This is a genomic window from Streptomyces sulfonofaciens (genome assembly GCF_014656295.1).
Lineage (GTDB): Bacteria > Actinomycetota > Actinomycetes > Streptomycetales > Streptomycetaceae > Streptomyces > Streptomyces sulfonofaciens.
Genome location: NZ_BNCD01000033.1, coordinates 16,700 through 66,491 on the forward strand (window position 1 = coordinate 16,700; position 49,792 = coordinate 66,491).

Below are 49,792 nucleotides of genomic sequence, written 5' to 3' on the forward strand. Positions count from 1 at the left end.
GAGCCGCACGAGCCGCACGAGCCGCACGAGCCGCACGAGCCGCACGAGCCGCACGAGCCGCACGAGCCGCACGAGCCGGAGGTACGCGTGGCGGAACACTCCGCCCCGACACCTTCGCCTTTCGGGCCCCGGCGCCCCGCAGCGTGCTCCGTGGATCGATCCGTGCCCGGCGAGCGACACCCCGCCATCCCGCACCCCGCCGATGCCGCATCCCGCAGCGTATTGCCCGACACGATCGCCGACACCACGGCGCTGGGCGTGCCCGCCCCGTACCCCCGCCCGGAAGTAGCCCCGGTGGCTGCCGGGACGCTGCCGCCGCCCATCGTCGTGCGCACGGCACCGGGACCTCTGCGTCCCGTGCGCTACGAACTGCACCGGGCCACCGGTGTGGCCAACGGCTATATCACCGCCCTCTGCGTACTCGTTTCCTCCGCACTCCTTTCCGTCTTCCTCGCAAGGAGCGGCCATACTCCGCAGCCATATCTGCTCGCCGCCTGGCCGAGGGAGCTGCCGCTGCCGCCGGCCGCGTTGGGAGCCGGGCTGTTGGGGGCCCTGTCCTTCGGGGATGAATTCCGGCACCCCGCGCTCGCCGTCGACCGCGGGACCGTGCCGCGCCGACTCGGGGTGCTTTCCGCCAAACTTCTCGTCGCCGCCGTGACGGCCGTGCTTTTCGCCGCCCTGGCCTTCGGCTGCGATGCCGCTCTTCTCCACCTTGTATACGGATTTCGACTCGCCGAGGTTCCCGTCGACTGGTCTTACCTGACCGTGAGTTGGCTCTCGTTTCTGGTGGGGTGCGCGTGGGCAGGGGTGCTTGCGGCCGGAGTCTTCCGCTCCACTGCGGCGGGGCTCGCCGTCGTACTTGCCGTGCCTCTGGTCGTCGTACCCGTGGTGCGCGCGGTCGTTGCGCGGCCTTCCGGGCCCGGAGCCGCGGGATTTGCCGGGTGGTTGCGGGTGTTCGCGCCGCAGCGGTGGCCGTTCGCCGCGCAGCCTTACGGGGCCCCGGGGATGCACGTGGCCGTGCAACCCGTGGATGTGGCACTGGTGTTGTCGTTGGCTGTGCTGCTCGGTGGGTATGTGTTTACGGAGCTACGCACCAGGGCCCGGTGATGGCCAATTTCATTCTCTTTTCTTGCTGATTCCTTTCGTTGCTGCGCGCAACACATCGGGCAATGCTCATTTCTTTCCGATAAGGCGTCAATTATCGCGGAGTGAGCGATCACCCTTTCGTGTGCTTTTCACCAAAGACCTCAAGGCAGTTCGGAGTGACGCCGACAAAGGATCCGTGAGTACCCTTGCGCACACCATGATGACCACCGCCCGCTCCTCGGACTCCGGCTTCGTCGGACCGGGCGAACTCGACAGCTATCCCTATGCGGAGGCCCCCGGAGGCGACCGCGTCGGCGGCGCACCCACTTGGGAGGGCACGGAGAGCGAACTCGGCCGTGTGGGGCGGCGCGCCGCCGGAAGCCGTGGCCGCGGACTGCACGGCCAACTCGTCCAGCAGCTCGGCCAGATGATCGTCTCCGGCGACCTGGGCGCCGACCGCCCCCTCGTCCCGGAGGAGATCGGTCATCGCTTCGAGGTCTCCCGCACCGTCGTCCGCGAGTCGCTGCGCGTCCTCGAGGCCAAGGGCCTGGTCAGCGCCCGGCCCAACGTCGGCACACGCGTCCGCCCCGTGAGCGACTGGAACCTGCTCGACCCCGACATCATCGAATGGCGGGCCTTCGGGCCGCAGCGGGACGATCAGCGGCGAGAGCTCAGTGAGCTGCGCTGGACCATCGAGCCGCTCGCCGCGCGCCTCGCCGCCGGGCACGGCAGGGAGGACATCCAGCAGCGGATCGGCGACATGGTCGAGATCATGGGCCACGCCCTGGGCCAGGCGGACACCATCACCTTCTCCCGGGCCGACGCCGAGTTCCACTCCCTGCTCATCCAGGTCGCCGGCAACCGCATGCTGGAGCATCTCTCCGGGATCGTGTCCGCCGCCCTCCAGGTGTCCGGCGGCCCCGTAACGGGCTGTGACCGGCCGAACGAGACGGCCCTCGGCCTGCACGCCCGGATCGCCGAGTCCCTCGCCTCCGGCGACGGTGCCGCCGCCGAGACCGCCATGCGCCAACTGCTCACCGTCCACCCGGAGGTGGAGCGCGTCGTCCCTGCTCCCCGCGAGCACTGAGGCCCGTGCGACACCACGGCAGGACGAGCCATGCGGCATGACCCCCGCGCCCTACAGCGCGACCTCGGACCCGCGTGCCCGCCACCCCCGACGCGGCACGCGCTGGCCGGGCCTGTGCCGGGACCTGACCGGGATCCGGCACGGGCCCGGTGACACGCCGGTGAGGCCGGCACCATGGGCGGCACCCTGATGCGGCCGTCGTATCAGGGCCCCGGGTGACCTTGCCGGTCCCCGATCGCCCGAACGTGTCTCTGCCGGCCCGCCCATCCCCCGAACGGCCCATCAAGCCGACCCTCGGTCGTTCTCCAGGCGCACTTGTACCCATTTGTGTGCTTACGCGGTGTGACTCGGGCCACGCGGATTGGGCGTAACGCTCCTCGGGACTCTGCGATGACCTAAGAGGTGGCAGTCGAGGAGGGAATACAGCGGCCGATGGCGGCGCTGTCCATCTCCCCGGCCCGCTCGCGCCGTCGGCTCATTCCCAAGCCGGCGGACGTCGGTTCCGGTCCTCCAGTGGACGGGGCCGGAAGCCGTTTTCCAACGTTCCGAGAGGTTGTTCGTGTCGGCCAGCACATCCCGTACGCTCCCGCCGGAGATCGCCGAGTCCGTTTCTGTCATGGCGCTCATCGAGCGGGGAAAGGCTGAGGGGCAGATCGCCGGCGATGACGTGCGTCGGGCCTTCGAAGCTGACCAGATTCCGGCCACTCAGTGGAAGAACGTACTGCGCAGCCTCAACCAGATCCTCGAGGAAGAGGGTGTGACGCTGATGGTCAGTGCTGCGGAACCCAAGCGCACCCGGAAGAGCGTCGCAGCGAAGAGCCCGGTCAAGCGCACCGCCACGAAGACAGTGGCGGCCAAGACGGCGACCGTCAAGAAGACCACCACCGCCGCGGCCACTGCCCCGGAGACGTCGGTCGTCGACGTGCCCGCCGAAGACGCGGGCTCCGCCAGGAAGGCGGCGGCCAAGAAGACGGCGGCCAAGAAGGCCACCGCGAAGAAGACCGTCGCCAAGAAGGCGACGGCGAAGAAGACCACCGCGAAGAAGGACCCGGAGGAGGTCCTCGACGAGGAGGCCACCGAGGACACCCCCGGCACCGGCAAGCCCGGTGCCGAGGAGCCCGCCGAGGAGGGCAACCAGGGCTTCGTGCTCTCCGACGAGGACGAGGACGACGCGCCCGCGCAGCAGGTCGCCGCCGCCGGAGCCACCGCGGACCCGGTCAAGGACTACCTGAAGCAGATCGGCAAGGTCCCCCTCCTCAACGCCGAGCAGGAGGTCGAGCTCGCCAAGCGCATCGAGGCCGGTCTCTTCGCGGAGGACAAGCTCGCCAACGCCGACAAGCTCGCGCCCAAGCTCAAGCGCGAACTGGAGATCATCGCCGAGGACGGCCGGCGGGCCAAGAACCACCTCCTGGAAGCCAACCTCCGCCTGGTGGTCTCGCTCGCCAAGCGGTACACCGGCCGAGGAATGCTCTTCCTGGACCTCATCCAGGAAGGCAACCTGGGTCTCATCCGCGCGGTGGAGAAGTTCGACTACACCAAGGGCTACAAGTTCTCCACCTACGCCACTTGGTGGATCCGCCAGGCGATCACCCGTGCCATGGCCGACCAGGCCCGCACCATCCGGATCCCGGTGCACATGGTCGAGGTCATCAACAAGCTCGCCAGGGTGCAGCGCCAGATGCTCCAGGACCTGGGCCGTGAGCCCACTCCGGAGGAGCTCGCCAAGGAACTCGACATGACCCCGGAGAAGGTCATCGAGGTCCAGAAGTACGGTCGCGAGCCGATCTCCCTGCACACTCCCCTCGGTGAGGACGGCGACAGCGAGTTCGGTGACCTCATCGAGGACTCCGAGGCGGTCGTCCCGGCGGACGCGGTCAGTTTCACCCTCCTCCAGGAGCAGTTGCACTCCGTCCTCGACACGCTCTCCGAGCGGGAGGCGGGCGTCGTCTCCATGCGCTTCGGTCTCACCGATGGCCAGCCGAAGACCCTCGACGAGATCGGCAAGGTCTACGGCGTCACTCGCGAGCGAATCCGCCAGATCGAGTCCAAGACGATGTCGAAGCTCCGCCATCCGTCTCGCTCGCAGGTGCTCCGCGACTACCTCGACTAGTCCTCTGGCCCTCGGTTCCGCACCTCCTCCGGGACGCTGCCAGGCCCCCCTGGGAGCGCTCCGGCAGGCAGGATCCGTCGTCAGGCAAGGGGCCCGGTTCCCACAGGAACCGGGCCCCTTGCGTGCGCTCGGATGCGGTCGTCCCACCCAAGGGTGACTCTGGGTGTGTACCTGCCACTCCGAGTGAGGAGAACGCATGCACCGGCACACCTTGGGAGCACTGTCCACAACGTTCACCCTGGGGACGGCCGCAGCGCTCCTGCCCGCTGTGTCGCCGCCCGCCGTACGGGCCGACAGCGTCGTCATAGGCGGTCACCCGGTGCGGCTGGCGGACTCTCCCTGGATGGTCGCCCTCTCCAGCCGTGACCGGTTCGGCGCAACGAGATCCGGACAGTTCTGCGGCGGCGCGGTGGTCGCCCGGACGACGGTCCTGACGGCCGCGCACTGCCTCGGCACGCAGACGCTGGGGGTACCGCTTGACGACGTACAGGACCTGAAGGTCATCGCGGGTCGTGAGGACCTGACTACCGGGACGGGGCAGGAGATCCCGGTGCGTGAGGTGACCGTCGACCCGTCCTACGACAGCGGCACCAACGCGGCGGATGTGGCCGCACTCACGCTCTCCTCAGCGCTCCCGGAGAGTTCCGTGCTCCCCACGGCCCCCGAAGGCGACAGCGCGTACCAGGCGGGCACGCAGGCCACCGTGTACGGCTGGGGGGACACCACGGGCGCCATGGAGCTCTCCAGCGGCCTGCGAGCGGCAGAGGTCCAGGTGCTGCCCGACAGCGCCTGTGAGGCGGCATACCCGGGCGGCACGGCGGGCACCTACCTCGCCGGCACCATGCTCTGCGCGGGGGACGCGGAAGGCGGCAGGGATGCCTGCCAGGGGGACAGCGGGGGCCCGCTGGTCGCCCGCGAGCACCTCATAGGGCTGGTCTCCTGGGGGAGCGGCTGCGGCCGCGCGGGGCGCCCCGGCGTCTACACGCGGATCTCCGCGGTCCTGGCGGACAGTGACACGCCGGGTGGCGATACGCCAGGACGGTGACCCAGGCCACCCCGGCCTGGTGTGTGATGCGGGCCGTGGGCCGAGGTGTGCCCGGCAGCGGCGGCCGGCCACGGATCGAGTCGGCCGCGGCCGGGTCCCCGGACCCTACGCGCCGCGAGAACACCGCACGCGGCGCGAGGCTGTGGTCCGCTCCCCGGGTCTCGGAGCCGGGACCGTCGGCACCGGCGAAGCCGGCCGGTCAGGGGCCCTGTGTGGAGGCGCTTGCGGGCCCTGCGTGAAGGTGTTGAAGGTCGCTGTGGGGGAAGAGCCGTGGCGCGAGCCGGGAAACGGACGGCCACCTCCGGGGAACCAGAGGTGGCCGTGCGTAACCGGCCTGATGCCGGGCTGCTCGTCGTCGATGCGATGTGGTCAGCGCTCTTCTTCGGTGGCTGACTGCGGAACGGCCGTCAGCCGCTCCGTCTCGTCCTGTATCTCAGCGGCGATCTTCTTGAGTTCCGGCTCGAACTTGCGGCCGTGGTGGGCGCAGAAGAGCAGTTCGCCGCCGCTTGTCAGGACAACGCGCACGTAGGCCTGGGCTCCGCAGCGGTCGCAGCGGTCGGCGGCCGTCAGCGGGCTCGCGGGGGTCAGAACAGTAGTCACGTCGCCTCTTCTCTAGCTCGACGAGCTGTCGTACCAGGTCAACATCCAACCAGCCCCAAACGTTCCCGCTCGTGGCATTTCCTCGAAGATTTCTCTTCGGGGTGGTTGTCTGCTGGCGGTTGGCGGCGAATGTGCCGTATTGCGTGTCTTTGCGGCTTACGGGTTCGCACTCTGTGTCAGTTCAATCCTCCCGGCTGGCTTGCCGGTGTTCATGAGGACGTGCCCGGAGCCTAAATGGTTCATGCCTCGAAGGGAACGTGATGTACACGTCACCCCATCGAGCGATCGAACTGATATGCGACCCTTGGGCTACTGTAAGAGGGGGCGTGGGTGGCGTTACAACGGCCCTACCAGGCATCGGTACCCTCAGACCGGTGACCGAAGCCGGCCCACCATCCATCAGGGACCGACAGAAATTCAGCGAGGAGCGAACCGCGTGACCGCCGAGACGTCCGTGCCGTCCACAGCGCTGCTGACCGGAGCAGGCGGCATCGTGGACAGGGACAGTTCCAACTACACCGCGCGGCACCTGCTCGTCCTCGAGGGGCTCGAAGCCGTTCGCAAGCGGCCGGGCATGTACATCGGCTCGACGGACAGCCGCGGCCTGATGCACTGCCTCTGGGAGATCATCGACAACTCGGTCGACGAGGCCCTGGGGGGCTACTGCGACCACATCGACGTCATCCTGCACGACGACGGCTCAGTGGAGGTCCGGGACAACGGCCGCGGCATCCCCGTGGACGTCGAGCCCAAGACGGGCCTGTCCGGCATCGAGGTCGTCATGACCAAGCTGCACGCGGGCGGCAAGTTCGGCGGCGGCTCCTACGCGGCGTCCGGCGGCCTGCACGGTGTCGGCGCCTCCGTGGTGAACGCCCTGTCCGCCCGGCTGGACGTGGAGGTCGACCGCGGCGGGCGCACCCACGAGATCAGCTTCCGGCGCGGTGTCCCCGGCGCGTTCGCCAAGGAGGGGCCGAACGCCCCCTTCGAGCCCCAGAGCGGCCTGCGCAGGACAAAGAAGATCGCCAAGGCGCGCTCCGGTACCCGCGTGCGGTACTGGGCCGACCGCCAGGTCTTCCTCAAGGACGCCAGGCTCTCCCTGGAGACGCTCCACCAGCGCGCCCGCCAGACCGCCTTCCTGGTGCCGGGCCTGACCATCGTCGTGCGGGACGAGTACGGCCTCGGCGAGGGCGGCAGCAAGGGCGAGGAGTCCTTCCGCTTCGACGGCGGCATCAGCGAGTTCTGCGAGTACCTGGCAGCGGACAAGCCCGTGTGCGACGTCCTGCGGCTGACCGGGCACGGGACCTTCAAGGAGACCGTCCCGGTCCTGGACGACCACGGGCAGATGACGCCCACCGAGGTCACCCGCGACCTGGCCGTCGACATCGCCCTGCGCTGGGGCACCGGCTACGACACCACCGTCAGATCGTTCGTGAACATCATCGCCACCCCCAAGGGAGGCACCCACGTCTCCGGCTTCGAGCGCTCCGTCACGCGGACGGTCAACGAGGTGCTCAGGTCGCAGAAGCTGCTGCGCGTCGCCGAGGACGACATCGTCAAGGACGACGCCCTGGAGGGGCTGACCGCGGTCGTCACGGTGCGTCTGGCCGAGCCGCAGTTCGAAGGCCAGACCAAGGAGGTGCTCGGCACCTCGGCGGCCAACCGGATCGTGGCCAACGTCGTCGCCAAGGAGCTCAAGGCATTCCTGACCTCCACCAAGCGCGACGCCAAGGCACAGGCGCGTGCCGTCCTCGAGAAGGCCGTCGCGGCCGCCCGCACCCGCATCGCCGCCCGGCAGCACAAGGAGGCACAGCGGCGGAAGACCGCCCTGGAGTCGTCGTCGCTGCCCGCGAAGCTGGCCGACTGCCGCAGCGACGACGTCGAGCGCAGCGAGCTGTTCATCGTCGAGGGGGACTCGGCGCTCGGTACCGCGAAACTGGCCAGGAACTCCGAGTTCCAGGCCCTGCTGCCGATCCGCGGCAAGATCCTCAACGTCCAGAAGTCGTCCGTCTCGGACATGCTGAAGAACGTCGAGTGCGGCGCGATCATCCAGGTCATAGGAGCGGGGTCCGGCCGGACCTTCGACATCGACGCCGCCCGCTACGGCAAGATCATCCTGCTGGTGGACGCAGATGTGGACGGCGCGCACATCCGGTGCCTGCTCCTGACGCTCTTCCAGCGCTACATGCGGCCCATGGTGGAAGCGGGCCGCGTCTTCGCCGCCGTACCGCCCCTGCACCGCATCGAGCTCTCCCAGCCCAAGAAGAACCAGGACAAGTACGTGTACACGTACTCGGACCGTGAGCTGCGTGAAACCCTGCTGGACTTCCAGCGGGAGGGCGTGCGGTACAAGGACTCCATCCAGCGGTACAAGGGCCTGGGCGAGATGGACGCGGACCAACTGGCCGAGACCACGATGGACCCGCGCCACAGGACCCTGCGCCGGATCAACATCTCGGATCTGGACTCCGCGGAGCAGGTCTTCGACCTGCTGATGGGCAATGAAGTGGCACCCCGCAAGGAGTTCATCACCGGTTCGGCGGCGACGCTGGACCGCTCGCGTATCGACGCCTGAGCGGTGCGTGCCGGCCTCGGGTCGGCCCCGCCCGGACACCGGTGACCCGCCTCGCCAGGGCACCTGGCGAGGCGGGTCACCGGCGCGTCAGGCATGCCCGGGCCTGCCGCATGAGGCGGGATCCGGGCCCGAGCCAGGTTGCCGTGTGGGACCGGTCGCCCCGCGGGCAAGTGCCACCGTGCCAAGGGCACCGGGCACGCTCCTCGCATCACCGTGGCGCCCGTGAGCCCGCATACGGCCTCGTGCCGCCTTCAGATGTCCCCTGCCTCCACCGACCGGTCCGAAGACTCCACCCGGGGGTGGAGTGTTCTGATCCACCCGGAGTCCACCTCCACTCCGATCCTTTGACCAGGCCCTTTTCCGTAGCGTCATAGGCGTTGCCCAGCCCCGTCACTGCCTCGCATGCTTGCTGCGAGGCAGCGGCGGTGGACCGGGCTTTCCCTCGCCGTTCAGTCCTACGGAGGCTTCGATGTCCGGGCTCGTCGATGTTGCGGTGGCCGTCGCCGTTGTCGCGCTGATCGTGGTGCGCCAGGTCAGGCCCCAGCCGCTGTCCGGCGGCAGGCGCTGGTGGCTGGTGCCCGCGGTGCTGATCTGTCTCGCGCTGCGCGAGCCGGGGATCCTGGACGCAAGGCACCAGGTCGCCTCCGGGATCCTCCTCGCCGTCGAGCTGCTGGTCGGCGTGGTGATGGGCGCCGCATGGGCATGGACCAGCCGGGTCTGGACCGAGCCGGACGGCTCCGTCTGGACCCGGGGCACCAAGGCGACCGTCGCCGCTTGGATCGGCGGCATAGTCGTCCGTGTCGGTCTCGCGGGTCTGGGCGCGCTCATGGGGATACACCAGGGGACCGGTGCGCTGCTCCTCGCCCTCGCCGTCTCGCTGCTGGTGCGCTCCGCCACGCTGACCTGGCGTGCCCAGCAGGCGCCCCGTACCCCCGAGGGAGTGACGGCGTACCGTGGCGGCGTGCGCAGTGCGTCGTGGAAGGACCCGGTGTGACAGCGAACGCCTGGACGCGATGGCCCTCCCGGGAGGCACTGTCCCGCACGGGGCTCACCAGAGCGCGCCGCCTACTGGCCGGTGGCATGCGGGCCATCGCCTTCGGGATCCTGGTCTGGAGCGCGACAGCCCGGCAGGGGTTGAACGGCTGGCAGACGGCGCTGGCGCTGGTGGGGGTGTGCTGCTGCGGGGCGGTCGTGTGGGGCGCCTTCCGGACCACCCTGGAACACCGGTTGTGGCCGTCGATGGGCCTGCTCACCGTGCTGGTGGGCATGGGGTGGGTCGCCGAGCAGACCGGATTCCGTGTCCCGGCGCTCGTCCTGTGGTGCGGCTGCGTCGTCACCGCGGTGGAGCGGACGCCGCTCGTCGCCGCACTGCCCTTCTCGGCACTGTCCCTCACCGGCTTCGGCCTGTACAACGGCGACACCGGCATGACCAATGTGCTCATCGGCGCCGGCATGGTGCTCGCCGGTTATGTGCTGCGCCTGGACGCCGAGGCCAGGGGCAGTGCGCAGCGGCTCCTGGCGCAGGAAAGGGCGGCGCGGAAGGCCGAGGGCGAGTCGGCCGCGCTGGCCGAGCGTGCCCGTATCGCGCGCGAGATCCACGACGTGCTGGCACACAGCCTCTCGGCACAGTTGGTCCACCTGGAAGCGGCCCGCCTGCTCATCGAGCGCGGCGCGCCCCGCGAGCAGATCCTCGAGCGGGTGGTGGGCGCACGGAGGATGGCCCGGGACGGCCTGGCGGAGACGCGCCAGGCACTGTCCGCGCTCCGCGGTGAGATATCACCGCTGGAGGACTTCCTGAGGGAGCTGGTGTCCGCCGGCACGGCCGCCGAGGTCACGGTCACCGGGGACAGACGGCCGCTGCCCGCCGAGGCCTCGCAGGCCGTCCGCCGTGTCGCACAGGAGGCCCTGACAAACGCGCGCAAACACGCCCCGGGCGCCAAGGTCGCCGTCCACCTCTCCTACGGAAAGGACGACATCACCCTGGCCGTGAAGGACTCCGGCGGCACACCGGGTGAGCTCGCGGGCTCCGGCGGCGGATACGGTCTGCGCGGGATGAAGGAGCGCGCGGAACTGCTCGGCGGCACGCTGGCGGCAGGGCCGTACGAGGAGGGGTTCGCGGTGACCTTGAAGGTGCCCGCATGACGGCCGGGGCCACCGGTACGACGGCACGTGTGATCGTGGCGGACGACCAGACCGTGGTGCGCGAGGGGATTGTGATGCTGCTGGGTCTCCTGCCGGGGATCGAGGTCGTCGGAGCGGCGGGGGACGGCGACGAGGCCGTGAGGCTGGTGGAGGAGCTGGCCCCGGACGTTGTGCTGATGGACCTGCGGATGCCTCGCTGCGACGGTGTGGAGGCGACCCGGCGCATCAGGGCCGAGTACCCCGACACGGAGGTGGTGGTGCTCACCACGTATGTCGACGACGAGTCGCTCTTCCCGGCGCTCAAGGCGGGCGCCCGTGGCTACCTCACCAAGGACGCGGGGGGTGATGAGATCGTGCGCGCGGTGCACAGCGTGCTTTCCGGGGACGCCGGACTCGCACCGGCGATCCAGCGCAGGCTCCTGGAGAAGCTCTCTCAGCCCGAGCCGTCCGTGCCGGCTCCGGAGCCGCCGGACGGCCTGACGGCACGCGAGACCGAAGTGCTGGTACTGATCGCGGAGGGACTGACCAACCAGGAGATCGCACGCCGACTGCACGTGTCCACGGCCACGGTGAAGACGCACATCAACAACCTGTTCGCCAAGACCGGTCTCAAGGACCGGGCCGGGGCCGTCCGGTACGCCTATGCGCATGGTCTGGCACAGCCTCCGGGAAGGACGGTCACCTGATGGAGTGAAATCGAGGGGCGCCGCAGGCGGGCTCTAGCTGGGTGCGGGTGCAGGTGCAGGTGCGTGCTGTGTGTGGGCGGGAGTGTGGGTGCGCCGACTGCTGACGGGGGCGGCCATGAGCGTGGGTCCGGGGTGAGACCACGGACCCGAATCTCATGGAGCGGTGGTGCCGTCTGGAATGGTGATGCCGCCGGCCGGCGCGGCTGCGGACTCCTCCAGCGCCTCGGGGAGGACGACGGTGAACTCCGCGCCGCCGTGCGGGGCCTCGCCGACCGTGGCCGTGCCGCCCTGGCGTTCCGCGAGCCTGCGGACCAGCGCCAGGCCGATGCCTCGTTTGCCGTGTGCGGAGGCCGGTTTGGTGGACCAGCCCTCGGTGAAGATCAGCTCCCTCTGACTGGCCGGGACCCCGGGCCCGGTGTCGCCGACCCGCAGGAGAACCGCGTGGCCCTGCACCCGCAGTTCGACCTCGACGCGCGCGTCGTGGGTGCCGGCGGCGGCGTCCAGAGCGTTGTCGACGAGGTTGCCGACGATGGTCACCAGCCCTCGTGCGTCGACCAGCCGGTCGGACAGCGAGGTGAGCGGTGACAGGGCCAGGGTCACGCCGTGTTCGGCGGCGACCGTGGCCTTGCCGAGCAGCAGTGCGGCCAGCAGCGGGTCGCGGACCCGGGTCGTGATCTGCTCGGCGGTGACCCGGTGGGCGCCGGCCACCTCCCCGATGAACTCCAGGGCGTCGTCGTACATCTGTAGTTCCAGGAGGCCGAGCAGGGTGTGCATGCGGTTGGCGTGCTCGTGGTCCTGGGCGCGCAGGGCGTCGATCAGGCCGCGGGTGGAGTCGAGTTCGCGGCCGAGCTGTTCCAGCTCGGTGCGGTCGCGCAGGGTGGCCACCGCGCCGCGGTCGTCGGTCGGCATCCGGTTGGCGACGAGCACCCGCTGCCCGCGCACGGTGAGCAGATCCGTGCCGGTGACGCGGCCGGTGAGGACATCAGTGGTGCGGCCGGGGCCGAGGACCGTGTCCAGGGGGTGCCCGACGGCGTCCGGGCCGATGCCCAGCAGGCGTTGGGCCTCGTCGTTGAGCAGTCGTATCCGGTCGTTCCGGTCGAGTGCGACCACGCCCTCCCGGATGCCGTGCAGCATGGCCTCGCGTTCCGCGAGCAGAGCCGCTATGTCGGAGAAGGCGAGGTCGCGGGTGCGGCGCTGCACCCGCCAGGAGATCAGGATCGAGGCTGCGGCACCGGCGGCCAACGCACCTCCGGCATAGGCGAGGAGCCCGGGAATCGCGTGGATGAGCCGGGCGCGCACACCGTGGTACTCGATGCCCACGGAGACGGCGCCCACGATGGTGCCGTGCGCGTCGCGCAGCGGCACCTTGCCGCGTGCCGAGCGGCCCAGGGTGCCGCTGTCGATCTGCATGATCTCCCGTCCCGAGAGCGGCACGCTGGGATCGGTCGAGACGACCTCGCCGATCCGGTCGGCATCGGTGTGGGACCAGCGGACCCCGCCCCTGTTCATGATCACGACGTACTCGGCGCCACTGGCCCGGCGGATGCGTTCCGCCCGGCTCTGCACGGGGCCGTCGGGCGTGGGCGCCGTGGTCTGCAGGTCCCGGACCAGGCCCGGCTCGGCCGCCGTGGTCTGGGCGATGGCGAGGGCCCGGCGCATCGCCTCGTCGTCGAGTTGGTCACCGAGCGGCGCCAAGAAGAGGCCGGTGGCGAGGACGGCGACTCCGGCGGCTACGGCCAGTTGCATCAGCAGCACCTGCGAGAAGACGCGCCGGGGCAGCCCCAGACGCAGCCGTCGGGCTGTGCGGGTCGTGCTCATGCGTAGGAACGGTACGGGGCGGGTGCGGCGGGTCGCAGCTCCGGCCCTCAGGCAGCATCCGGCGCCCGGGGCCGGCGCCGTGTCCGCCGCGAGAGGGCACTGCCCTCCGGCAGTGGACGACTCGGACAGGCGGACAGGCGGACAGGCGGACATGCGGACCATCCGACGTATTCGTGGTCGACGCCGAACGCAAGCACACCGGCGTCGGCCACGAAGGGGTGAACAACCGGCGGTGGGCGTGTACCTCCTGAGGGTGAGAGCGCCAGGGTCCGGCCGACCCGCCCGGCTGCCCCGGGGGTTCATTCTGGTGCGTCCGCCGCGGACGGCAGCGGCTGCGGGGGACGCGGGCCCGTGTACAGGCCGCTGGGGCGGATGCGGAGCGGAGGTTCCGTGTACTCCTCCAGGGCGTGGGCGATCCAGCCGGCCGTGCGTGCCACGGCGAAGACCGTCTCGCCCGCGGCGGCGGGCATGCCGGTGGAGGCGGTGAGGACCGCAAGGGCGAGGTCGACATTGGCGTGCAGCGGGACGTGCCGTGCCGTGGTGGCGACGACGTCGCGCGCAGCGGCCAGCGCGGGGGCCGCTTCGGGAACCTGCTCCAGGAGAGCGAACAGCGCCTGTGCGCGCGGGTCCTCGCCCGGGTAGAGCGGGTGCCCGAGCCCGGGGACACGGCGCCCGGCCCGTAGCTCGTCCGCGACCACGGGAGCGGCGCTGCCCTGGTCGAGGACCTCCAGCAGCATGCGGTGGGCCAGACCGCTCGCCGCACCGTGCAGGGGCCCTTCGAGGACACCGAGACCGGTGGAGACCACCGCGTAGGCGTGGGCGTGCGCCGAGGCGGCCACGCGGACGGCGACGGTCGAGGCGGCCAGATCGTGGTCGATGAGGAGGGTGAGAGCCGTGTCGAGCACGCGCAGCGCCGCCTCGTCCACGGGCCGTCCGGTCAGCCGGGCCCACAGCCGACGGGCCAGGGAACCCTCGTCGCGGTGGCTCCGCGACACCGGCGGCAGGGCCGCGACCAGCGTGGGGATGAGGGTCCGGGCCGTGCCCAGCACCGCACGCTCGGAGAGGTCGAAGCGGAGCGGGTCGGCGGTCGCCGCTGCCGCGGCGGCGACCCGCAAGCGGTCCGCGGGCCCGCTGATCTCGGGCAGGGCGCGCACGGCGCGGCGCGCCGCGGACACGGAGGCGTCCGGGGCGGTGAACCGCACGCCCGGCCTCAGCACGCCGGTCCACAGCCACTCCGCGACCTCCTCGTAGGAGTACCGCGTGGCCAGCTCCGTGGCGTCGACGCCGCGGAAGTAGTAGCGGTCCTGCTCGATCAGCGTGATGCGGGTGCGGACGGCCAGGTCGCCGCCGGAGCGCGCGGGCTGCCGCTCCCTCCTGTGCCGCCGGGCCAGTGACTCGACCTCCTGTGCGTCGAACGTGCTGCCGCGCCCGCCCTGGCCGCGGCGGCTGCCCAACTGGCCGCGGCTGACGTACGCGTACACCGTCTCCGGCTTCACGCCGAGGAGTTCCGCGGCCTCCTTGGTGGTGAGCCGCCGGTTCGGGTCGGGGGCGGGTGCGTGGTTCGTCATGAGCGTCACCGTATCCGTATCCGCCTGTGCCGCTGATTCATGTATTGATTCAATCAATATTGACAGCGGACAAGTCAAACATGGATCGTTTAATCAAGTCCAGGGAGGACGCAGAAGGAGATCACGATGCAGCCCACGACGCCCATCCAGTCGACGAACAGGGCGACCGCCCCCGTCGACGTGCCCCGAGGACTCGCTGGAGTAGTCGTCACCGAGACCGCGATCGGCGACGTACGGGGACGTGAGGGCTTCTACCACTATCGGCAGTACTCGGCCGTCGAGCTGGCGCGAACCCGTCGCTTCGAGGACGTCTGGTACCTCATGGCGCACGGTGAGCTGCCCGACGCCGCCCAGAGCGCCGCGTTCGCCCGGCGCACCGCCGCGCTGCGCCGGCTGCCCGACGACGTCGGCGCCGCACTTCCCGCGATCGCCGCGGCCGGCAACCGGTCGGGTCCGCTGGCCGGCCTGCGCACCGCGCTGTCGCTGTTCGGTGCCGCACAGGGCTGCCGGCCGGTCTACGACATCGACACCGAGCGGCGCCGCGCGGACGCCCTCGCCATCTGTGCGGTCGTCCCCACCCTGCTGACTGCCCTGCACCGGCTCGGGCGCGGCCTCGAACCCGTCGAGCCCCGCCCCGACCTGCCGTATGCGGCCAACTATCTCTACATGTTGACCGGTGGCGAGCCGGATCCTGTGAGGGCCCGTGCCATCGAGCAGTACTTGATATCCACCATTGACCATGGCTTCAACGCGTCAACGTTCACGGCACGTGTCATCGCGTCCACCGGCGCGGACGTGGCGGCCTGTCTCGTCGGTGCCGTGGGCGCCCTGTCGGGACCGCTGCACGGCGGAGCGCCGAGTCGTGCCCTGGACACGCTCGACGCCATCGGCACCCCCGACCGCATCGACGCCTGGATCCGTGCACGGGTCCTCGCGGGTGACCGCATCATGGGATTCGGACACCCCGTCTACCGCACGGAGGACCCCCGCTCGCGGATGCTGCGCGAGCTGGCAGAGCAGTTCGGCGGCCCCCTGGTGGACTTCGCCGTCCAGGTGGAGCGCCGGGTGGAGGCCATTCTCGCCGAGCTCAAACCGGGCCGGGACCTGCACACCAACGTGGAGTTCTACGCGGGCGTGGTCATGGAGCTGTGCGGCCTGCCCCGGGAGATGTTCACGCCGACCTTCGCAGCCGCACGCTGCGTCGGCTGGAGCGCCAACGTCCTGGAGCAGGCCGAGGATTCGAAGATCATCCGTCCCGCGGCCCGGTACGTGGGGGCGGTTCCGCCCGCGCCGGTGCCGCCGGTGCACGCCCCGGTGGCGTGAAGTAGGGCCTTGAGACGCGAGGTTCGCCCCGTCGCGTTCCGCACTCGTATCCTGGGGCCGTACCGCACCCCCCATGCGTCGTAGCGAGCGCGCGAGAGAGGCCGCACGTGACTGACCAGCAGATCCCTGTCGTCGTGCTCGCCGGCTTCCTCGGGTCCGGCAAGACCACCCTCCTCAACCACCTCCTGCACAGCAGCAGAGGCAGCCGTATCGCGGCCGTGGTCAATGACTTCGGCGCGATCGAGATCGACGCCATGGCCGTGGCCGGCCAGCTCGGGGACTCGACCGTCTCGCTCGGCAACGGCTGCCTGTGCTGTGCCGTGGACGTCAGCGAACTCGACGCGTACCTGGACCGGCTGACCGGGCCGGCCGCGGGCATCGACGTGATCGTCATCGAGGCGAGCGGCCTCGCCGAGCCCCGGGAGCTCGCGCGGATGGTGCTCGCCAGCGAGAACCCGCGGGTCGTCTACGGGGGGCTGGTGGAGGTCGTCGACGCCGCCGAGTTCGACGCCACCAGGGAGCGGCACCCCGAAATCGAGCGCCATCTGCGCATCGCCGACCTGGTGGTGCTGAACAAGACCGACCGAGTGGACGCGGCCGCCCGGGAGCAGACCCTCGGCGTGGTGCGCTCACTGACCGACCGCGCCGCCGTGGTGTGCGCCTCCTACGGGCGGATCGACCCCGAGCTGCTCTTCGACCGCAAGGCGGTCACCGAACGGGTGGGGCAACTGTCGTTCGACGACCTGCGGGCCCACGAGGGCCATGCGGACCACGAGCACCTCCACCTGGCCTACGACAGCGTCTCCTTCACCTCCGGCATGCCGATGGACCCGCGCAGGACCATGGCGTTCCTCGACAGCCGCCCCAAGGGCCTGTACCGCATCAAGGGCTACATCGACTTCGGTGCCGCCGATCCGGTCAACCGCTACGAGGTGCACGCCGTCGGACGCTTCCTGCGCTTCTCACCCGAACCCTGGTCCAGCGTGCCCGCCACCCCCGAGCCGCCGATGCCCGGTGCGTGGGCGTCCGAGCCGTGGGCCTCACTGCCCCTGCCGTCGGAGAACTGGGGCGTCGGTGGCGGCCGCTTCACCCGACTGGTGCTCATCGGTTCGGCCATCGACGGCGACGCCCTCCTCGAAGGGCTGGCCGCCTGCCGGATCACCACGTCCGGGGCGCAGGAGCCGCCCGACGAGCACGGTATGTGGGGCGTCCTGCGCTATGTGCGGCGCAGCGCGGACGAGGACGACCCGGCCGGCGCCGCGGACGCCGGGGGCACCGCGGACGTGGACAGAGGCGACGCGGCTGCGACGGACACCGATGGCGTCGGGGACACCGGGAGCACCGAGTATTCGGACGCGGGAGGCACGGGCCGCACACAGGCGCCGTGAACCGCTCCCGGGCGTGGCGCCCCCTGCCCGCGGGAGCCGTCCACGCCCGGCCCGCGGCAGGGGCCGCGCCCAGGACCCGCGGAGCCCTCTCCCGGTCTGGTGAGCGGCGCCCAGGTGCCCGCGCCGCCCACCCGCCGGTCCCCTAGGTGAGCGGCCCGGCCACCACCGCCACCGTCTTCTGCAGCGACACGCCCGAACCGTCGCGCCGCGGGTCGATCTCGGGAAGCTCGACCGGGGTGCCGTTCTTCTGCGCCGCGCGCGCCGGCGTGGGGCCTGCCCAGGCCAGGCGCAGGCAGTCCTCGCCCTTGAGGAACCGCTGGCAGCGCACCCCGCCCGTGGCACGTCCCTTGCGCGGGTACTGGTCGAAGGGCGTGACCTTCGCGGTCGTCTGGACCGAGTCGTCGAGTGTGCCGCGCGATCCGGCGACCGTGAACACCACCGCGTCCACCGACGGGTCCACGGCGGTGAAGGAGATCACCTTCGCCCCCTCGGTGAGCTTGATGCCCGCCATACCACCGGCGGGCCGCCCCTGCGGACGCACCTGGGACGCCGGGAAGCGCAGCAACTGGGCGTCGTCGGTGATGAAGATCAGATCTTCCTCGCCGGTGCGCAGCTCGGCCGCGCCGACGATGCGGTCGCCCTCCCGCAGGGAGATGACCTCCAACTCGTCCTTGTTCGCCGGGTAGTCGGGGACGACGCGCTTGACGACGCCGTGCTGGGTGCCGAGCGCGAGGCCGGGAGAGGACTCGTCCAGGGTGGTCAGGCACACCAGTTCCTCGTCCGCCTCCAGGGACAGGAACTCCGCGACGGGCGCGCCACCGGACAGGGTGGCGGCCGGCTCGGGCAACTGCGGCAGGTCGACCACCGCCAGCCTCAGCAGCCGCCCCGCCGAGGTGACCGCGCCCACCTCACCGCGGGCCGTCGCGGGCACGGAGGAGACGATGACGTCGTGCTTGGCACGCCTGCCCTCCGGGACGAACGGCCGGCCCGTCGCCGTACGGGCCAGCAGGCCGGTGGACGACAGCAGGACGTGGCAGGGATCGTCCGCGACCTGGAGGGGCACGGCGACCGCCGGGACGTCCGCGGACTCCAGCAGGACGGAACGCCGGTCGGTGCCGAACTTCTTGGCGACCGCGGAGAGTTCTGCCGAGACCAGCTTGCGCAGCTCGGCGTCGGAGTCCAGGATCCGGGTGAGCTCCTCGATCTCGGCCCTGAGCTTGTCGCGCTCCGACTCCAGCTCGATGCGGTCGAACTTGGTCAGGCGGCGCAGCGGGGTGTCCAGGATGTACTGGGTCTGGACCTCGCTCAGGGAGAAGCGGTCCATCAGGCGCTGCTTCGCCTGGGCGGAGTTCTCACTGGAACGGATGAGGCGGATGACCTCGTCGATGTCCACCAGGGCGACGAGGAGCCCCTCGACCAGGTGGAGCCGGTCGCGCTTCTTGCCGCGGCGGAACTCACTGCGGCGGCGGACCACGTCGAAGCGGTGGTCGAGGTAGACCTCCAGGAGTTCCTTGAGGCCCAGCGTCAGCGGCTGGCCGTCGACCAGCGCGACGTTGTTGATACCGAAGGACTCCTCCATGGGAGTCAGCTTGTAGAGCTGCTCCAGGACGGCCTCCGGGACGAAGCCGTTCTTGATCTCGATCACCAGGCGCAGGCCGTGGGCACGGTCCGTGAGGTCCTTGACGTCCGCGATGCCCTGCAGCTTCTTGGCGCCGACCAGGTCCTTGATCTTGGCGATCACCTTCTCGGGGCCCACCGCGAAGGGCAGCTCGGTCACGACCAGGCCCTTGCGGCGCGGCGTCACGTTCTCCACGGAGGCGGTCGCCCTGATCTTGAAGGTGCCGCGGCCCGACTCGTACGCGTCCCTGATGCCGGCGAGGCCGACGATCCGGCCGCCGGTGGGCAGGTCGGGGCCCGGGATGTACTTCATCAGGGTCTCCAGGTCGGCGCCCGGGTACCTGATCAGATGGCGGGCGGCCGCGACGACCTCGCGGAGATTGTGCGGCGGCATGTTCGTCGCCATGCCGACGGCGATTCCGGACGCGCCGTTGACCAGCAGGTTCGGGTAGGCGGCGGGGAGGACCGCCGGCTCCTGCTCCTGGCCGTCGTAGTTCGGGTTGAAGTCGACCGTGTCCTCGTCGATCGACTCCGTCATCAGCGAGGTGGCGTCCGCCATCCGGCATTCGGTGTACCGCATGGCGGCGGGCGGGTCGTCGTTGCCCAGCGAGCCGAAGTTGCCGTGGCCGTCCACCAGCGGCAGGCGCATGCTGAACGGCTGGGCCATGCGCACCAGGGCGTCGTAGATCGACGCGTCACCGTGGGGGTGCAGCTTTCCCATGACCTCGCCGACGACGCGGGCGCACTTCACATAGCCGCGGTCGGGGCGCAGGCCCATCTCGTTCATCTGGTAGACGATGCGGCGGTGCACCGGCTTCATGCCGTCCCGGGCGTCCGGCAGGGCGCGGGAGTAGATGACCGAGTAGGCGTACTCGAGGTAGGAGCCCTGCATCTCGTCGACGACGTCGATGTCGAGGATCCTCTCCTCGAACGGTTCGTCGGGCGGCGGTGTCTTCGTGCTGCGGCGGGCCATCGCTGCTGCGGCTCCTTCACAGGGCTGCCGGTACTGCCGGGGCGTGAACGGGTTTGATGCGGTCCATTGTGGACCGCCCGTGTGACATCGCGGACCGCGACCCGTCCGAACGGCGTCCGCGACACCGCTCGGCCGGGAACTTCGCGAGGTGTCAGCACGCTTGCATACAGTGGGCGGACCGGCGCCAGGCGCCCGACGCCCCGCAGGGCGTTTCCACAGCTTTCGCGATCGAAGGGACGTACATGCCCATGGGTCACACGGCCACAGCGCAGGCCGGCTCCGGCGGCCTGACAGCGACCGAGCACCGCCTGGCCAACGGCCTGCGCGTGGTGCTCTCCGAGGACCACCTGACCCCGGTCGCCGCGGTCTGCCTCTGGTACGACGTCGGCTCCCGCCACGAGGTCAGCGGCCGCACGGGCCTGGCACACCTCTTCGAGCACCTGATGTTCCAGGGCTCGAAGCAGGTGCACGGCAACGGTCACTTCGAGCTGGTGCAGGGGGCCGGCGGCTCGCTGAACGGCACCACGAGCTTCGAACGCACCAACTACTTCGAGACCATGCCCGCCCACCAGCTTGAGCTTGCCCTGTGGCTGGAGGCCGACCGGATGGGCTCGCTGCTCGCCGCGCTCGACCAGGAGTCCCTCGACAACCAGCGCGACGTCGTCAAGAACGAGCGCCGCCAGCGCTACGACAACGTCCCCTACGGCACCGCCTTCGAGAAGCTGACGGCCCTCGCCTACCCGGAGGGCCACCCGTACCATCACACCCCGATCGGCTCGATGGCGGACCTGGACGCGGCCACCCTTGAGGACGCCCAGGAGTTCTTCCGCACGTACTACGCGCCTAACAACGCCGTGCTGTCCGTCGTCGGCGACATCGACCCGGAGCAGACGCTGGCCTGGGCCGAGAAGTACTTCGGCAGCATCCCCGCCTACCACGGCAAGCCCGCGCCCCGGGACGGGGGCCTGCCCGAGATCATCGGCGAGCAGCTCCGCGAGGTCGTCGAGGAGGAGGTCCCGGCCCGTGCCCTGATGGCCGCCTACCGCCTCCCGGAGGACGGCACGCGCGCGTGCGACGCCGCCGACCTCGCGCTGACCATCCTGGGCGGCGGTGAGTCGTCCCGCCTCTACAACCGCCTCGTGCGCCGTGACCGCACCGCCGTGGCGGCCGGTTTCGGGCTGCTGCGTCTTGCGGGCGCACCGTCCCTGGGCTGGCTGGACGTGAAGGCGTCCGGTGACGTGGAGATCCCCGCCATCGAGGGTGCCGTCGACGAGGAGCTGGCCAGGTTCGCACAGGAGGGCCCGACCCCCGGCGAAATGGAGCGCGCCCAGGCGCAGTTGGAGCGCGAGTGGCTCGACCGGCTCGGCACCGTCGCGGGTCGCGCCGACGAACTCTGCAGGTACGCCGTCCTCTTCGGCGACCCGCAGTTGGCCCTGACCGCCGTCCAGCGGGCCCTGGAGGTCACCGCCGAGGAGGTCCAGGAGGCCGCGAGGGCCCAGCTACGCCCGGACAACCGCGCGGTGCTCGTCTACGAACCCACCGACGACGCCGACAGCACCGACGAGGACGAGGAGGCGGCGAAGTGACCGAGGCCGCGACGTCAGAACAGGGTTCGACGATGGAGTTCCACCCCCGGCCCCAGGCCGGCGAGGCAAGGCCCTGGGCGTTCCCCACGCCCGAGCGCGGAGCGCTCGACAACGGCCTGACACTGCTGCGCTGCCACCGTCCCGGCCAGCAGGTCGTCGCCGTGGAGGTACTGCTCGACAGCCCCCTGGAAGCGGAGCCGGAGGGCCTCGACGGGGTGGCAACGATCATGGCGCGCGCCTTCTCGGAAGGCACCGACAAGCACTCCGCCGAGGACTTCGCCGCCGAGCTGGAGCGCTGCGGCGCCACCCTGGACGCGCACGCCGACCACCCGGGGGTGCGGCTCTCCCTGGAGGTGCCCGTCTCACGGCTGCCCAAGGCGCTCGGCCTGCTCGCGGACGCCCTCCGCGCGCCCGCCTTCGCGGACAGCGAGATCGAGCGCCTCGTACGCAACCGCCTGGACGAGATCCCGCACGAGAGCGCCAACCCGGCACGCCGCGCCGCCAAGGAGCTCTCCAAGGAGCTCTTCCCGCGGACCTCGCGCATGTCGCGGCCCCGGCAGGGCACCGAGGAGACCGTCGCCGCCATCGACGCCGCGGCGGTGCGCGCCTTCTACGAGAAGCACGTACGCCCCGCGACGGCCAGCGCGGTCGTGGTGGGCGACCTCGCGGGCACCGACCTGGACGCGGTCCTCGCCGACACCCTGGGCTCCTGGACCGGCGGCACCGCCGCCCCGCGCCCCGTGCCGCCGATCACCGCGGACGACACGGGCCGTGTGGTCATCGTGGACCGGCCGGGCGCCGTCCAGACGCAGTTGCTGATCGGCCGGATCGGGCCCGACCGCCACGACCGCGTCTGGCCCGCGCAGGTGCTCGGCACCTACTGCCTGGGCGGCACGCTCACCTCGCGGCTCGACCGTGTGCTGCGCGAGGAGAAGGGCTACACCTACGGCGTGCGCGCCTTCACACAGGTGCTGCGCTCGCCCGCGCCCTCGTCCCCGGAGGGTGCCACGGGTGCCGCCATGATGGCGATCTCCGGATCGGTCGACACGGCCTCCACGGGCCCCGCCCTGGACGACCTCTGGAAGGTGCTGCGCACCCTCGCGGCCGACGGGCTCACCGACGACGAGCGCGATGTCGCCGTACAGAACCTGGTCGGCGTGGCCCCGCTCAAGTACGAGACGGCCGCCGCCGTCGCCGGCACCCTGGCCGACCAGGTCGAGCAGCACCTGCCGGACGACTACCAGGGCCACCTGTACCAGCGCTTCGCCACCACCGGCACGGTCGAGGCCACGGCCGCGGTGGTGAGCGCGTTCCCGGTGGACCGGCTCGTCACCGTGCTCGTCGGGGACGCCTCGCAGATCGAGGAGCCGGTGCGCGCGCTCGGCATCGGCGAGGTCACGGTGGTCTCGGGCTGACGCCCACCCGCAGGCCCGGTCGGTGCGGGTGTCCGTCCGTCGCGGCGGACGGAGGCCCGCACCGGGCGGGTGGTGCGCAAGGCGGGGCTTTGGGGCGGCCCGGGGCCGTACCGGTCCAGGCGGTTGGAGGGCACAGCGGTGCGGCCGGAGGGCTGTGCCCACGCGCCCGACGCGGTCACGCAGGCCGGTCCGCGAACCGTCCGCGCACCCGCGGGCGCCGTACGCGAACGGCCCCGGGGCATCACCGCAGTTACGGGTGTCGCATCCGAAATCGCGACGCATACCACATCCGTCGACATCTCAGCGGCCGAAGCCCCTGAATTCACCCGACACCTGTCCGAATTGATAGAAAGACAGCCCATCTGCCCGTGTGGCCTGCACTACAAAAGCGCTGATCTGTTTGTTGGGTGGTAGATGTCCCGATTAGCGTCGGTCCGGCTGTTCGTCGGACCTGCGCCGCGCCCGTGGCGCCGGACAGCCATCGCCGAGTCCCCCACGGCGTGAGCCCGGGGGAGCCGGGGACCCACATGTCCCGGGGTGAATCGGACTGCCCTTCCCGAGAGGGCCTTCCGTAGGAGACCTTCCTGCTCCGAACCCGTCAGCTAACCCGGTAGGCGAGAAGGAGGGAAAGGACCAGCCGCTTCATGGCGTTCACCCGTGCCATCGGGAAGTACCGCCGTCCCAGCCGTCTCGTGCGATCCACCGCGTACGCGGCCGGCATCGCCGCACTCACCGCCACCGGCGTCATCGGTGGCCTCACCGCAGCACCCGCACTCGCCGCCGAGCGACCGCCCGAGGGGGCCGGGCTGACCCGTGCGCTCTCCAGCGGGGCCTCGACGGCCGACCGGATCGGCGCACAGGCGGCCGCCCAGCGGCAGGCGGCCGATGAGGCCGCGGCCCGCCGCAAGGCCGAGGAGCGGGCCTGGAAGGCGGCCGGACAGGCCAAGCGCAGGGCCGAAGGCAGGATCGAGAAGCACCGCGCAGCCAAGAAGCGGGCCGCCCGCGCCGCGGTGCGGGGCGGCCTCACCGGCTATGTCGTCCCGATCATCGGCTCGTACGTCACCACGGGCTACCGGACGGGCGGCTCCCTGTGGTCCTCCGGCAGTCACACGGGCATCGACTTCCACGCCGCCACCGGCACTCCCGTGCGCGCGGTGGGCGCCGGCACCGTCGTCGAAGCGGGCTGGGCCGGTGCCTACGGCAACGACATCGTCATCAGGATGCACGACGGCACCTACACCCAGTACGGCCACCTGTCCTCCCTCGGCGTCACCGTCGGTCAGAGCGTCGCCCCGGGGCAGCGCATCGCCCTCTCCGGGGCCACCGGCAACGTCACGGGACCCCATCTGCACTTCGAGGCCCGCACCGCACCCGACTACGGCTCCGACATCGACCCGGTGGCCTACCTCCGCTCCCACGGGGTCGTCGTCTGACGCTTTGCGAACCGAGTCGGGGCAAGTCCTGACGCCACTGCGTACGGCAAGCGCGGAGGACGAGCCCGGACGACGGCCCGGCAATGGGTCCGGGCAATGAGTCCGGACCCGGGACGGCCCCGCGGAAAGAACCGCGGGGCCGGAAGGCGCCGAAATCCTGCATGCCGGACACCGCGGTGAGCGGTCTTGGGCGTGCAGTCCAAAAAATACCCATGGGTTCCCGCCGCCCTTCGGAAATTCGGCATTCTGCAATAGAGTCGCCGAACAGGCTTCGTTGGGCCGCGTTCTCGCGGAGATCAGGGCGGAGGTCGGGTCATGCGCATTCCCGCGCACTCGGTATGCACGGCCATCCGGGACGACATCGTCTCCGGTGCTCTCGAGCGCGGCGGCCGGCTCACCGAGGAAGTCCTCGCACGCCGCTACGGCGTCTCGCGCATCCCGGTCCGCGAGGCGCTGCGCACCCTGGAGGCCGAGGGCTTCGTCGTCACCCGCAGACACGCGGGAGCGTGTGTCGCCGAACCCACCGAGCAGGAGGCCGCCGACCTCCTGGAGATCCGTGCGCTCCTGGAGCCGCTCGGTGCGGCGCGCGCGGCACAGCGCCGCACCGAGGCCCATCTGAAGGTGCTCAGGGGTCTGGTGCGCCTGGGCCACGACCGCGTCAGGCGTGGTCACGGCGAGGATCTGCGCTCGCTGGAGAGCTGGTTCCACGAGACCCTGGCCCAAGCCTCGGGCAGTCCGGGCCTGACCGCCCTGCTCACCCAGCTCCGGCACAAGATCGCCTGGATGTACACGGTCGACGTCGCCGAGCGTTCCGCCGAGTCCTGGGCTGAGCACGCCGCGATCCTCGACGCGGTGGCCCGCGGTGACGCCGAGCGTGCCCGCGCGGTGACCACCGTGCACACCGAACGGAGCGTCTCGGCCCACCGCCTGCGCTTCCCCAGGACCCCCACCCGCCCCGACCGCGTGAGGGCTTCGTAACACGCCGTACACACTGCGGGCGACCACCTTTAACAGCCGCCCCGTACAAAAAGAGGCAGCAGATATTCGGGTGGGCGTGGGTTCATTCGTCCACGGCGCATTTTTCGTGCGCTGCACGATGACTGGCGCCCACTGGTTGCGCCGTACCGAATTCCGATCCGCAGTGGTTGTCCGCCGTCGAATCAGGCTGCGAAATGCTGGAGTGCGGCCGCATGGGCTGCATGGTGTACTCCGCCGCGATGTATTCGGCGAAACCGCGCTCGTGCGGGCATCGCCATGCCCTGCCCCGAGCGGCCCGGTGCGTCATCGCGTGACTTTCCCCGGCCGTGCGCGCATTGCCCCAGCACATTGCAGCAGCGCGCCACCGGCCGGATCCGGTCCGATCCGTCCCGGGAACCACGAAGCCGCACCCACCGGAAGCTGACCGGCGGCTGCGGCTCGGCGGCGATGAGGCCCCGGAGCGGGCCCCCTGGAGTGATGACGGGAGCCTCGGGGGCTGAAGCCCCCGGAGCGGCGACGAAGTCCGCCAATGTGAGGGGGCTCCTCGAAAGGCGAGGGGAGTCCTCGAAGGGCGAGGGGAGTCCTCGAAGGGCGAGGGGAGTCCTCGAAGGGCCGGCGGGGCGCCGCGGTGCTGACGTCTTTGCCGAGGACGCCCCGTCTACGCCGAGGGCGCCCCGGCGCGGCCCGTCGAGACGACCTCAGACCGTCTCGGGCAGCTCCTCCAGCCCCTCGGAGACCAGCTTCGCCAGCCGGTCCAGGGCTGCCTCCGCCCCTTCCGCGTCGGAAGCGAGGACGACCTCCTCGCCGCCCTGGGCGCCGAGACCGAGCACCGCGAGCATGGACGCGGCGTTCACCGGCTTGCCGTCGCTCCTGGCGATGGTCACCGGCACGCCCGAGGCCGTGGCCGCCCGGACGAAGATGGAGGCGGGGCGGGCGTGAAGCCCCTCGGCCCAGCCGATGTTGACGCGGCGCTCAGCCATGGATCTGCTGCCCTTCAGGTTCTCGGCGGATGTGGCGGAGGTCCCGTGCGTCCCGTCTGGCCGACGGCGCGGCGATGACTCCGGGTAGTTGTCTAGACCAGTCTCCCATACCCTTCGGAGCTGCCGGACAGGCCCCGCCGACCGCGGTCGGCGTCCTCGGGAACAGGCTGCGCCCCGGCTGCGACGCGGCTTCGATCCGGCCGCGGCCCGCCCGGAAACGCGCCCGTGCAGGCCGTACGCTGACCCCATGCAGAGCCCGTCGGACCGGCACGCCTACCCCGCCCACTGGGAGGCCGACGTGGTGCTGCGCGACGGCGGCACCGCGCGGATCAAGCCGATCACGGCCGACGACGCGGATCGGCTGGTCAGCTTCTACGAACAGGTGTCCGACGAGTCGAAGTACTACCGCTTCTTCGCCCCCTACCCCCGGCTGTCCGCGAACGACGTACGCCGTTTCACCCACCACGACTTCGTGGACCGGGTGGGCCTCGCGGCGGTGGTGGGCGGCGAGTTCATCGCCACCGTCCGCTACGACCGCATCGACGACCGCGTCGCCAGCCGCATCGACGACCGCGGCAGGTCGGCCGCGGAGCCCGCCGGCGAGGCCGAGGTCGCCTTCCTGGTGCAGGACGCCCACCAGGGCAGGGGCGTGGCGTCGGCGCTGCTGGAGCACATCGCCGCCGTGGCGCGCGAGCGCGGCATCCGCAGGTTCTCGGCGGAGGTGCTGCCCGCCAACAACAAGATGATCAAGGTGTTCACGGACGCCGGCTACCAGCAGCGGCGCAGCTTCGAGGACGGCGTCGTGTGCCTGGAGCTGGACCTGGAGCCCACCGAGGCGTCCCGCGCGGTCCAGCTGGCCCGTGAGCTGCGGGCCGAGGCGCGTTCCGTGCAGCGGCTGCTGCGACCCGGCGCGATCGCCGTGATCGGCGTCAGCAGGGCCCCGGGCGGGGTGGGCCGCAGCGTGCTGGCCAACATCCGCGACGCCGGCTTCACCGGCCGCCTGTACGCCGTGAACAAGGCACTCCCGCAGGAGCGGACGACGCTCGACGGGGTACCCGCGCACCGGACTCTGGCCGAGCTCGAAGGCCCCGTCGACCTGGCCGTGGTCGCGGTCCCCGCACCGCGGGTGCCCGAGGTGGTCGACGCGTGCGGAGCGCACGGCGTGCAGGGGCTCGTGGTGCTCTCGTCCGGCTACGCGGAGAGCGGCGACGAAGGCCGTGCACGGCAGCGGGAGCTGGTCAGGCAGGCCCGGTCCTTCGGTATGCGGATCATCGGTCCGAACGCCTTCGGCATCGTCAACACCGCCCCGGACGTCCTGCTCAACGCCTCACTCGCGCCCCAACTGCCGAGGCCCGGGCGGATCGGCCTGTTCGCCCAGTCCGGGGCGATCGGCATCGCCCTGCTGTCCCGGCTGCACCGACGCGGCGGGGGAGTGGCGGGCGCCGCCGGGCTCTCCACCTTCGTCTCCGCGGGCAACCGCGCCGATGTGTCCGGCAACGACGTCCTGCAGTACTGGTACGAGGACCCGGACACGGACGTCGCGCTGATGTACCTGGAGTCCATCGGCAACCCGCGCAAGTTCACCCGCCTGGCCCGGCGCACCGCAGCGGCCAAGCCGCTCGTCGTGGTGCAGGGCGCCCGGCACAGTGGAAGCGCGCCGCTCGGCCACGCCGTGCCGGCCACCCGGCTGCCGCACGCGACCGTCTCCGCGCTGCTCCGGCAGGCCGGCGTGATCCGGGTGGACACGATCACCGAACTGGTCGACGCGGGCCTCCAACTCGCCGGCCAGCCCTTGCCCGCGGGGCCCAGGGTGGCGATCCTCGGGAACTCCGAGTCACTGGGCCTGCTCACCTACGACGCCTGCCTCTCCGAGGGGCTGCGGCCCCTGCGGCCCAGGGACCTGACGACCGCCGCGACCCCCGACGCCTTCCACGACGCCTTGTGCGGGGCGTTGGCCGACACCGGCTGCGACGCGGTGATCGTCACCGTGATCCCGGCCGTGGACGGCGGCCCCGCGACGGACGGTGTGCTGGCCGGAGCACTCCGGTCGGCCGCCGCCGCGTACCCGTACAAGCCGGTCTCCGTGGTCCACGTCGAGCTGGGCGGCCTCGCCGCCGCGCTCTCCGCGGCCACCAGCACCGCACCAAGGTCCCCCGGACGCCCCGGCCCCGCAGACCAGGCGGCGCGGGGCCGGCCCGAGGCGGCGCAGGAGCCGCCCGCACCGGCGGGGGAGCAGGCCCCACCCGCGCAGTCGGCCGCACCGGCCCGGTCGGTCCCACCCGCCCAGCAGGCCCCACCCGCGGAGCGGGACGCCGGCCGCGCCCCCCGCATCCCCGCCTACCCGGCCGCGGAACGCGCCGTCCGCGCGCTCGCCGAGGCCGTGGAGTACGCGCAGTGGCGCCGTGAGGCCGCCGACCCCGGCAAGGTGCCGCAGTACGACGACATCGCGGAGAAACGGGCGGCGGCGCTGATCAGGGAGCTCCTGGCGCGTGCGGAGGACGACCCGCGCGGGGCCACCCTCGCCCCCGAGGACACCGGGAAGCTGCTCGGCGCCTACGGCATCGGGGTCCGCACCGCACTGCCCGCCCCGGACCCCGACCGGGCCGCGGCGGCCGCGGCCGCGCTCGGCTACCCGGTGGCCCTCAAGACCACCGCCCCCCATCTGCGGCACCGCGCCGATCTCGGCGGCGTCCGCCTCGACCTCGCGGACGAGGAGCAACTGCGCCGCGCGTACGGCGAGCTGACCGATGCCTTCGGCACTCCCGGGGAACTGCTGCCCGTCGTCCAGGCGATGGCGCCGCGCGGCGTCGACACGGTGGTGCGGGCCGTCATCGACCCCGTCGCCGGAGCCGTGCTCTCCTTCGGGCTGGCCGGCGCGGCCTCCGAACTCCTCGGTGACATGGCGCACCGCCTGATCCCGGTCACCGACCGCGAGAGCAGGTCCATGGTCAGATCCATCCGGACCGCGCCGCTCCTCTTCGGCTGGCGGGGCTCGGCACCCGTCGACACGGCGGCCCTGGAAGAGCTGCTGCTCAGGCTCTCCCGGCTGGTCGACGACCATCCGGAGGTCGTCGCCGTCGCGCTGGAGCCCGTGGTCGTGGCCACCCGCGGGGCGTCCGTTCTCGGAGCCTCCGTGCGGCTCGCGCCGCCGCCCGCCCGCACCGACCTCGGGCCCCGCACCATGCCCGCCTACTGACACAGGACGGCCGCGCGTCCGGGCACGGCCAGGAGGCCGCCTACGAGCCGGTGGCCCGTAGGCGGGCGCACGTCCGGGCGCGGCCGCACGGCGGACCCGTCCACCGCCGCGGGCCGCAGGCCCCCGCCCCATTCCCGCACCCGCTCGCCCGCACGCACGGCCCGTGCCAGCCCCCCGGGAGCGCGGCCCGGGAGCGCGGCCCGTGCCCGCCGCCGATGCCCCCCCAGCCGCCACCGCGGCACCGCGGCGAGCCCCGCCGAGGACCGGGCCTCCTGCGGGACCTTGGGCGGTCCCCAGGGCCGTAGGATGGACGGCATGGCCAAGACCAGTACGACGACCCAGGGGCTGCGCGCGGCGATCGAGCGCAGCGGCTACTACCCGGCGCTCGTGGCCGAGGCGGTGGAGGCCGCGGTCGGCGACGAGGGCATCGGGTCGTACCTGGTCCACCAGGAGACGACCTTCGACGCCAACGAGGTGCGCCGTCACGTGACGGTCCTCGTACTCACCGGGACCCGGTTCATCGTCAGCCACACCGACGAACAGGCGGCGGACTCCAGCTCGCCGACGCCGTACGCCACCACCTCCACCGAGTCCGTGAAGATCGGCCGGATCTCGTCGGTCGTGGTCAGCCGGGTCGTGGCCAACCCGGAGTCGTACACCCCCGGCAGCCTGCCCAGAGAAGTCGTCCTGACCATCGGCTGGGGTGCCGTCTCCCGGCTCGACCTGGAGCCGGCGGCCTGCGGCGATCCCAACTGCGAGGCGGACCACGGCTACACGGGCAGCTCCACGGCCGACGACCTCAGCCTGCGGGTCAGCGAGGCGGGCGACGGCCCCGAGGCGGTGCGCCAGACCCTCGCCTTCGCCCAGGCGCTCTCCGAGGCCACCACGGCCACAGGCAGGGACACCGGTCACTGATGGCGCAGCCCGCACTGGATCCCCCCGAGCTGCTCGCCGTGGCCTCCGCCCCGGTGCCGCAGTACGGCACGGGATCGCTCGCCGACCTGCTGCCGACCCTCGTGGCGCACCAGGGCGTGCCCGGGACGTCCGCCGCGATCCCCGAGCTGACGCCGGCCGACCGCAACTGCGTCTTCCTGATCGACGGCCTCGGCTGGGAGCAACTGCTGGCCCACCCGGCCGAGGCTCCCTACCTGACCAGCCTCCTGCCCAGCTCCCGCGGCGGCACGGGACGCCCCATCACGGCCGGCTACCCCGCCACCACGGCGACCTCCCTGGCATCGGTGGGCACCGGGCTGCCCCCGGGGGAGCACGGCCTGCCGGGCTACACGGTCCGCAACCCTGAGACGGGCGAGCTGATGAACCAGCTCCGGTGGCAGCCCTGGACGGCCCCGGAGCTCTGGCAGCCCCACCCCACCGTCTTCCAGAGGGCCGCCGGGGCCGGGGTGCACACCGCCCAGGTGTCGTCGCCGGCGTTCCGTACCACGCCGCTCACCGAGGTCGCCCTCAGCGGCGGCACCTTCCACGGCCGGCTCTCCGGCGAGGACCGCATGGACCTCGCCGCCCAGCAGCTCGCCGCCGGTGACCGCTCCCTCGTCTACACGTACTACGCGGACGTCGACGGCAAGGGCCACCGCTTCGGCGTCGACTCCGACGCGTGGCGCGACCAGCTCTCCTACGCGGACCGCCTGGTGCGGCGCCTGGCCGAGCAACTGCCGCCGCGCAGCGCCCTGTACGTCACCGCGGACCACGGGATGGTCGACATCCCCTTCGACGAGGTGCACCGCATCGACTTCGACGACGACTGGGAGCTGCGCGCCGGCGTCGCGCTGCTCGGCGGTGAGGGCCGTGCCCGGCACGTCTACGCGGTCCCGGGTGCGGCAGGCGACGTGCTCGCGGTCTGGCGTGAGGTGCTCGGCGACCGGTTCTGGGTGGCCGGCAAGGACGAGGCGATCGCCGCGGGGTGGTTCGGCCCGCGCGTCGACGAGCAGGTGTACGTGCGGCTGGGCGATGTGATCGCGGCGGCCAGGGACGACGTCCTGATCACGGCGAGCCGGCAGGAGCCCAAGGAGTCGGCCATGGTCGGCAATCACGGTTCCATGACGTCCGCGGAGCAACTGGTCCCGCTGCTCGAAGTGCGTTCCTGACCCGTAGCTCCGTAGCTCCGTGGCCTTCCGGCGCCGGTCCGACCCCTGTGCCGCACGCGGCACGGCTGCGCCGCCGTCCTCCTGACGGGGTTTCCGGCGTCCCGGCGACGGCGAGCGCGGGGTGGTCGCGGGGTGCCCGCGAGGGGCGCCGGTGCCGGTCTCCCGGGCGCGCCCCTGTGCGCTGTGCCGGAGCGGGTCCGCGCGCCCGGTGGCCCGGGTCGGGACTCCGGCGGGAGCCCGGCCCGGGCCGGCGTGCCAGGGTGTCACCGATGCCGGAGTCGTCCCGGGGCATGTCCTGGGAGGCACGGCGGCCCCGGGGCGCCGGGGAGGGCTCAGCCAGGCGTGCGCACCAGCGTGAAGGCCGCGCCGTCCGGGTCGGTGAGGGTGGCCACCCGGCCGTAGGCGCCCTCCCGTGGTGCTTCGGTCACCTTGCCGCCGAGATCGGCGGCCCGCTCGGCGGTCGCGTCGACGTCCTGTGTCTCGAAGTACGTCATCCAGTGGGCGCCCCTGCCCTGCAACCGGGTGCTGCCCACCCCGCAGACGGAGGCCACGGGTCGGCCGTCCGCCGTGTGCAGCGTCAGGCTGTCCGGGCCCGCCGACACGTTCGGCTTGTGGGTGCAGCCGAAGACGTCCCGGTAGAAGCGGAGGACCCGTTCCGACTCATGGGTCATCAGTTCCGTCCAGGCGGGCGCTCCGGGCACTCCGGAGACCGGATGGCCCGGTCCGGCCGGTCCCTGCCGGATGCCGAACACCGCACCGGCCGGGTCGGAGGCCAGCGCGATACGGCCGGCGGCTCCCGCGTCCAGCGGCCCGAAGCCGACCGTGCCACCGCACAGTCGCACCATCGCGGCGGTGGCGTCCACGTCGTCCGTGGCCAGGTAGGGCGTCCAGGCGACGGGCAGCCGGCGGTCCGTGGGCATCCGGCCGATCACGGCCACCTCCCGGCCGTCCAGCAGTGCCGCGGCGTAGGACCCCAGCGGGGTCGCGGTCGGCTGCGGCCGGAACTCCCAGCCGAACAGCGCTCCGTAGAAGTCCTGTGCCGCCGCAGGGTCGGGCACCAGGAGGCTCACCCAGCAGGGTGTTCCCGGTGTCCGCCGAGGGTGCCCGGGGGCACCCCGTCTGCCGGTCGAACCCAGTGCCTCGGTCATCGTCACTGTCTCCTCGCCCCTTCGTGGTGCCGCTTTGCTGCCGCTCCGCGCGCGGGGGAGTGCGGGCCGTGCCCCCGTCGCACCCGCACGCCCTGGAGCTGCTCGCCTTGACTGTTCGGCCCTTTGTCTGCTTCTGATCCGTTTTCGTCGAGCTTCGTTGGTTTTCGCTTCTTCTGACTGATCGGCGGATGTTGTCGGTTGCACAGTGTGTGTCCATTCCAGTACGCGCCGTGGTCGCATCTGGTCGCCGAGCAGAGTATCCGCAGCGAGGCGAGGGGGCCACCCCGTACGCAAGGATGGCGTCATGGAAGCCATCATCTCTGCATCCGAACTCATGGCCGAGTCCGCCGGTCCGAATCCGCCGCTCCTGCTCGACGTGCGCTGGCAGCTCGGCGGCCCGAACCAGCGGCCGGCCTACCTGGAGGGCCATGTCCCGGGCGCCGTCTTCGTCGACCTCGATGCGGACCTCGCCGGTCCCGCCGGGCCGGGCGGTCGGCATCCGCTGCCCGACATCGCGGCCTTCGGCGCGGCCATGCGGGCGGCCGGGGTGCGGGTGGACCGCCCCGTGGTCGTCTACGACGGCGGGCAGGGCTGGGCGGCGGCACGTGCCTGGTGGCTGCTGCGCTGGACCGGGCACCCCTCGGTCCGGGTGCTGGACGGCGGCCTCGGCGTCTGGCAGGGGCCGCTGGAGTCCGGCCGGCCGCCGCTGACGGAACCTGGTGACTTCCAGCCGGTCCCAGGCCGTTCGCGATCGGCTTCGGACGTGTCCGCAACGGCAGCGGGCAAATCCCGGCCGGTTTCGAACGGTCCCGAAACCGGGGCCGAGGTGTCCGGGGTGCTCGACGCGGACGCCGCCGCGGAGCTGGCCGGGGCCGGTGTGCTGCTGGACGCGCGGGCGGCCGAGCGCTACCGCGGGGATGTCGAGCCGATCGACCGGGTGGGCGGCCACATCCCGGGTGCGGTGTCGGCGCCGACCACCGAGAACGTCACCGCGGACGGCCGCTTCCGGCCCGCCAGGGAACTCGCCGAGCGCTTCGCGGCGCTGGGCGCGGCGAGCGGTGCCGAGGTGGGCGTCTACTGCGGTTCCGGAGTCTCCGGTGCGCATGAGGTGCTGGCCCTGGCCGTCGCGGGCATCCGGGCGGACCTGTACGTGGGCTCGTGGTCCCAGTGGTCGTCGGACCCGTCGCGTCCGGTGGCCACCGGCCCCGATCCCCGGTAAGGACCCGGCGCACGGCAAGCGGGCGGCCGCACCGGACTGGTGCGGCCGCCGTCTTCGCATACGGTTCCCTACTCCTGCTTCTTGCGGCGGGTGCCGAAGACGATCTCGTCCCAGCTCGGCACCGCCGCCCTGCGGCCGGGGCGGACGCCGTCCGCCTCGGCCTGGCGGTCCGTCGCACCGACCAGCCGGTCGCGGTGGCCGCCGACCGAACGCGGCATCAGCACGTCCGCGTACGCGGAGCCGGCCGAGGCCGCCGGTGCCGGGGGCTCCTCGGCCTCCGGCTCCTGCTCGGGCTCCTCCGGTACGTGGTCGGGCGAGGTTTCGGAGCGCTCCGGCACCACCAGGTCGCCGCGGAAGCTCGGCACGGCCTCCAGCAGGCTGGTGAGCGAGTCACGGCCCTGGTCGACGTCGTCCAGCGGCTCGCTGGGACCCGGCAGGCTCGGCCGGTCGGTGCCGCGCTCCACGGACCGCTCGCGCGGCAGCCGTGCGATCCGCGGGACGAACGGGAAGCTCGGCTCCGGTGCGGCGAGGTCGTCGGACTCGCCGATCAGGGAGCGCGCTTCGTCGTCCACGGCCTGCACGAGGCGGCGCGGCGGGTCGTAGGTCCAGCTCGCCGTGTGGGTCTCGCCCGCGACGCGGTAGACGAGCAGCACCTCCCAGGTGCCGTCGTCGCGCCGCCAGGAGTCCCACTGCACGGTGTCCCGCTCGGCGCCGCGCATCAGCAGCCGCTCCTGGACGGTCTCGCCCAGTTGGGGGCCGATGTTCTCGCCGGGACGGCGCACGGGGGTCTTCCGGGCCCGCTCGGCCATGAACGCCCGCTCCGCCAGGACGGGGCCCTCGAAGCGGCGCACCCGGTCGACGGGGATGCCGGCGAGCTGGGCGACCTCCTCCGCGGTGGCACCGGCACGTATACGCGCCTGGATGTCGCGCGGGCGGAGATGGCTCTCCACCTCGATCTCGATCTGGCCGAGGCGGGGACGGTCGCCGCGAACGGCGGCGCGCAGCCGTTCGTCGATGGGCAGCGTGTACTCCGTGCTGTCCGCAGCCTTCAGCACCAGCCGTGTGCCGTCATTTGAGACGGCCACGACACGCAGTTCGGGCATGGGGACCTCCCGGGTGGTGCCTGCCGACGTCACGTGCGTCGCTGCTTCCGCTAGTCGAGTGTGGCCTGCCCGGGTGCAGCCTGCCACAACCTTGCCGAGTTGCCCGGCGTGTCGGGCATGGACCCAGGATCGCCGTTATGGCACGGTTACCTTTCCGCAACGCTGAGTAACGGCTCTGGCCACCCTGTGCAACGCGGCGTGCAACGTGCCCCCTCTCGGCGCTCCTGGAAGGCCTCGACACCCTGGCGGGAGACCTGGCCCAGGGCTCGCAACAGTACTCCATTGGGCCAGCCGGGTGGACCGGCGCGCCGTTGAAGTTCTGTAGAGATGCGAGAGTTGGCTGACGTTTCGGTGGATTGCGTGAAGGTTGTGCGTGTTGTAGTTCACGAAACCACCAGAAGTGGAACCAAAATACTTCGCTCATTCGTACCCTAGCTGTGCAATTTCCCGTGCAAACGGCCGAGAAGGGTGGGCAAGGGGCACAGATGGGCAAGAGGCCGGATCCGCGGGGGCAGATGCGGGGGTACGCCGACGGCGGGGCGGGCGACCGCGGGGGGCGGGGCGCTGCGCGCGGCACGGGGCCTCGCGGCGACACGGGACCGCGTCGCGACACGGAACTGCGGATCCCGGGCGTGTCGGACGCCTCTTCGGACGACCCCGCGCAGACCACCGGCCGCAAACGCCGACTCGACCTGAACCCGGCTCAGGTGGCGGGCAGCGCCGTGGCCGCGGTGGTGGCGGCGAAGTTCGCCGCGAACCTGGGCGTCTACGGCACGATCCTCGGGGCCGGCGTCGTCAGCGCCATCGCCACCTGTGGCGGCCCGCTGTTCCAGCACTTCTTCCGGCGCACCGGCGAGCGGATACGCGTCGCCGCGTCCCAGGCGAAGCCACGCGCCCGTCAGGTGCCGGTGCCCAGGCAGGACGACGGGTCCCCGGTCCCGGCGACCTTCCGGCCCTCTCCCGCTGATGCCGGGGTCCGTGATGCCCGGCGTGCCGGGGAGGCTCGCGACGCCCGTGCGCCCTTCGGGGCCGGAGCCGCGAGTGAGGCGTGGGATCCGTATGCTCCGGACGCGGATGTCCGTCACACCGCGACCGAGCCGGGCGCGGACCCGTGGGCGGGCGGTGCCACGGCGGTGCCGGGTCCCGCATTGCCGGGAGTCGATCAGGGGCGGCTGCCGGGCCGGCCCGTGCCGGCCGCCGAGGTGGCGCCTGGTGCGGACCCGACGGTGGTGCTGCCCGCCGGCAGCGGCGATCCCCTCGGCCCGCCGGGCCCCGGCGGCCCCTTCGGCCCAGCCGACCAGCGTGGCCCCGGTGACCAGCGTGGCCCCGGCAGTCCCGGCAGTCCCGGCAGTCATGGCAGCCCCGCCGACCCCGCGTCCGTCCGCGACGACGTCACGCGTGTGCTGCGGCAGGCCATCGGGCCCGGCGGGCCGCAGGGGCCCGGACCGCAGGAGGCGCAGGGAGTTGCGCACCGGCCCGGGGGACGGGCACCGGTGGTCTCGCGGGAGTCCGGCGACGAGGACGCCACCCGGGGGGAGTTCTCCGAAGGGACCGTGCACCACGCGCGCGTGCGTGGTCTGAGGCGCCCCCTGATCGCGGCCGGGCTGGTCTTCGCGGTCACCATGGGCGGCATCACGGGCTACGAGTTGGTGTCCGGGCACAGCCTCGGCGGCGGCAGCGCGGGCACCACCATCGGCGACGTCTTCGGCGGCGGCCGGCACGCCACCCGTCACACTCCGACCACGCCGCCTGCCACCCCCTCCGAGCAGCCCCCGGACGGCGGGGCCGGCGGCGCGGGCCGGGACGGCGGGAGTCCCACCCCCGGCACCGACCAGCCGCAGGCCCCCGGCACCACCCCCGCGCCGACCCCGTCCGAGGGCCGGGACACCGGGGGAGGCCCGGGCACACAGCACACCACCGCGCCCGACACCCGCGGCACCCCGGGCCGCGCCCAGTCCACGCCCCCGGCCAGCCCCACGCCGACGCCCACCCAGGACGACGGCGGGACACCGGACACCGGCGGCAACACCCCCGGCACCCAGGAGCACGACCTCCAGCCCACCGGCTGACCCGCGGGGCGAGGGCACCGGGCCGATCCCTGTGTCCGGGCGGGCTGCCGCTGTGTCCGGGCGAGCTGCCGCGCCGTCAAACCGTTCGGCCCCGCCGCAGAGGCATGCAGGGGCGCCGCAGGCCCCGCCGGCCGTCCGGTCCGCCGGTCCGCCGGTCCGGTCGGCCCGGCGTCAGTCGCCCAGGACCCGCCTCAGGTAGTCGTTGCCGAACACCCGGTCCGGATCGAGCCGGTCGCGCAGCGCCGTGAACTCGCAAAAGCGCGGGTAGACCTCCGAGAGGTACGCGGCGTCCCTGGTGTGCACCTTGCCCCAGTGCGGCCTTCCGCCGTGGGCCGTGAAGATGCGCTCCGCGGCGGTGAAGTACGCCTGGTAGGGCGTGCCCCGGTACATGTGGACGGCCACGTAGGCACTGTCCCTGCCGGATGCCGTGGAGAGCGTGATGTCGTCCGCGGGCGCCGTGCGCACCTCCACGGGAAAGCTGATCCGCAGCCGCGAGCGGTCCACCATGGCCTTCAGCTCCCGCAGCGCCGCCACCAGCGCCCCGCGCGGCAGTGCGTACTCCATCTCGACGAAACGCACCCGGCGCGGGCTCGTGAAGACCTTGTACGGGATGTCCGTGTAGGTGCGCGCAGAGAGCGCCCGGCTGGTGAGCCCTGCGAGGGCGGGGACGGTCGCGGGCACCGCCCGGCCGAGCGTGTTGACCGCCTGGAAGAGACCGTTGGAGAGCAACTCGTCCTCGATCCAGCCGCTCACCTTGCCGAGCGGTGCGGCCGGGCCCGCGCTGCGGTTGTTCCGCTTGGTGTTGCAGTTGCCGGTGTGCGGGAACCAGTAGAACTCGAAGTGCTCGTTCTCCGCGACGAGCCCGTCGAACTCCGAGGTGACCCGGTCGAAGGGCATCGGTTCCTCGCGCGCCCTGAGCAGGAAGACCGGTTCCACCGCGAACGTCACCGCACTGATCACTCCGAGCGCGCCCAGGCCGATACGGGCGGCGGCGAACACCGCGCGCTCCTCCTCGGTGCCGTCCGCCGAGCAGCCGAGCACCGAGCCGTCCGCCGTCACCAGCTCCAGGGCGCGCACCTGCGCCGCGATGGACCCCGAGTCCCGCCCCGTGCCGTGGGTGCCGGTGCTGATGGCGCCGGAGACGGTCTGCTCCATGATGTCGCCCATGTTCGTCAGCGACAGGCCCTCGCGGGCCAGTGCGGCGTTCAGGCGTTTGAGCGGGGTGCCCGCGCCCACGGTGACGGTGCCCGCCGCGCGGTCGATGCCGCGGATCCCGGACAGCAGCCCGGGCCGTATCAGCAGCCCGTCGGTGGCCGCTGCCGCGGTGAACGAGTGTCCGGTGCCGACGGCCTTCACCCGCAGCCCGTCCTCGGCCGCCTTCCGCACGGCCGCCGAGAGCTCGCCGACGGAGGCCGGAGCGACCTCACGCACGGGGCGGGCCGTGACGTTCCCCGCCCAGTTGCGCCACGCGGTGCTGTTCCCGTACGCCATGCCCGAGGGCTCCTCCCGCCGCGGCAACCGCTTCCCGACCGGTGGAGGGGGATCATACTCACGGCACTCGCACGACGGTTCCCCAGGACGCCGAGGGGGACCGGGAACCGCCGTTTCCCGGCCGCCGCCCCCGGATGGCAGGATCAGTGACATGCCCGAAGCGCTGGATTCCGCCCCCTACGACGCCTTGCTGCTGCTGTCCTTCGGAGGCCCCGAGGGCCCCGACGACGTGATCCCGTTCCTGGAGAACGTGACACGGGGCCGCGGCATCCCCACGGAGCGGCTGAAGGAGGTGGGACGGCACTACTACCTCTTCGACGGCGTCAGCCCCATCAACGACCAGAACCGCGCCCTGCTGGAGGTACTCCGCAAGGACTTCGCCGACCACGGCCTGGACCTGCCGGTGTACTGGGGCAACCGCAACTGGTCCCCGTACCTCACCGACACGTTGCGCGAGATGGCCGCCGACGGTCGGCGCCGCATCCTCACCCTGGCCACCAGCGCGTACGCCTCCTACTCGGGCTGCCGCCAGTACCGGGAGAACCTGGCAGAGGCGCTGAGGACGCTGGAGGACGAGGGCCTGGAGCCGCCCCGCGTCGACAAGCTGCGGCACTTCTTCAACCACCCCGGGTTCGTCGAGCCCATGGTCGACGGGGTGCTCGCCGCGCTCGCCGACCTGCCCGCGGACGTACGCGACGGTGCCCACCTCGCCTTCACCACGCACTCCATCCCCGAGGCCGCCGCCGACACCTCGGGGCCGGTCGAGGAGCACGGCGAGGGCGGCGCCTACGTGGCACAGCATCTGGAGGTGGCACGCCTGGTCGCCGCCGCGGTCCAGGAGCGCACGGGCGTCGAGCGGCCCTGGCGGCTCGTCTACCAGTCGCGCTCGGGCGCCCCGCACATCCCCTGGCTGGAGCCGGACATCTGCGACCACCTAGAGGAACTGGGCGCCGGGGGCGCCCAGGCCGTGGTGATGGCTCCGATCGGCTTCGTCTCCGACCACATGGAGGTCAGGTACGACCTGGACACGGAGGCCGCGGCCAAGGCCGCCGAACTCGGCCTTCCCGCACGCCGTTCGGCCACGGTGGGCGCCGACCCGAGGTTCGCGGCCGCCGTGCGCGACCTGGTCGTCGAACGGGCCGCCGCGGAGCGCGGCCTCGCGGTGCGCCGGTGCGCCCTGGGCGGACTCGGGCCGAGCCACGACGTCTGCCCGGTGGGCTGCTGTCCGGCCCGTGCCCCCAAGCCCGCCGCCGCGGGCGCCGACAGCCCCTACGCCTGAGCCCGGGCGAGCGGCCCGGTACCGCCCCGGAGCCGCCGCCCCCCTACGTCCGGGCCCGACTCGGAGCCCTCCGACCGGACCCTCTAGGAGAACCGTGACCGACCCCGTGCAGCCGCAGCAGTCAGAGCCGGCACAGTCCGAGCAGCCCCCGCGACCCGGCCGCCCCGGCCGAGGCGGCCCGTCCGACTCCGGCGACCGGACCGAGCCGGCCGAGCTGCTCGAAGTCGCCAGGGAGGCCGCACGCCGCGCGGGAGCGCTGCTGCGCGACGGCCGCCCTGCCGACCTGGCCGTGGCCGCCACCAAGACGAGCCCCATCGACGTCGTCACGGAGATGGACCTCGCCGCGGAGAAGCTGATCACCGGCTACCTCGCCGAGCACCGCCCCGAGGACGGCGTGCTGGGCGAGGAGGGCGCGTCCCGGGCGGGCACCAGCGGGGTGCGCTGGGTCATCGACCCGCTCGACGGCACCGTCAACTACCTGTACGGCCTGCCCACCTGGTCGGTGTCCATCGCGGCGGAACGCGCCGGGGAGACCCTCGTCGGGGTCGTCGAGGTGCCGATGCGCGGTGAGACGTTCCACGCGGTACGGGGCGGCGGGGCCTACCTGGGAGAGCGCCGGCTCGGGTGCCGGGCCGACGCGCCCCTGGAGCAGTCCCTCGTCTCCACCGGCTTCAACTACGTGAGCGCCGTGCGCGAGCACCAGGCCGAGGTGGCCAGGCGGCTGATCCCGCGGCTCAGGGACATCCGGCGCGGCGGCTCGGCCGCCGTCGACCTGTGCGACGTCGCCGCCGGGCGGCTCGACGGGTACTTCGAGCGCGGCCTCAACCCGTGGGACCTGGCAGCGGGCGATCTGATCGCGCGCGAGGCGGGCGCCCTGACCGGCGGCCGTCCGGGCGAGCGGCCGTCCTACGACCTGGCGGTGGCCGCCACTCCCGGGGTCTTCGCCCCGCTCCAGCGGCTCCTGGAGGAACTGGGCGCCTGGCACGACTGAGCAAGCGGCACCGCGGCCGGCCTGCCGGGCGGCCCGGTGCGGACGCGCGGGCCCCGCGCGGGCCCTGTGTGCGCCTGCGCAACCGGCCCGCCTCCGGCAGGTCGCCGCGGCCGGCCGCGGCGTCGACCGCGAGGCCGGCCCGGCGGTCCGCCGCGCGCGGGTGTGGTCGCCCGCGCAGTCCCGCGCGGACCCCTGGCCGGGGCCCGCGGGCCGGGCGCCGGTGGGTGGCCGCGGGCACGAGAAGGGCCCCGCGGCCTCCCTGGAGGCTGCGGGGCCCGTCGGCCCTGGCGATCAGCGGCCGGAGACAGCGGCCCCGAGGCCCGGGGCACCGACCTCCACGCCGTGCTCGGCGGCGAGGCGGTGCAGGTCGTCCAGCTCGCCCTGCTCGACGTCGGCGAGGAAGTCGTCCCCGGTCTCGCGTGCCCGCGTCAGGTCGGACTCGGTCGCCCTTATGCGCTGCAGAAGGCCTGCGGTGAATGCGTCCATGGTTGCGCCCCCTCGTCCTGGGTCGTCGGTGGTGGCACGGAGGTGTGCCCTGGAAAGGGAAGCGATCACGTATCCTTGCCGCCCCGCGGAGCGGGTCGTGGCACGCCACATACAAAGCGTGATCTGGGGTGTAACCGTCGTCCTCCCCTCGCTCGCCGCGGCGGAAACCTCAACCCGGCGAGAAAATCCGCTGTTCCCGGGCGTCACCGGACCGCAGGGCGTCTTACGGCCGGTTTACGACCGAAAGAGGCAGGATGGAGGCCTCACCCCCTACAGGATTCGCCCGCGAGGGCGCTCGGCCCGCGGGCCCAAGGGCCGGCGGGCGCAAAGGAGGAGCGACGTGCGTGTACTCGTCGTCGAGGACGAGCAACTGCTCGCCGACGCGGTGGCCACCGGACTGCGCCGGGAGGCGATGGCCGTAGACGTCGTCTACGACGGTGCGGCGGCACTGGAGCGGATCGGCGTCAACGACTACGACGTCGTCGTCCTCGACCGTGACCTGCCGCTCGTGCACGGTGACGATGTCTGCCGCAAGCTCGTCGAGCTGGGCATCCCCACCCGTGTCCTGATGCTCACCGCCTCGGGCGACGTCAGCGACCGGGTGGAGGGCCTGGAACTCGGTGCGGACGACTACCTGCCGAAGCCGTTCGCCTTCACCGAGCTCATCGCGCGCGTGCGGGCTCTCGGACGGCGCACCAGCGTGCCGCTGCCGCCCGTCCTGGAGCGCGCCGGGATCAAGCTCGACCCCAACCGTCGCGAGGTCTTCCGGGACGGCAAGGAGGTGCAGCTCGCACCCAAGGAGTTCGCGGTCCTCGAGGTGCTGCTGCGCAGCGAGGGCGCCGTGGTCTCCGCCGAGCAGCTCCTGGAGAAGGCATGGGACGAGAACACGGACCCGTTCACCAACGTGGTGCGCGTGACCGTCATGACGCTGCGCCGCAAGCTGGGCGAGCCCGCCGTCATCGTGACCGTTCCCGGCTCCGGCTACCGGATCTGATCCGCGGTGGCCGCGACCCCCGTGCCGCCCACGGCGCCTCCGAAGCCCACGTGGGACCCCCGACGCCCCGACCCGCCCTTCCCCTGGCTGCGTCCGACCATCCGCATACGCCTGACGCTGCTCTACGGCGGCATGTTCCTGATCGCCGGCATCCTGCTGCTGTCGATCATCTACCTGCTGGCGGCGCAGGCCGTGCACGTCGGCAACGAACTGCCCTTCAAGATCGTCTCAGGCCGGGTGACCGTCTCCAGCGACGCATGCCCGCAGTTGGGCTCCTTCACCGGCACCCAGGACCAGATCAACGCCGCCCTGAACGCCTGCGTCAACCAGCAGCGGCACGAGGCGCTGGACAATCTGCTCAGCCGTTCGCTGCTCGCCCTGCTCGGCCTCGCCGTGATCGCGTTCGCCTTCGGGTACGCGATGGCGGGCAGGGTGCTCTCGCCGCTCGGCCGGATCACCCGCACCGCCCGCAGGGTGGCCGGATCCGATCTGTCCCGGCGTATCGAGTTGGACGGCCCGGACGACGAGTTCAAGGAGCTGGCCGACACCTTCGACGACATGCTCAACCGCCTGGAGCGCGCCTTCACCGCCCAGCAGCGCTTCGTCGGAAACGCCTCGCACGAGCTGCGCACCCCGCTGGCGATCAACCGCACGCTCCTGGAGGTACAGCTCTCGGACCCGAACGCGCCGCCCGAGCTCCAGCAGCTCGGCAAGACCCTGCTCGCCACCAACGAGCGCAGCGAGCAGCTCGTGGAGGGCCTGCTGCTGCTCGCCCGCAGCGACAACCAGATCGTCGAGCGGGGTCCGGTCGACCTGGCCGAGGTCGCCTCCCGAGCGATCGACCAGGTCCGCACGGAGGCCGACCAGGCGGGCGTGGCGATCCGCGGCGAGCGCGCTCCCGCGGTCGTGCAGGGCAACGGCGTCCTGCTGGAGCGGATCGCGCTCAATCTGGTGCAGAACGCGGTCCGGTACAACCACGAGGACGGGTGGGTGGAGGTGACGACCGAGGCCCAGCACGGGCAGGCGGTGCTGCTGGTGGCGAACACCGGACCCGTGGTGCCCGCCTACGAGATCGACAACCTCTTCGAGCCGTTCAGACGGCTGCGCACCGAGCGCACGGGCAGTGACAAGGGTGTGGGGCTCGGCCTGTCCATCGCCCGCTCGGTGGCCCGCGCGCACGGTGGCCGGATCAGTGCGGAGCCCCGCGAAGGAGGCGGCCTTGTGATGCGCGTCACCCTCCCCCGATGAGATCACCGTGCTCTTTTCGTCATCTTCTTTCGTGCACGTGTTCGCTTCCCGCGGAAATTTCGAGCTCTGTTCACGAGATGATGGTGTGTGATCGATCACACGGCAGGGTTTCGTTCCGCCTACGCTCTGTGGTCGGCTGTGCTGGGGGAAAGCCGGGAAAATCCGGGTTTCCGGGGGTGCTGATCACGGGAAGTACACGGGGTGGCGCTCGTGAACCACAGCAGCAGGACCGTGTACGGTGCCCTTCGCCATCCCAGCCGATCACCCGTGAGGGGGTCGGTTGGGTGTCGATTGAGTAACAGACCTTGATGTGAGGCAAAATCTCCGCCTCAGGTCGGGCACAAGTCCGGCCTCTCACGCGTTACGTGCGCTGGAGACACCACAGACACCCAGAGGGGGAGACAGATATGGCAACGGATTACGACACCCCACGCAAGACCGATGACGACCTCAACGAGGACAGCATCGAAGAGCTGAAGGCTCGGCGGAACGACAAGTCCACCTCGACCGTCGACGTGGACGAGTTCGAGGCCGCTGAGGGCCTTGAGCTGCCCGGTGCGGACCTCTCCAACGAGGAGCTGGCCGTCCGGGTGCTGCCCAAGCAGCAGGACGAGTTCACCTGCATGAGCTGCTTCCTGGTCCACCACCGCAGCCAGCTGGCCCGCGAGAAGAACGGCCAGCCCATCTGCCGCGACTGCGACTGAGGCGGGGTCGGCCGTGACCGGCTCGACCCCGCACCACAGGCGCCGTTTGTGGGGGCGAGGCCCCCGTGAGCAGGCAGCGGCCCCAGGCCCGTCCCGGGGCGCGCGTGACGACGAGCGGGGCCGTGAGGCCTCGCTCGAGGCAGCGGACGAGGTCCGCGTGCCGGATGACCAGGAGGACCGGTCGGCAGGAGATCGACCGGCACATGGGCAGCCGGCGGAGGACCGGCCGGTGAAAGAGCCGGCACAAGACCGGCCGGCGGAACAGCAGCCGGCGGAGGACCGGAGGGCGCCAGGAGTCGAGGACATACCGGTGGCCCCGGGACCGCGGACGGCCATCCCGCCCGAGGGCGCACAGGCGGCCCTGGCGGAGCCGGCCCCGGCGGACGCCGTGGAAAGGACGGACGACATGCCCGGCCCCGCAGCACCCCCGGCCAGGCGCCGTATGGCGGCGGTCAGGGACGGAGTACGCAGCAGCGGGCGGCGCGCCAGGGCCACGGTCGGGTTCCTCACCGACCGGGTGATCGACATAGCGCCGCGGATCCCGGTGCGCGACCTCGCGACCCTCCGCAAGCAGTTCCCCGGCCTGACGCCGGACGAGATCGCCGACAAACTCATCGCCGGTGCCGCGAACGGCACCTCCACCGTGGGAGCCGGTATCGGCGCCATGGCCATGCTGCCGGTGCCTCCCGCGATGCCCACCGAGCTGGCCGCCGAGGTGACCGGTGTGGCGGCCATCGAGCTGAAGCTGATCGCCGAGCTGCACGAGGTCTACGGCCGCCGCCCGCCAGGCGGTCTCAAGGAGCGCAGCATCGCCTACCTGACCTCCTGGTCGGGTGAACGGGGCATCGACGTGACCAAGCCCTGGACGGTGAACTCCGCCGTCGGCACCCAGATGAAGCGCGAGCTGCGCCAGCAGATCACCAAGCGGCTGGTACGCAACCTCCCCAATCTGATGCCGCTGATGGTCGGCGCGGCCGTGGGAGCGGTGATGAACCGGCGGGACACCCGAAGGCTGGCCGAGCGCGTCCGCGGCGATCTGCGCCGCCACCAGGTGCCCTGGGAGGACCTTCCCCGGCTGCCGCCCCTGGAGAAGCCCGCCGGCGTCCTGCCGCCCGGCGCCCTCCCCGGTGGCTCCGACACCCTTCCCGGTGGCTCAGGCCCCCTTCCCGGCGGTCCCGGCACCCTTCCCGGCGGCGTCGAGCCGTAGGCGGCGCCGTCCTAGGCGGACGGCGAGGCCGCCCGCATCTCCCTCAGGGCCGCCGCAAGGCGCTCCGGCTCGCGTGTCGACACGTACACATAGGGCGTGGGGTCCGCGGGATCCGTGATCTCGACGCGCAGCGCGGTCGGCACATAGCTGCGCAGCAGCATGAAGGCGCGCGGATCAGCCTTGTGGGAGCGCCAGGCACGCGCCTCCTCCGGCCCCAGGACCTGCGCGGTGCCGAGCGCCGAGACGGGGATCCTCGCCTCTCCGGCCACCAGGGAGCCCGCCACCACCCGGATCCGCACCGAGCCGTACGAACTGGTCACCACCGCGGCCACGGCCGTGCCGCCGACCAGGCCGCCGAGGGTGGGCAGGGGCCCGAAGGGCAGCACGATCAGCGCTGCCGCGACCCCCACGAGGAAAGAGACCAGCCACCAGGAGCGCGGCGCGGTCAGACGTTCTTCGTAGGCGGTGGCGGAGGGCTGCATGCGTCCAGCTTGGCACGGCGCATATGCCGGATCGCGCGCAGGGCGCCGGGGCGCGGGGCGCTGCCAGGTTGGGCGGGTAAGGTCTGCGCCTGTGAGTGGTACTGGACCGGATCCGGCGCGCCCGCGCCTTCGAGGTGAATCCGTGAGCCGTGTGAGGAGTCCGGAGCTTCCTGCGCGTGCAGAGCCCGCCCCGCGCCAGGAGCTTGACGTACTGATCCGGCGCGTCGACCCCGACGTACCGCTGCCGTCCTACGCGCACCCCGGTGACGCCGGAGCCGATCTGCGGACGACCGAGCCCTGCGTGCTCGCCCCGGGTGAGCGGGCCGTGCTGCCCACCGGGGTTTCCCTCGCCCTGCCGGAGGGGTACGCGGCGTTCGTGCACCCCCGCTCGGGGCTCGCAGCGCGCTGCGGTGTCGCCATGGTGAATGCCCCGGGGACGGTGGATGCCGGGTACCGTGGAGAGATCAAGGTGATCGTGGTGAATCTCGACCCACGCGGGGCCGTGCGGTTCGAGCGCTTCGACCGGGTTGCCCAGTTGGTGGTCCAGCGGGTGGAGAAGGTGCGCTTCCAGGAGGTCGCGGAGCTTCCCGACTCGGCTCGGGCCGACGGGGGCTTCGGTTCCACCGGCGGCCACGCCGCGCTGAGCGGTGACGACGGTGGGCATGTGGGTGGGAATCGATACGCTTCGGTCGTATCTGACCGGGAAGGACAGTGACGTGTTCGGACGTCGCAAGAAGAAGGATCGCGCCGACGGCGCCGTGGACACGGTGGACGAGGCGAGCGAGGCCGAGCAGGTCGACGACGTCGATGGCGCGGAGGACGAGCCGGCCGGGGACGCCGAGCGGGAGCGCGTGCGGCTCGAACCCGAGCCGCGTCCCGACGGTCCCTGGGACAGTGGCGAGGTCCGCAACCCGGGCGAGGGGCGTGTGGACCTGGGCGGGATGTTCGTGCCCGGCGTCGACGGCATGGAGCTGCGGGTGGAGGTCGCCGGCGACGCGATCGTCGCCGCGACCGTCGTCCTCAAGGACAGTGCGATCCAGCTCCAGGCGTTCGCCGCCCCGAAGCGCGAGGGTATCTGGCGCGAGGTCCGCGAGGAGATCGCCACCGGCATCACCCAGCAGGGCGGCGTCATCGACGAGGTAGAGGGCCCGCTGGGCTGGGAGCTGCGCGCGCAGGTCCCGGTGCAGTTGCCGGACGGCAAGGGCGGCTTCCAGGTGGTGCGGTTCGTCGGTGTGGACGGGCCCCGCTGGTTCCTGCGCGGAGTGATCTCCGGCCAGGGCGCGGTGCAGCCGGGGGCCGCGGGCCTGCTGGAGCAGATCTTCCGCGACACCGTCGTGGTGCGGGGCGAGGGCCCGATGGCGCCTCGCGATCCGATCGTCCTCAAGCTGCCCAACGACGCGCAGATGGTGCCCGAGGGTGTCCAGCAGGAGGAGCAGGCGGGTTCGCGCTTCTCCGGAGGCATGGGCCAGCTCGCCCGTGGGCCCGAGATCACCGAGGTGCGCTGAGGCGGCGGAGCCGCCGGAGCCGCCGGAGCCGTCCGGGTCGCCGGAGCCCGCGCTCCCTGGTCCCGGGCTCTCTTCTTCCGGGGCCCGGGGCTCGGAACCCGGGCCCTGACTGCCCGTCCGTACCGCTGGTGGGACGCGGGCGCCACCGCCGGTGGGATGCGGGCGGCGCCGTGGTCCCCGTGCGGTTGCCGCCGCGCCCCGGGGTGCCGGTTGCCGGAACCGTGCCGGGGCGGCGGTAGGAGGAACCTGCTGGGCCGCACCCCCTTGGGGGTGCGGCCCAGTCGCACATCCGCACAGGAGTCGACCGCTCTGTTCATTCATATGAACGGCAGGTGAGCTGCGGGGGTTTTCTTCACCCCTTGACGGAAGTCTGGTCCGTACCTATGGTCACCCGTCATCGCGAGTGTTCAGAAACCAACGTGTCGTTCACATACGAGAACGGATGGCTCCCCACCATGCCAGACACTCCCGCTCCCCCCACCGTGCCGCACCACCGCAGACCACGTACCGCGCTGCTCGGCGTCGCGGGCGTGGTGACCGCCCTCGTGGCCACCCTCCTCGCCTGGCCCGCGGCGAACCGCGCCGACGCCGCACCCACCGCCTTCGTCCACCCCGGAGTGGTCGTCTCCCAGGCGCAGCTCGACTTCGCCCGCCAGAAGGTCAACGCCGGCGCGCAGCCCTGGAAGGGCGCCTACGACCAGATGATCGCGAGCAAGTACGCCGACCTCTCGCGGCAGGCCAAGCCCCGCGCGACGGTCGAGTGCGGCTCGTACTCGAACCCGAACTACGGCTGCACCGACGAGCGCGAGGACGCCATCGCCTCGTACACCGACGCGCTCGCCTGGTACATCACGCGCAACGCCGCCTATGCCAAGAAGTCCATCGAGCTGATGGACGCCTGGTCCGGCACGATCCAGGACCACACCAACAGCAACGCCCCGCTGCAGACCGGGTGGGCGGGCTCCTCCTGGGCCAAGACCGCCGAGATCATCAAGTACACGTACGACGGCGGCTGGCCCAACGCGAGCCGGTTCGCGACCATGCTGCGCAACGTCTACCTGCCGGAGATCATCGGCGGCTCCAACTCCAACGGCAACTGGGAGCTGACGATGATGGAGGCCGCCACCGGCATCTCCGTCTTCCTGGACGACCAGACGTCGTACGACAAGGCCATGACCAAGTTCATGGGCCGGGTGCCCGCCTACATCTACCTGGCCTCCGACGGCGCCCTGCCGAAGACCGCGCCCGGCAGCGGCCTGGACACCCGGGACAAGATCATCAACTACTGGCAAGGCCTGAGCACCTTCGAGAACGGCGTCACCCAGGAGACCTGCCGCGACTTCACCCACACCGGATACGGCATCTCCTCCATCTCGCACGTCGCCGAGACCAGCCGTATCCAGGGCCATGACCTCTACACCGGGGACGTCGGCACCCGCCTGCGGTACGCGCTCGGCTTCCAGTCCAAGTACGAGCTGGGTGCGGCGCCGCCGAGCTGGCTCTGCGGCGGTTCCGTCAACCGCGGGCTCGGCCCGGTCACCGAGGTCGGCTACAACGCCATGCACAACCGCCTCGGCAACGCGATGGACAACACCCAGAAGCTCACCGAGCAGAACCGGCCGGCCGGCACCAACAACCTGTTCGTCGCCTGGGAGACCCTGACCCACGGGGACAACCCAAGCTGACGGACCCGCCACCGCGCGAGCCGCTGCCCGGGCCGGGCGCCGTGACCACACCGGCGCCCGGCCCGTACGTCCTCCGGGGCCGCGGAGCCGCCCGCCGCGCCCGGGGGAGCGGCCCGCATGCTCCGCCGGGCCCCCGGCGCAGCGGACCTCGGCGCCGTGTCCCGGTGCCCGATGCGGAGAATGGCCCCATGGGACGCGGCAAGCTACGCATCTACCTCGGCGCGGCACCGGGCGTCGGCAAGACCTACGCCATGCTCGCCGAGGCCCACCGCCGCAAGGAGCGCGGTACGGACTGCGTCGTCGCCTTCGTCGAGCACCACGGCCGGCCGCGCACCGAGGCCCTGCTGGACGGCCTGGAGCAGATACCCCGCAAGCGGTTCACCCAGCACGGGACGCGGCTCACGGAGTTGGACGTGGATGCGGTGCTGGTGCGTGGGCCCGCGGTGGTGTTGGTGGACGAGTTGGCGCATTCGAAT

General features: G+C 72.0%; 38 protein-coding genes, 1 pseudogene and 1 riboswitch. Of the genes and pseudogenes, 29 read left to right on the forward strand and 10 right to left on the reverse strand.

Going from position 1 to position 49,792, the window contains the following annotated elements; all coding sequences use genetic code 11:
- Nucleotides 1-162: 162 nt before the first annotated feature.
- From IE313_RS35755 to IE313_RS32360, 4 genes are all read left to right on the forward strand, one after another.
- Nucleotides 163-1,107, forward strand: a complete 945-nt coding sequence (locus IE313_RS35755) for a hypothetical protein (protein WP_308439242.1) — start codon at nucleotides 163-165, stop codon at nucleotides 1,105-1,107.
- 175 nt (nucleotides 1,108-1,282) lie between these two features.
- Nucleotides 1,283-2,173, forward strand: a complete 891-nt coding sequence (locus IE313_RS32350; RefSeq protein ID WP_189938576.1) for a FadR/GntR family transcriptional regulator — start codon at nucleotides 1,283-1,285, stop codon at nucleotides 2,171-2,173.
- Nucleotides 2,174-2,726: 553 nt separating this feature from the next.
- The gene (locus IE313_RS32355; protein ID WP_189938578.1) at nucleotides 2,727-4,283 is read left to right on the forward strand and encodes an RNA polymerase sigma factor; all 1,557 of its coding nucleotides are present in this window, start codon (nucleotides 2,727-2,729) and stop codon (nucleotides 4,281-4,283) included.
- A gap of 196 nt (nucleotides 4,284-4,479) precedes the next feature.
- Nucleotides 4,480-5,328: a S1 family serine peptidase gene (locus tag IE313_RS32360; protein WP_189938580.1), complete on the forward strand. Its 849-nt coding sequence runs from the start codon at nucleotides 4,480-4,482 to the stop codon at nucleotides 5,326-5,328.
- Between the two features lie 369 nt (nucleotides 5,329-5,697).
- Here IE313_RS32360 and IE313_RS32365 read toward each other — a convergent pair whose 3' ends face one another.
- Nucleotides 5,698-5,928 carry a DUF7455 domain-containing protein gene (locus IE313_RS32365; RefSeq protein ID WP_189938582.1) on the reverse strand — a complete coding sequence of 77 codons (231 nt, stop codon included), beginning with the start codon at nucleotides 5,926-5,928 and terminating at the stop codon, nucleotides 5,698-5,700.
- 436 nt (nucleotides 5,929-6,364) lie between these two features.
- Between IE313_RS32365 and IE313_RS32370 the strand changes: the two genes are divergently transcribed.
- The 4 genes from IE313_RS32370 to IE313_RS32385 all read left to right on the forward strand — a co-directional run bounded on the left by IE313_RS32370 (nucleotide 6,365) and on the right by IE313_RS32385 (nucleotide 11,328).
- On the forward strand, nucleotides 6,365-8,500 hold the full coding sequence (locus IE313_RS32370) for a DNA gyrase/topoisomerase IV subunit B (protein WP_189938584.1): 2,136 nt from the start codon (nucleotides 6,365-6,367) through the stop codon (nucleotides 8,498-8,500).
- A gap of 469 nt (nucleotides 8,501-8,969) precedes the next feature.
- Complete coding sequence (locus IE313_RS32375; RefSeq protein WP_189938586.1) at nucleotides 8,970-9,494, forward strand: CcdC protein domain-containing protein; 525 nt, start codon at nucleotides 8,970-8,972, stop codon at nucleotides 9,492-9,494.
- Nucleotides 9,491-10,642: a sensor histidine kinase gene (locus IE313_RS32380; RefSeq protein WP_189938588.1), complete on the forward strand. Its 1,152-nt coding sequence runs from the start codon at nucleotides 9,491-9,493 to the stop codon at nucleotides 10,640-10,642. The genes IE313_RS32375 and IE313_RS32380 overlap by 4 nt, the downstream gene beginning before the upstream one ends.
- Nucleotides 10,639-11,328: a response regulator transcription factor gene (locus tag IE313_RS32385; RefSeq protein ID WP_189938590.1), complete on the forward strand. Its 690-nt coding sequence runs from the start codon at nucleotides 10,639-10,641 to the stop codon at nucleotides 11,326-11,328. The genes IE313_RS32380 and IE313_RS32385 overlap by 4 nt, the downstream gene beginning before the upstream one ends.
- 153 nt (nucleotides 11,329-11,481) lie before the next feature.
- On the opposite strand, the gene IE313_RS32390 is transcribed toward IE313_RS32385, so the two are convergent.
- Both IE313_RS32390 and IE313_RS32395 read right to left on the reverse strand, forming a co-directional pair.
- Entirely contained in the window at nucleotides 11,482-13,146 is a 1,665-nt protein-coding gene (locus IE313_RS32390) for a sensor histidine kinase (RefSeq protein WP_189938591.1), read from the reverse strand.
- A 299-nt stretch (nucleotides 13,147-13,445) separates the two neighbouring features.
- Nucleotides 13,446-14,714 (reverse strand): citrate synthase, encoded by a 1,269-nt coding sequence (locus IE313_RS32395; RefSeq protein ID WP_189938593.1) that lies wholly within the window; start codon nucleotides 14,712-14,714, stop codon nucleotides 13,446-13,448.
- A 126-nt stretch (nucleotides 14,715-14,840) separates the two neighbouring features.
- Between IE313_RS32395 and IE313_RS32400 the strand changes: the two genes are divergently transcribed.
- The gene (locus tag IE313_RS32400; RefSeq protein WP_189938595.1) at nucleotides 14,841-16,037 is read left to right on the forward strand and encodes a citrate synthase/methylcitrate synthase; all 1,197 of its coding nucleotides are present in this window, start codon (nucleotides 14,841-14,843) and stop codon (nucleotides 16,035-16,037) included.
- A gap of 107 nt (nucleotides 16,038-16,144) precedes the next feature.
- Entirely contained in the window at nucleotides 16,145-17,425 is a 1,281-nt protein-coding gene (locus IE313_RS32405) for a CobW family GTP-binding protein (RefSeq protein WP_189938597.1), read from the forward strand.
- Nucleotides 17,426-17,567: 142 nt separating this feature from the next.
- On the opposite strand, the gene IE313_RS32410 is transcribed toward IE313_RS32405, so the two are convergent.
- Nucleotides 17,568-20,015: a DNA gyrase/topoisomerase IV subunit A gene (locus tag IE313_RS32410; RefSeq protein ID WP_189938599.1), complete on the reverse strand. Its 2,448-nt coding sequence runs from the start codon at nucleotides 20,013-20,015 to the stop codon at nucleotides 17,568-17,570.
- A 242-nt stretch (nucleotides 20,016-20,257) separates the two neighbouring features.
- Here IE313_RS32410 and IE313_RS32415 point away from each other — a divergent pair, with 242 nt between their 5' ends.
- The 4 genes from IE313_RS32415 to IE313_RS32430 all read left to right on the forward strand — a co-directional run bounded on the left by IE313_RS32415 (nucleotide 20,258) and on the right by IE313_RS32430 (nucleotide 25,427).
- Nucleotides 20,258-21,601, forward strand: coding sequence for a M16 family metallopeptidase (locus tag IE313_RS32415; protein WP_189938600.1), 1,344 nt, complete (start codon nucleotides 20,258-20,260; stop codon nucleotides 21,599-21,601).
- Between the two features lie 32 nt (nucleotides 21,602-21,633).
- Nucleotides 21,634-23,016 (forward strand): M16 family metallopeptidase, encoded by a 1,383-nt coding sequence (locus tag IE313_RS32420; RefSeq protein WP_189938633.1) that lies wholly within the window; start codon nucleotides 21,634-21,636, stop codon nucleotides 23,014-23,016.
- Nucleotides 23,017-23,488: 472 nt separating this feature from the next.
- Nucleotides 23,489-23,648, forward strand: a riboswitch (cyclic di-AMP (ydaO/yuaA leader).
- Nucleotides 23,649-23,660: 12 nt separating this feature from the next.
- Complete coding sequence (locus IE313_RS32425) at nucleotides 23,661-24,449, forward strand: M23 family metallopeptidase (protein ID WP_189938603.1); 789 nt, start codon at nucleotides 23,661-23,663, stop codon at nucleotides 24,447-24,449.
- Nucleotides 24,450-24,764: 315 nt separating this feature from the next.
- Nucleotides 24,765-25,427 carry a GntR family transcriptional regulator gene (locus tag IE313_RS32430; RefSeq protein WP_189938605.1) on the forward strand — a complete coding sequence of 221 codons (663 nt, stop codon included), beginning with the start codon at nucleotides 24,765-24,767 and terminating at the stop codon, nucleotides 25,425-25,427.
- A gap of 698 nt (nucleotides 25,428-26,125) precedes the next feature.
- On the opposite strand, the gene IE313_RS32435 is transcribed toward IE313_RS32430, so the two are convergent.
- Nucleotides 26,126-26,407: an HPr family phosphocarrier protein gene (locus IE313_RS32435; protein ID WP_189938607.1), complete on the reverse strand. Its 282-nt coding sequence runs from the start codon at nucleotides 26,405-26,407 to the stop codon at nucleotides 26,126-26,128.
- A gap of 247 nt (nucleotides 26,408-26,654) precedes the next feature.
- On the opposite strand from IE313_RS32435, the gene IE313_RS32440 reads away from it, so the two are divergent.
- The 3 genes from IE313_RS32440 to IE313_RS32450 all read left to right on the forward strand — a co-directional run bounded on the left by IE313_RS32440 (nucleotide 26,655) and on the right by IE313_RS32450 (nucleotide 31,705).
- Entirely contained in the window at nucleotides 26,655-29,603 is a 2,949-nt protein-coding gene (locus IE313_RS32440; protein WP_189938609.1) for a bifunctional acetate--CoA ligase family protein/GNAT family N-acetyltransferase, read from the forward strand.
- Between the two features lie 315 nt (nucleotides 29,604-29,918).
- The gene (locus tag IE313_RS32445; RefSeq protein WP_189938611.1) at nucleotides 29,919-30,518 is read left to right on the forward strand and encodes a DUF5998 family protein; all 600 of its coding nucleotides are present in this window, start codon (nucleotides 29,919-29,921) and stop codon (nucleotides 30,516-30,518) included.
- Nucleotides 30,518-31,705, forward strand: coding sequence for an alkaline phosphatase family protein (locus IE313_RS32450; RefSeq protein WP_189938613.1), 1,188 nt, complete (start codon nucleotides 30,518-30,520; stop codon nucleotides 31,703-31,705). The genes IE313_RS32445 and IE313_RS32450 overlap by 1 nt, the downstream gene beginning before the upstream one ends.
- Nucleotides 31,706-32,037: 332 nt before the next feature.
- On the opposite strand, the gene IE313_RS32455 is transcribed toward IE313_RS32450, so the two are convergent.
- Entirely contained in the window at nucleotides 32,038-32,853 is an 816-nt protein-coding gene (locus IE313_RS32455; RefSeq protein ID WP_189938615.1) for a VOC family protein, read from the reverse strand.
- A 304-nt stretch (nucleotides 32,854-33,157) separates the two neighbouring features.
- Here IE313_RS32455 and IE313_RS32460 point away from each other — a divergent pair, with 304 nt between their 5' ends.
- Nucleotides 33,158-34,072 carry a sulfurtransferase gene (locus IE313_RS32460; RefSeq protein WP_189938616.1) on the forward strand — a complete coding sequence of 305 codons (915 nt, stop codon included), beginning with the start codon at nucleotides 33,158-33,160 and terminating at the stop codon, nucleotides 34,070-34,072.
- Between the two features lie 68 nt (nucleotides 34,073-34,140).
- On the opposite strand, the gene sepH is transcribed toward IE313_RS32460, so the two are convergent.
- Nucleotides 34,141-35,175, reverse strand: a complete 1,035-nt coding sequence (gene sepH, locus IE313_RS32465) for a septation protein SepH (RefSeq protein WP_189938617.1) — start codon at nucleotides 35,173-35,175, stop codon at nucleotides 34,141-34,143.
- Nucleotides 35,176-35,807: 632 nt separating this feature from the next.
- On the opposite strand from sepH, the gene IE313_RS32470 reads away from it, so the two are divergent.
- Nucleotides 35,808-37,244, forward strand: coding sequence for a hypothetical protein (locus tag IE313_RS32470; RefSeq protein WP_189938618.1), 1,437 nt, complete (start codon nucleotides 35,808-35,810; stop codon nucleotides 37,242-37,244).
- 171 nt (nucleotides 37,245-37,415) lie between these two features.
- Here the strand turns inward: IE313_RS32470 and IE313_RS32475 are convergent, their stop codons facing one another.
- Entirely contained in the window at nucleotides 37,416-38,735 is a 1,320-nt protein-coding gene (locus IE313_RS32475; protein ID WP_189938619.1) for a D-arabinono-1,4-lactone oxidase, read from the reverse strand.
- Nucleotides 38,736-38,886: 151 nt separating this feature from the next.
- On the opposite strand from IE313_RS32475, the gene IE313_RS32480 reads away from it, so the two are divergent.
- Together IE313_RS32480 and IE313_RS32485 are read left to right on the forward strand one after the other, a co-directional pair.
- Nucleotides 38,887-40,014: a ferrochelatase gene (locus IE313_RS32480; protein ID WP_189938620.1), complete on the forward strand. Its 1,128-nt coding sequence runs from the start codon at nucleotides 38,887-38,889 to the stop codon at nucleotides 40,012-40,014.
- A gap of 214 nt (nucleotides 40,015-40,228) precedes the next feature.
- Nucleotides 40,229-41,005, forward strand: a complete 777-nt coding sequence (locus IE313_RS32485; RefSeq protein ID WP_189938635.1) for an inositol monophosphatase family protein — start codon at nucleotides 40,229-40,231, stop codon at nucleotides 41,003-41,005.
- A 291-nt stretch (nucleotides 41,006-41,296) separates the two neighbouring features.
- Here IE313_RS32485 and IE313_RS32490 read toward each other — a convergent pair whose 3' ends face one another.
- Nucleotides 41,297-41,491, reverse strand: a complete 195-nt coding sequence (locus IE313_RS32490) for a hypothetical protein (protein ID WP_189938621.1) — start codon at nucleotides 41,489-41,491, stop codon at nucleotides 41,297-41,299.
- A 340-nt stretch (nucleotides 41,492-41,831) separates the two neighbouring features.
- Here IE313_RS32490 and IE313_RS32495 point away from each other — a divergent pair, with 340 nt between their 5' ends.
- The 4 genes from IE313_RS32495 (at nucleotide 41,832) to IE313_RS32510 (ending at nucleotide 45,644) form a co-directional block, all read left to right on the forward strand.
- Nucleotides 41,832-42,485, forward strand: a complete 654-nt coding sequence (locus tag IE313_RS32495; RefSeq protein ID WP_189938623.1) for a response regulator transcription factor — start codon at nucleotides 41,832-41,834, stop codon at nucleotides 42,483-42,485.
- A gap of 6 nt (nucleotides 42,486-42,491) precedes the next feature.
- Nucleotides 42,492-43,733, forward strand: coding sequence for a sensor histidine kinase (locus IE313_RS32500; protein WP_189938625.1), 1,242 nt, complete (start codon nucleotides 42,492-42,494; stop codon nucleotides 43,731-43,733).
- 407 nt (nucleotides 43,734-44,140) lie between these two features.
- A complete protein-coding gene (locus IE313_RS32505) occupies nucleotides 44,141-44,437 on the forward strand; it encodes a DUF4193 domain-containing protein (RefSeq protein WP_003951337.1) in 297 nt (98 codons plus the stop codon).
- 406 nt (nucleotides 44,438-44,843) lie between these two features.
- On the forward strand, nucleotides 44,844-45,644 hold the full coding sequence (locus IE313_RS32510) for an EcsC family protein (protein WP_229925138.1): 801 nt from the start codon (nucleotides 44,844-44,846) through the stop codon (nucleotides 45,642-45,644).
- An 11-nt stretch (nucleotides 45,645-45,655) separates the two neighbouring features.
- Here IE313_RS32510 and IE313_RS32515 read toward each other — a convergent pair whose 3' ends face one another.
- Nucleotides 45,656-46,126, reverse strand: a complete 471-nt coding sequence (locus IE313_RS32515) for a DUF3093 domain-containing protein (RefSeq protein WP_189938627.1) — start codon at nucleotides 46,124-46,126, stop codon at nucleotides 45,656-45,658.
- Between the two features lie 142 nt (nucleotides 46,127-46,268).
- Between IE313_RS32515 and dut the strand changes: the two genes are divergently transcribed.
- The 4 genes and pseudogenes from dut to IE313_RS32535 all read left to right on the forward strand — a co-directional run.
- On the forward strand, nucleotides 46,269-46,841 hold the full coding sequence (gene dut / locus IE313_RS32520) for a dUTP diphosphatase (RefSeq protein ID WP_229925139.1): 573 nt from the start codon (nucleotides 46,269-46,271) through the stop codon (nucleotides 46,839-46,841).
- 1 nt (nucleotide 46,842) lies between these two features.
- Complete coding sequence (locus IE313_RS32525; RefSeq protein ID WP_189938629.1) at nucleotides 46,843-47,631, forward strand: DUF3710 domain-containing protein; 789 nt, start codon at nucleotides 46,843-46,845, stop codon at nucleotides 47,629-47,631.
- A gap of 455 nt (nucleotides 47,632-48,086) precedes the next feature.
- On the forward strand, nucleotides 48,087-49,316 hold the full coding sequence (locus IE313_RS32530) for an alginate lyase family protein (protein ID WP_189938631.1): 1,230 nt from the start codon (nucleotides 48,087-48,089) through the stop codon (nucleotides 49,314-49,316).
- Nucleotides 49,317-49,504: 188 nt separating this feature from the next.
- A pseudogene (locus IE313_RS32535) lies at nucleotides 49,505-49,792 on the forward strand (histidine kinase); the annotation flags it as partial.

What these genes read in the sequence shown, in the direction of transcription:
- IE313_RS32415 (WP_189938600.1), top strand. Translation starts at nt 20,258, where the DNA reads ATGCCCATGGGTCACACGGCCACAGCGCAGGCCGGCTCCGGCGGCCTG.
- IE313_RS32455 (WP_189938615.1), bottom strand. Translation starts at nt 32,853, where the DNA reads ATGACCGAGGCACTGGGTTCGACCGGCAGACGGGGTGCCCCCGGGCAC.
- IE313_RS32385 (WP_189938590.1), top strand. Translation starts at nt 10,639, where the DNA reads ATGACGGCCGGGGCCACCGGTACGACGGCACGTGTGATCGTGGCGGAC.
- IE313_RS32410 (WP_189938599.1), bottom strand. Translation starts at nt 20,015, where the DNA reads ATGGCCCGCCGCAGCACGAAGACACCGCCGCCCGACGAACCGTTCGAG.
- IE313_RS32430 (WP_189938605.1), top strand. Translation starts at nt 24,765, where the DNA reads ATGCGCATTCCCGCGCACTCGGTATGCACGGCCATCCGGGACGACATC.
- IE313_RS32425 (WP_189938603.1), top strand. Translation starts at nt 23,661, where the DNA reads ATGGCGTTCACCCGTGCCATCGGGAAGTACCGCCGTCCCAGCCGTCTC.
- IE313_RS32375 (WP_189938586.1), top strand. Translation starts at nt 8,970, where the DNA reads ATGTCCGGGCTCGTCGATGTTGCGGTGGCCGTCGCCGTTGTCGCGCTG.
- IE313_RS32510 (WP_229925138.1), top strand. Translation starts at nt 44,844, where the DNA reads ATGCCCGGCCCCGCAGCACCCCCGGCCAGGCGCCGTATGGCGGCGGTC.
- IE313_RS32445 (WP_189938611.1), top strand. Translation starts at nt 29,919, where the DNA reads ATGGCCAAGACCAGTACGACGACCCAGGGGCTGCGCGCGGCGATCGAG.
- IE313_RS32390 (WP_189938591.1), bottom strand. Translation starts at nt 13,146, where the DNA reads ATGAGCACGACCCGCACAGCCCGACGGCTGCGTCTGGGGCTGCCCCGG.
- IE313_RS32490 (WP_189938621.1), bottom strand. Translation starts at nt 41,491, where the DNA reads ATGGACGCATTCACCGCAGGCCTTCTGCAGCGCATAAGGGCGACCGAG.
- IE313_RS32450 (WP_189938613.1), top strand. Translation starts at nt 30,518, where the DNA reads ATGGCGCAGCCCGCACTGGATCCCCCCGAGCTGCTCGCCGTGGCCTCC.
- IE313_RS32480 (WP_189938620.1), top strand. Translation starts at nt 38,887, where the DNA reads ATGCCCGAAGCGCTGGATTCCGCCCCCTACGACGCCTTGCTGCTGCTG.
- IE313_RS32515 (WP_189938627.1), bottom strand. Translation starts at nt 46,126, where the DNA reads ATGCAGCCCTCCGCCACCGCCTACGAAGAACGTCTGACCGCGCCGCGC.
- IE313_RS32435 (WP_189938607.1), bottom strand. Translation starts at nt 26,407, where the DNA reads ATGGCTGAGCGCCGCGTCAACATCGGCTGGGCCGAGGGGCTTCACGCC.
- IE313_RS32460 (WP_189938616.1), top strand. Translation starts at nt 33,158, where the DNA reads ATGGAAGCCATCATCTCTGCATCCGAACTCATGGCCGAGTCCGCCGGT.
- IE313_RS32505 (WP_003951337.1), top strand. Translation starts at nt 44,141, where the DNA reads ATGGCAACGGATTACGACACCCCACGCAAGACCGATGACGACCTCAAC.
- IE313_RS32360 (WP_189938580.1), top strand. Translation starts at nt 4,480, where the DNA reads ATGCACCGGCACACCTTGGGAGCACTGTCCACAACGTTCACCCTGGGG.
- IE313_RS32395 (WP_189938593.1), bottom strand. Translation starts at nt 14,714, where the DNA reads ATGACGAACCACGCACCCGCCCCCGACCCGAACCGGCGGCTCACCACC.
- IE313_RS32420 (WP_189938633.1), top strand. Translation starts at nt 21,634, where the DNA reads ATGGAGTTCCACCCCCGGCCCCAGGCCGGCGAGGCAAGGCCCTGGGCG.
- IE313_RS32475 (WP_189938619.1), bottom strand. Translation starts at nt 38,735, where the DNA reads ATGGCGTACGGGAACAGCACCGCGTGGCGCAACTGGGCGGGGAACGTC.
- IE313_RS32440 (WP_189938609.1), top strand. Translation starts at nt 26,655, where the DNA reads ATGCAGAGCCCGTCGGACCGGCACGCCTACCCCGCCCACTGGGAGGCC.
- sepH (WP_189938617.1), bottom strand. Translation starts at nt 35,175, where the DNA reads ATGCCCGAACTGCGTGTCGTGGCCGTCTCAAATGACGGCACACGGCTG.
- IE313_RS32400 (WP_189938595.1), top strand. Translation starts at nt 14,841, where the DNA reads ATGCAGCCCACGACGCCCATCCAGTCGACGAACAGGGCGACCGCCCCC.
- IE313_RS32530 (WP_189938631.1), top strand. Translation starts at nt 48,087, where the DNA reads ATGCCAGACACTCCCGCTCCCCCCACCGTGCCGCACCACCGCAGACCA.